This is a genomic window from Pseudomonas aestuarii (assembly GCF_027988105.1).
GTDB lineage: Bacteria > Pseudomonadota > Gammaproteobacteria > Pseudomonadales > Pseudomonadaceae > Aquipseudomonas > Aquipseudomonas aestuarii.
This window is the reverse complement of record NZ_JAQJZJ010000008.1, coordinates 168,287-223,924: the sequence shown is the minus strand read 5'-3', so window position 1 is coordinate 223,924 and position 55,638 is coordinate 168,287. Positions and strand designations below refer to the sequence as shown.

Here is a 55,638-nt window from a genome sequence, read left to right as displayed (position 1 = left end):
CACCTATCCTGATTACCGGCGGCGCCGGCTTTATCGGCTCGCACCTGGTTGACGCGCTATTGGCGCAAGGCCATACGGTGCGCGTGCTGGACAATCTATCCATGGGCAAGCGCGCCAACCTGCCGCTGGATCACCCACGGCTGCATCTGCTCGAGGGCGATGTGGCCGATGCTGCCCAGGTCGATCAGGCCGTGGCCGGTTGTGCTGCGGTGGTGCACCTGGCCGCAGTGGCCTCGGTACAAGCCTCGGTGGACGATCCGGTGAGCACGCACCAGAGCAACTTCGTCGGCACCCTCAACGTCTGCGAGGCCATGCGCCGGCACGGCGTCAAGCGCGTGGTCTATGCCTCGAGTGCGGCGGTCTACGGCAACAATGGTGCAGGCCAGGCGATTGATGAGGACACGGCCAAGGCGCCGTTGACCCCTTACGCCTCGGACAAGCTGGCCAGTGAGCATTACCTGGACTTCTATCGCCGTCAGCATGGCCTGGAACCGGCGATTTTCCGCTTCTTCAATATATTCGGTCCCCGTCAGGATCCGTCATCCCCCTACTCCGGGGTGATCAGCATCTTCACCCAGCGGGCGCAGCAAGGCTTGCCGATTCGGGTGTTTGGCGATGGCGAGCAGACGCGCGACTTCTTCTATATCGGCGATCTGCTGGCGCTGCTGACCCAGGCGCTGGGCATGCCGCAGGTTGTAGTGGGGGCGGTGAATGTCGGCTGGAATCAGGCGGTCAGCCTCAACCAGCTGTTGGCCGAGATCGGCAGTTTGTGTGGCGGCTTGCCGGCAGTCGATTATCAGGCGGCGCGGCCCGGCGATATCCGCCACTCGCGGGCCAATACTCAGCGTTTGCAGGATTGCTACCAGCTGCCACCGACGACACCGATGCGTGAGGGGTTGCGCAGGCTATTGGCGCTAGACTGATCTGTAGCGACAAAAAAGCCGGCGCTGAGGCCGGCTTTTTTGTGGGTGTCGGTTGGCCTTAGAACTTGTAGCCGAGGCCGACCATGTAGACGAATGGATCGATATCTACATTGACCTTGACCTGGCCGGCGCCGGCGAGATCGGCGGTGGCCGTGGTGTCGATATCCAGATACCAAACGGTGGCGTTGAGCAGAAGGTTGTCAGTCAGCATGTAGTCGACACCAGCTTCCAGTGCCAGCCCCCAGGAGTCGTCCAGCTCCAGGTTGCTGAAACCCTGGGTTTCGCGCTGGCTGGTCAAGTCTTCATCGAAGAAAGTGGTGTAGTTCAAGCCCGCGCCGACGTAGGGCTGCAGACGCGACGACGCTGCCAATGGAAAGTACTGCAGGCTGAGAGTCGGCGGCAGGTGCTTGATGTCTGCCAGCTTGCCATCCAGTGCGCCCAGGCCCTTGACGCCCACCTGATGCTTGAATGGCGTGGCTGCCAACAGGCCGACGCCGAGGTTGTCGGTCAGCATGTAGGTACCAGTCAGGCCCAGCTGGGTGTCGCTGTCGACGGTCGCTTGGCCGCCGAGGGTGGCACCGTTCAGCTTGAGGGCCGAGCTGTCTTCATGCGGATCGACGGTAGCAGCACCGGCGCGCAGGATAATGTCGCCTGCCTGGTAAGCCTGGGCGAGGGGGGCGGCCAGTGCGGTGGCCAGGATGGAGAGGGCGAGCAGGGACTTGCGCATGGTGAACTCCGGTCGAGTCATCAGTTGGTTGGGCTGAGGGCAATGTTAGGAGACTAAGCAAATCGAGTTTTGACCCAGCTCAATGAATTGGTCTGGTGGCGACTGGCCGTGGCGTTGCAGTGGATCCCGCGGATGGTCCACAGGCCCCGTCGTTGGTGCTTGCGGTGCGCGGCATGCACCGCGTGTGGCGTTTCGCCGCACCGGCTGGCGCGTTTGGCCTGATCGCTCGACGCCACCGTCCTCATACACTCGCGGGCGCTGTTCTGTGATGCGCCTGCCGCTTGCAACCGCTGCCCTCTGCGGAGATTGCTGCGCCTGGTTGCCAGCTACCCCGCGCAAAAAATTGTGCCTAAGTCGAGCGGGGGAGGTTGCTGGATGATGTCGAATCAGTTGATAATGGTTATCGTTACCATATTGGGCTCGTTAAGACATCGCCCATGTCTTCTGCATCGAGACGCCTGACAGCGGCAGCCCCGCATGCCATTCAGCCTTGCAGCAATCGACGATTTAGAAGGTTATAATGTTACTCTTTAGGCTGGCCCCATTGCTCGAGGACTCCCTTCGCATGAACCCGTACCCCCTGCGTTCACTGGCCGCGGCTCTGTTGCTAAGCAGTACGCCGTTGCTGGCAACACCGCTGGATGCGGCGCTGGACGAGAGTCAGCGCCTGGCCGCAGACGCCAGGGCGTCCCAGGCGCGTATCGAACAACTCGACGATGACAGTCGCGAGATGCTCGGTGAGTACCGCGATGCCTTGCAGCAGGCCGAGGCGCTGCAAGGTTATAACCAGCAGTTGCAAGCGCTGGTCGTGGCCCAGCGCCAGGAGCTGGCGGGCTACCAGGCGCAGCTGGACGGCATCGAACGCACCCAGCAGGCGGTGACGCCACAGATGCGGCGGATGGTCGAGGTGCTCGGCCAATTCATTGCCGCCGACCTGCCGTTCCTGCCGGATGAGCGCAGCGAGCGCCTGGCGCAACTGCAGGATCTGCTGCCGCGGGCCGATGTCAGCCTGGCGGAAAAGTACCGGCGCATCCTCGAGGCCTATCAGGTCGAGAGCGACTATGGCCGTACCCTGGAGGCCTGGCGGGGCGAACTGGCGGTCGACGGCGGCGCGTCGCGCAGCGTCGAGTTCCTGCGTCTCGGCCGGGTGATGCTGTATTTCCAGACCCTTGACGGCCGCGAGAGTGGCTGGTGGAACCCGCAAAAGCGCAGTTGGGAAACGCTCGATAGCAGTGCCCGGCGGCCGTTGCACCAGGCCATCGCCATCGCCCGCCAGGAACAGGCGCCGGCCCTGCTCGAACTGCCCGTGAGCACCCTGGCTCAGGAGGCCAGGCCATGAGCCGTCGAGTGTTTGCCATCTTTGCCCTGGCGCTGTTGCCGACGCTTGCTGCCGCCGCGCCGCTCAGTCCGGATCAACTGCTGCAACGCATCCGCAGCGAGCGCGCCGCCGAAGTCAGCGCCATGCAGACGCGCGAACAGGCGTTTGTCGCCCAGCGTGGCGAGCGTGCACAGTTGCTGGCCAAGGCCCGCGCCGCCCTGCACACGCAGAAGGCCGAAGCCGAGCGCTTGAAAGCCGAATTCGACCGTCAGGAGGCCGAGCTGGCCAAGCAGGAAGCACAGCTCGCCCAGCGCGTCGGCCATCTGGGTGAGCTGTTCGGCGTGGTTCGCCAGAGCGCTGGCGATGTCGCCGGGCAATGGCAAGACAGTCTGCTCAATGCGCAGTATCCCGAGCGTTTGCAGCGCCTCAAGGCGCTGGCCGAGAGTCGTACCCTGCCGTCCGCCGAAGACCTCGACGGCTACTGGATGCTGTTGCTGGAAGACCTCACGGCCAGCGGCCGGGTCGAGCAGTTGCAATTGCCGGTGGTCGCCGCCGATGGCACCCGCCGCGAGCAGTCGGTGTTGCGGGTCGGCACCTTCTCGGCCTTCAGCGAGGCGGCCTTCCTGAGTTACGACGCCGACGCCGGCGAGCTGCTGGCGCCACCGCGCCAGCCGTCCGGGGCGGGTCGGGTCGAGGATTATCTGCACAGCAGCGAGGCGCTCTCCAACCTGCCCATCGACCCCAGTCGTGGCACGCTGTTGGCACAACTGCAGCGCCAGCCGACCCTGTGGGATCGTTTGCAACAGGGTGGCCTGGTCGGTTGGCTGATAGTCGCCTTGGGCCTGGTGGGTCTGCTCCTGGCCACTTGGCGCATGGTTTTCCTGGCCCGGGTTGGCGCCGGGGTGAAGGCGCAAGTCCGTACTCTCAGCGTGCCGCGTGACGATAATCCGCTGGGTCGGGTGATCGGCGTGCTCGGCCCCAGGCCGCAGCTGGCCGATCTGGAAACCCTGGAGCTGAAGCTCGACGAGGCGATCCTGCTGGAAACCCCGCCGCTGGAGAAAGGCCAGAGCCTGCTCAAGCTGCTCTGTGCGGTGGCGCCGTTACTCGGCCTGCTTGGCACCGTGACCGGCATGATCGTCACCTTCCAGGCCATCACCCAGGGCGGTGGCGGCGATTCGCGGCTGATGGCCGAGGGCATTTCCCAAGCCCTGGTGACCACGGTGCTGGGGCTGGTGGTGGCGATTCCGTTGCTGTTCCTGCACAGCCTGCTGGCCAGTCGCAGCAAGGGCCTGATCCAGTTGCTCGAGCAGCAGAGCGCCGGCCTGATCGCCCTGCACCTGTCCGGGGCGCCGCGGCGTGACTGATTGGCTTGGCTTGTGGCTGTCGCTGATCGACAGCGGCTACGCGCTGCTCGACTTCATGAGCGCCGGCGGCGTGGTGATGTGGGCGCTGGCCGGGCTCTGCGTGCTGTTCTGGACCCTGGTGATCGAGCGCTTCTGGTATGTGCGCCGGGTCTTCCCGCAGTGGGGGCGCGAGCGGCGCAAGGCCTGGCAGCACCTGCTGCAGGATGACCGCGGCACCTGGCGCCGCGCCGTGCGCGCCGCCTGGCTGGCGCAGGCGCGGCAACAGCTGCTCGGCCCGCTGCGCCTGAGCAAGACCCTGGTGGCCATGTACCCGCTGCTCGGCTTGCTCGGCACCGTCAGCGGCATGGTCGCGGTGTTCGATGTGCTCGCCATCAACGGTGCCGGCAACCCGCGCGGCATGGCCGCCGGGGTCTGGCAGGCGACCCTGCCGACCCTGGCCGGCATGGTCCTGGCGATTACCGGATTGTTCAGCCTGGCACGCCTCGAACGCGATGCGCGCCGGGCCCTCGAGCGGCTGGCCGACCAGCTGCGTCACGAGTGAGAGCTTGTGAAAACACTGCCCGCCTGCTGCGGCCGCCTCCAAACGCCCGCAGCGGCGTTGCGTTAATTGAAAAGCGGGGTCATTTAGCTCACTAATTTCCCCCGTTTTTCAACTAGCGCGCCTTGCCGCGAACGCCTGGAGGCGACCTCGCGACGACGCTCAATATTTTCACAAGCTCCGAGATACCAACATGCGAATGCGCCGTCACCACCAGCAGGACGAAGACACCGGTATCGACCTGACGCCGATGCTCGACGTGGTCTTTATCATGCTGATCTTCTTTATCGTCACCAGCTCCTTTATCAAGGAATCCGGTGTCGACGTGCAGCGGCCCCAGGCGCAAACCGCCAGCCCGCAGGACAAGGGCAATATCCTCATCGCCGTCACCGCCGATGGCCAGGTATGGATGGACAAGAAAATCGTCGACGTGCGTAGCGTGCGCGCCCATGTCGAGCGCCTGCGTGTCGATCAGCCGGATGGCGCCGTGGTGGTGCAGGCCGACCAGGATGCACGCACCGGCCTGGTGGTGCAGGTGATGGATCAGGCGCGCCTGGCCGGGGTGCAGGACGTCGCCCTGGCGGCCACCTTGGGAGCGCATTGATGCGCGTGCCGTTGGCCTTGCTCGGCGCCTGCCTGATGGCCGTGGCGCTGTTCGCCCTGATGCTTTATATGGTCGCGCCACCGCGCAGCCAGCCGTCCGCCGAGCCGCTGACGGTGGCCAACTTCGTGCGCCTGGACAGCGAGTCGAGCGACACCGCGACGCGCAGCCGGCAACAGGCGCCGCAACCGCCACAATCACAAGCTGCGCAAGCGCCGACACCTGTCACAGCTGCTGCGGCCACGCCGATGGCCACGCTGCCGGCCCTGGACCTGCCGGTGCCAAGCCTGAGTAGCAGGATTGCCGTCAACAGCGCGCCGACCCCCAGCCTCAGTGGTCTGAGTGCCGGCGCTGCGGTGTCCAGCGCGCCGGCGCCAAGCGAAGCCGCTGGCCAGCCCGGCGGCCCGGAAAGCGAGGTGATGCCGCTCAACGATGTCAGCCCGGAATACCCGCGCTACGCCCTGCAGCGCGGCATCGAAGGGCACGTCAAGCTGGCGTTCACCATCAACCGCGCCGGTGCGGTGGAGAATCTGCGGGTGCTCGAGGCCAAGCCGAACAATGTATTCGAGCGCGAAGCGCGGCGTGCCGCCGTGCGCTGGCGTTTCGCCCCGCGTACCGAGGGCGGCCTGGCGGTGGCCCGCGAAGCGGTGAAAACCCTGTACTTCCGCCTTGAGGGAGGTCGCTAAGATGCCGCGTTGGTTATTGTTATGGCTGCTGTGCACGGTGGCTGCCGCACAGGCGGCTGGGCAAAGCGTCGAGCCGAGCGTATTCCGCGCCCTGAATGCCGCCCAGCGGGCTCAACAGCAGGGCGACTACGCCGCGGCCAGGCGCGCGCTGGATGCGGCCAAGGCCACGCCGGACAGCCTGGAACAGGCCTTGCTCTGGCGCAGCCGCGGTTACCTGGCCTGGGCCGAGGGGCAGAATGGCAAAGCCATCGAGCTGCTCGGCAAGGCGCTGGCTAGCGGCAAGCTGGACGCCGAAACCCAGGCCAGCGAACAGATCAACCTGGCCCGACTCAATCTGCTCGAGCACCGCTACGCCCAGGTCGTCAGCCTGCTGGCGTCGCAGCAGGCGGCGGCCAGTGAAGAGGTCCTGCAGCTGCTGGTGCAGGCCTACCAAGGCCTGGGCCAGCCGGCCAAGGCGTTGCCGCTGGCCGAGCGCTATGTGCAGGCTAATCCGCGGGCGGTGGATAGCTGGTTGCAGTTCCTCGTCGCGGTGAATGCCGATCTCAAGCGTTATGCCGCCGCCGAACGCTGGCAGCGTCGGCTGCTCGCCCGCCAGCCGAATCGTGCCCAGGGCTGGCGCCAGCTGGCCGCCCTGCAGCAGCTGAGCGGCCGGCAGGACCAGGCGCTGGCGACCCTGCGCGCCGCGCACAGCAAGGGTCTGCGTTTCAATGAAGGCCAGCTGGACAACCTGGTGCTGCTGGCCGGCGCGGCCGATCAGCCCTGGCAGGGCGCCAAGCTGCTCACCGGCTTGCTCGAACAGGGGCTGCTGGCGCGTACCGCTGCCCGCGAAGAGCGCCTGGCCCTGCTCTGGTGGCAGGCCCGCGAACGCGCCGCGGCGGCGCGCATCTACCGCGAACTGGCGCAGCGTTCGGGCAGTGCCAAGCATTGGCTGAACCTGGCCCAGTTGGAGCTGGAACAGGCGCGTTGGCAGGCCGGCCTGGATGCCTTGGCCAAGGCCGAACGCGCCGGGGCCGAGCGCCGCCAGGTGCGCGCCTGGCGCCGCTGGGCGGAAAGCGAGCTGCGTGTCGAGCGGGAAAAACACCTGGCCAGCGCCGGCTGAGGTCCGCTGCGCAATGCCAGAAGCCAGGCCTTGGGGCCTGGCTTTTGGTCGAGCGTGTCGATAATGCCGGTATGCCTGGGGGCAGCCCACCCCAGGATCCGGCTTCAGCTGTCCGGCAGCTCGTAGGCGTAGATCTTCTCCGCCTGCATCTGGTAGCCGGCCTCGGCCAGTTCGCTGCTGCTCTGCTCGACCTTTAGCGGGCCTTCGATCCAGAACGGCTGATAGAGCGCATCCAGCAGCACGCCCAGTTCGGTGGTGACATGCACGATCTGGTTCGACGGCGGTGGCGGTACATGAATGCAGGCGCCGAAGTAGGGCACCAGCAGGAACTCGATGACGCGGCCTTCTTCGGTCACATCCAGCGGCACTATATAGCCCGGCAATTTCACCGCCAGGCCGTCCAGTTGCTTGACCACGGGCGCGGCCGGCGATTGCTGCCCGACCGCCGGGCCGGACTCGGACAGGGCATTGGCCAGTTGCGACAGATCGTGCAGGGGCGCGGGTTCGACGACTTGCGCCGGTGCATCGGCCGGCACCATCTCCGACCAGGCCAGCTCGCGCACCTCGGCGGCCGATAAAGGCGCGGCCAGGGCGATAAGCGCAGCAGCGAGCAGGGGGCGGAGCATGGTGCTACCTCGTATTGAAAAAAGCGTCATAAGCGGCGTTATAAACGAATCGACAGGCCGTCCGCCAGTGACTGCCGATAGGCCCGCCAGGCGGGCACGCAGCCCATCAGCAGGGCGGCCGCCAGAATAGCGCCGAGCAGTGTCCACTCATAGCGGGTTGGCATGGCAAGTGGCAGATACAGGCCGTAGTTGGCCTGCACATGGCCCTGCGCCCCGGCGATGCCCAGATACAGCAGCACCAGGCCCAGCAGCACGCCGGCCAACGCCAGGGCGAAGGCTTCCAATATCAGCAGGCAGGCGATATGCCAGGGCCGCGCGCCGACCGAGCGCAGGATCGCCATCTCACGGCGGCGTTCGTTGAGGCTGGTGAGGATCGCGGTGAGCATGCCGATCAGCCCGGTCAGCACCACAAACAGCGAGACCACGAACAGTGCCTGCTCCGCCGTACTCATCAGGCTCCACAGTTCCTGCAGGGCGACCCCGGGGAGGATCGCCAGCAGCGGCTCGCCACGGAAGTCGTTGATCTCGCGTTGCAGGCTGAAGGTGGCGATCTTGCTGTTCAGACCCAGCAGCACGGCGGTAATGGCTTTCGGTTGCAGGTGCATGGTGCGCGCTTGCTCGGCGCTGACCACGCCGGCGCCACGGGCCGGCATGCCGTTTTGCCAGTCGACATGCAGCGCTTCCATCCCCGCCAGGGAAATATGCAGGGTGCGATCCACCGGGGTGCCGGTGCGCTCAAGGATGCCGACCACGGTGAAGGGCTTGTCGTCGTGCTTGACCAGGCTGATGGTCGCCACGCCGTGGGCCAGCACCAGCTTCTCGCCGAGTTGGTAGTGCAGCGCCTGCGCCACCTCGGCGCCGAGAACCACCTCGAAGGGATCATCGGCGAAGGCGCGGCCCTGCTCGATATTCAGCGGTTGGCTGCGGGCATAGCGGTAGTGCTCGAAATACGCCGGGCTGGTGCCCATCACCCGGTAGCCGCGGTGCGAGTCGCCGAGGGAGATGGGGATCGCCCACTTGACCTGCCGGTGCTCGGCGACGTGCTCGAAGCTGTCCCAGCGAATGTTATTGGTGGCATTGCCGATGCGGAACACCGAATACAGCAGCAGATTGACCGAGCCGGAGCGTGCGCCGACGATCAGGTCGGTGCCGCTGATGGTATTGGCGAAGCTGGCGCGGGCTTCGGTGCGCACGCGCTCGACGGCCAGTAACAGGCAAACGGACAGGGCGATGGCGAATACCGTGAGCAGGGCGGTGAAGCGGCGGTTGGCGAGGCTGGCCAGGGCGATGCGTAGCAGGTGCATGTCAGATCTCCTGCGGGCGCGCGGCGCGGTTGAGTTCGGCCAGCGACAGGCTGCGATCGAACAGCGGCGCCAGGCTCTGGTCGTGGCTGACGAACAGCAGGCTGGCGCCGGCCTCGCGGCATTCGGCGAACAGCAGCTGGAGGAAGGCCTCGCGGGCGTCAAAGTCCAGCGCCGAGGTTGGCTCGTCGGCGATCACCAGTTCCGGCTGGCCGATCAGGGCGCGGGCGGCGGCGACCCGTTGCTGCTGGCCGATGGACAGTTCATCGGCGCGGCGCTCGAGCAATGTGGGCTCGTTCAGGCCGAGGTGGGCGAGCAGGCTGGCGGCGGCCTGGTCGATGCTGCCGTGGCGCTGGATGGCGCGCTGCGCCCGGCTCTTGGAGAAGTGGCAGGGCAACTCGACGTTGTCGCGCACCGAGAGAAACGGCAGCAGGTTGAACTGCTGGAAGATGTAGCCGGTGTGGTCGACGCGGAAGCGATCGCGGGCGCTGGCCGAGAGGGCACTCAGCTCCTGGTCGAGCAGGCGAATGCTGCCACGATTAGGCGTTTGCACGCCGCCGAGCAGGCCGAGCAGGGTGGTCTTGCCGCTGCCGCTGGGGCCCTTGAGAAACAGGCTTTCGCCGCGCTGCAGGGTGAAGCTGGGGATATCCAGCAGCTGCGCCTGGCCGGGCCAGGCGAAACCGAGGTTGGCGAGTTCGATCAATGCTTGGGACATGGTCTACCGCGGATCGGGGGAAGCCGACAGTCGTGCCTGGCGGCGGGATGCGAGCGATGCCCGCGTGAGGTCAGAAGCTCAGACGCGCCATTTTTGGGCTGAGTTCGGCGCCTTGCTGGCCGCTGCGGCCGATCAGCTGCACGGCGATCCTGTGGGTGGCGGGGAACTGGATGAACAGGGCGCTCAGGTCCAGTACCTGCAACGCGTCCGGCTGGTTGCAGTGGAAGCTGTAGTCGGCATCGACATCGCTGTGCCCATGGCCATCCGCGTCCTGTGCGTCCTCGGTATGGGCCGCGCTGGCGAACAGCGGGCTGTGCAGCGCGCTCTGGGTCAGGCTGCAGTCGGCGGCGGCGGGCAGGTTGAACAGTTGCAGCGGTTGTTCCAGCTTGGCCTTGGCCGCGGCGACCAGGGCCTGGTCGGCCTCGCTGCTGGCGGCATGTTCGAAGCCGACGATGTTCATCGCCGGGCTTTCCAGCTGAATTTCCAGGGTATTGCCGTCCAGCGCGACGTTGAGGGAGGCGATGCCGTGCTGGTGTTTTGCAAGGCTGCCATGCTGATGTTCATCGGCTTGGGCCAGTGCCAGTGGCAAGAGGGCGAACGGCAGGGCAAGCAGGGTGCGGCGCATGTAAATGTCTCCGGCAGTGATCGGTATCGTTACGTTATAACAATAAAGTGATCGATTGCCCAGTGCAACGTCATGGGCCTCGCTCGGCGCTGCAGGATTCTGCTGTCATCGCGCCTGGCCAATACGCCCTGGGCTGACCCGCAATCGCGCCAGGCCCGGGGTCAACTATGCTGATATTGGCTTGGCCTATAGAGGCCCAGGCCAGGAACGTTCGGCTTCTTCAGCACGCACAACCCAAGAGGATGCCTCCATGAAAGCGTTACTTTTTTCTTCGTTTGCGGTGATGTTTCTCTCGGCGGCCACGCAGGCGGCCATGCCAGATGGTGAAGCACTGTACCGGGATAACTGTGCGAGCTGTCACGGTGACAAGGGGCAGGGCGGTGTTGGCATGAGGCTGGTTGGCGACTCCAGCACCTGGCCAGAAGAGCTGTTTCAGCGGGCGGTGTTCGAGGGCTTGGATGACGAAGGCAAACCACTAGAGTCGACGATGCCGCATTGGCAGGATCGCAGCTTCAGCGCCGATGAGGGCGCGCCCCCCAGCGCTGCCGAAGTGACCGCCATTTACCACTATCTACGTTCACTGGAGTAATCGCGGACACCGGGCCTGGCTGCAGCCACCCGCCACCCCCCTACGTTGGAGATGGCTCAGCCGGCCCGCAGCGCACTCAATAAATCGCCTGGTACAGCTTGCGCCGGTAGGCGGTGACCAGCGGGTGCTGGTTGCCGAGCAGGTCGAACACCTGCAGCAGGGTCTTGTGCGGCAGGCCGTCGGCATAGTTGCGGTTGCGCACGAACAGCTTGAGCAGGCCGTCCAGGGCCGGTTCGTATTGCTGGCGGGCCAATTGCTGAATCGCCAACTGGTGGGCCGCCTCGTCATCCTCGGCGTTCTGCGCCAGGCGGGTTTTCAGGCTGGCGACGTCGGGCAGGTCGACCACCTGACGGAGGAAGGTCAGCTGGGCGCGGGCACCGGCCAGGGCCTGCTGGTGTTCATCACCCTTGACCGCATCGAGTACCGTTTCGGCTTCGCCCAGCTCGCCGCGTTCGGCCAGGCAGCGGCCGTAGAGAATCAGTGCGGCAGGATTTTCGCTGTCTTCGCCGAGCAGTTGCTTGAGCAGGGCTTCCGCCTCGCCGATGCGGCCTTCGGCGAACAGCGTTTGTGCGCTTTGCAGCAAGTCGGCCTGCGGCGCCGGCGGCTCGGCGACATGCGGCTTGAGCAGTTCGCGGATTGCCGACTCAGGTTGCGCGCCGGAGAAACCGTCGACCGGTTGGCCGTCCTTGAACAGCACCACGGTCGGCAGGTTGCGGATGCCGAAGCGCGCGACTATGTCCTGTTCGGCATCGCAGTCGACCTTGGCCAGCAGCAACTCGCCCTGGTAACTCTCGGTGATCTGCGCCAGCAAGGGCATCAGCGCCTTGCACGGGGCGCACCACTCGGCCCAGAAATCCACCAGCACCGGTTTATGGAAGGAGTTCTGCACGACCAGCTGCTCGAAGCTGGCGTCGCCGGATACGTCGAAAATATAAGGGGTGTCGCTCATGGTCGGTCTCGCTGGGCGAAAGTGCTAAACACTATAAATGTGGGCGCCGCCGTGTGGAAACAAGGCAGGCATCAGTGACGTTGTGCATGGTAGAGGCTGACCTGGCGAAATTCGTCCGGTTCGGCCAGATCCGGCCAGGTGCAGGCCTGCATCACGCCGAGGCGCTGGTACAGCGGATGCTGGAAGTCGCGCACCCGTGAATCGGCGACCAGCACCTGGCGGCCGCGGCTGAGGAACTGGTCGAGCAGCGGCAGGTTGGCGCGGTCGTAGAGCACGTCGGCGACCAGGATCAGGTCGAAGCGGTCGGCTTCCTGGAAGAAGTCCGCCGAGTAGCCCAGTTCCACCTCGTTGAGTGCGGCATTGGCCCGGCAGGCCGCCAGGGCCAGGGGGTCGAGGTCGCAGGCCACCACTTCGCGGGCGCCAGCCTTGACCGCGGCAATGGCCGCGACGCCGGAACCGGCGCCGAAATCCAGCACGCGCTTGCCACGCACCCACTCCGGGTGTTCGGCCAGCCAGCGCGCCAGCACCAGGCCGCTGGCCCAGCAGAAACACCAGTAGGGTGGCTCCTCGAGAATCCGCCGGGTTTCCTCCGGGTTGAAGGCGCGCGCCATATTGGCGGCATCGATCAGCCAGAGTTTCAGCGCGGTGCCGGGCAAGTGCTCGGCCACCAGCCTGGCGTCGCCGAGCAGCTCGCTCAGCGCCGTGTGCAGGGCAGCGGTTGTGCTCATGGCGCAGGCTCCAGGCGTAACTCGCCGAGCTGCTGGCTGTCGTTGTGCTCAATCGCCTGGGGCGGCAGGCGCAGGATCAGGCGGCCGGCCTGATTGACCCGCCCGCGCAGCTCGACCCGAGTGCCGGGGATGAAGGCCTGGGGGTTGAAGGGCAGGCGAAAGGGCAGGGCCGCGCCGTTGCCGGTCAGTTGAATATTGCTCAGCAGGCCCTGGGGCAAGCCACGCGCGTCGATCAGCAGCAGGGCCAGTTCGACTTCGCTAGCGTTGGGCACGCCGAGCAGGCTGCCGCTGAGTTCACGCAGGTGGGCCGGCAGCGGCGCAGACGCCGCACCCATGCTTGTGGCAGGCGCCGACGTGGCCGGCGGCTGGGGCGGCACGGACGGTTCGCCGGCGCAGGCCGCAAGCAGGCTGGCCAGGGTAAACGGAGCGAGCAGTCGCATGACAATGATCATCTAGGGGGATGCCTGAAAGAAACGCTGTGCCTGAAAGGTAGTCGAGCGCGCGCTTGTATACCGTAAAGTCCTCGGCTTGTCTTGCCCGCGGGATGCGCTACCATGGCGCTTTCCTGTTCAAGGCGGCTGCCCTCCTATGCACTGTCCCTTCTGCGGTGCCAACGACACCAAGGTTATCGATTCGCGCCTGGTCGCCGAGGGCGGGCAAGTGCGTCGTCGGCGCGAATGCCTGGCCTGCGAAGAGCGTTTCACCACCTTCGAAACCGCCGAGCTGGTGATGCCGCGGCTGATCAAGCAGGACGGCAGCCGCCAGCCATTCGACGAGGACAAACTGCGTGCCGGCATGCAGCGCGCCCTGGAGAAGCGCCCGGTCAGCATCGAACGGCTGGAGGCGGCCATTGCCCATATCAAGCACCAGCTGCGTGCGACCGGTGAGCGCGAGATCAAGTCGCTGGTGCTCGGCGAGTTGGTAATGAGCGAACTGCAAAAGCTCGATGAGGTCGCCTACATCCGCTTCGCCTCGGTATACCGGCGCTTTCAGGACCTCAACGAATTCCGCGAGGAAATCGACCGGCTGTCTCGCGAACCCTCGAAAGAGCAACGATGAGCTTCGATCATGCCTGCATGGCCCGCGCCCTGGAGCTGGCCCGCAAAGGCCGGTATTCCACCCACCCGAATCCGCGTGTCGGCTGCGTCATCGCCCGTGACGGGCAGGTTGTCGGCGAAGGCTGGCATGTACGTGCCGGCGAACCGCACGCCGAGGTGCATGCGCTACGCCAGGCCGGCGCGCAGGCGCGTGGCGCCACCGCCTATGTGACCCTGGAGCCCTGCAGCCATCATGGCCGCACCCCGCCGTGCGCCGATGCGCTGGTCGCCGCTGGGGTCGCGCGGGTGGTGGTGGCCATGCAGGATCCCAATCCGCAGGTCGCCGGCAATGGCCTGGCGCGCCTGGTGCAGGCCGGCATTGAAGTAAGCAGCGGCGTGCTGGAAGCCGAGGCGCGGACGCTCAACGCCGGTTTCATCAAGCGCATGGAGCAGGGCTTGCCCTTCGTGCGGGTCAAGTTGGCGATGAGCCTGGACGGCCGCACCGCCATGGCCAGCGGCGAGAGCCAGTGGATTACCGGGCCGGCAGCCCGCGCCGCGGTGCAGCGCTTGCGTGCCAGTGCCAGCGTGGTGCTGAGCGGCGCCGACACCGTGCTGGCGGACCACGCCCGCCTGACCGTGCGCCCCGATGAACTGGGCCTGGATGCCGAGCTGACGGCACTGGCGGCGACCCGGCCACCGCTGCGGGTGCTGATCGATGGCCGGCTGCGGGTGCCGCTGGATGTGCCTTTCTTTCAGGCCGGCGCGACCCTGGTGGCGACCTGCGCGGCGGCAATGGCGCGTGAGCGCTACCTGGACGCCGGTCACGAACTGTTGGCCGTGCCGGGCAGTAGCGGCCATGTCGACCTGCACAAGCTGCTGGCCGAGTTGGCCGGGCGCGGGGCCAATGAGGTCCTGGTCGAAGCCGGTCCGCGTCTGGCCGGTGCATTCGCTCGCGAAGGCCTGGTCGATGAGTATCAATTGTTCGTTGCACCGAAGTTTCTCGGCTCCAGTGCGCGGCCGCTGCTCGACTTGCCGTTAGCGCGCATGGCCGAGGCGCAGGCGCTGAAGATCGTCGAGATCCGCGCAGTCGGTGATGACTGGCGGATCATCGCGCTGCCGCAGGGCGAATAACGCGGTCGGGCGCCGTTGCATCGCGGATGGTTGATCCGTGCCTGGCAACGCGAGCCCGCCCTGCAAGTTTGCCCGCAGAACGGACGCCGCATCGAATCAAAGTCCGCCGCTGATGCCCAGGTTCACACCCAATTCGCGCGCCAGCGAGAGCGGCAGCAATAGCGTGTCGAGCAGGGCACTGGCGGGCAGATCGACGCCGGGGTATGTCGGCGCTTCGGCGCCGAACCGCGCTTGTGCGCAGCATCCGTTGTTCAGCGCGTACAGGTCCAAGCGGCTGCCGGCATAGATAACCGGCGCGCCCGGCTTGGCCGCATCCAGGGTGCGCAGCGTGGCGCAGCCACTGCTCGACAGGATGAGCAGCAGGCACGCCGCCCGCAGGCTGTTGTTACTCATCCGAGCCCCGATGCTGTTCGCCCCAGCGCGGCAACATGTCCTGAGGCACGCCCAGGCAGTTGAGGATGCGCGCGACGACGAAGTCGATCAGGTCATCGATGGTCTGCGGCTGATGATAGAAGCCCGGCGCCGCCGGCAGGATCACCGCGCCCAGGTTCGACAACTTGAGCATGTTCTCCAGGTGGATGCTGGAGAACGGCGCCTCGCGCGGCACCAGGATCAACTGACGACGCTCCTTGAGCACCACATCGGCGGCGCGCTCGATCAGGTTGTTGCAGGCGCCGCTGGCAATCGCCGACAGGGTGCCGGTCGAGCAGGGCACCACCACCATGGCGCTCGGCGCACCCGAACCTGAGGCCGCCGGGGCCATCCAGTCTTCCTTGCCGTAGACGCGAATCTGCCCCGGCGCCGCGCCGGTGTATTCACTCAAGAATGCCTGCATGGCCTGGGCTTTGGCTGGCAGGGTCACGTCCGTTTCGGTGGCCAGTACCAGTTGCGCGGCCTTGGAAATCAGGAAATGCACCTCGCGATCTTCCTGCACCAGGCAGTCGAGCAGGCGCAGGCCGTACTGGGCGCCGGAGGCACCGGTCATGGCCAAAGTAATGCGTTCCGGACCGCTCATGCGAACTCCGTAGGGCGGGTGCAACCCGCCGGTTCATGGTCAATGGCGGGTTGCACCCGCCCTACTTCAATGCCGCGGCCAGCTTGCCGTGCAAGCCGCCGAAACCGCCGTTGCTCATCACCACCACCTGGGTGCCCGGCGCGGCTTCGGCCTTGACCCCTTCGATGATCGCCTCCAGGGAAGCACAGACCTGGGTCGGCACGCTGGATGCAGCCACACTCGCGGCCAGGTCCCAGCCGAGGTTGGCCGGTGCGTACCAGTACACCGAATCGGCCTGAACCACCGAACCCGGCAAGCCGTCGCGGTGGGCGCCGAGCTTCATCGAGTTGGAGCGTGGCTCGATCACCGCGATCAGCTTGGCATTGCCGATGCTCTTGCGCAGGCCGTCGAGGGTGGTGGCAATCGCCGTCGGGTGGTGGGCAAAGTCGTCGAAGATGGTCACGCCATTGACCTCGGCAACCTTCTCCATCCGCCGCTTGGCATTGATAAAGCTGCACAGCGCGGCGATGCCGAGTTCCGCCACCACGCCGACATGCCGCGCCGCCGCCAGTACCGCCAGGGCATTGGCCACGTTGTGCTGGCCGGTCAGCGACCAGTCGACCACGCCCTGGGGCCGGCCGTCGAACCACACCTCGAAACGCGCGCCATCGGCGCTGAGCAAGCGGGCCTGCCACTGGCCGCCTTCGCCTGTGGTCTGCACCGGGGTCCAGCAGCCCATCTCGATCACCCGTTGCAGCGCCGCTTCGGCCGCCGGGTGGATGATCAGGCCGTCACCGGGAATGGTCCGCACCAAGTGGTGAAATTGCCGCTCGATGGCCGCCAGGTCCGGGAAGATGTCCGCGTGATCGAACTCCAGGTTATTGAGGATCGCGGTGCGCGGGCGGTAGTGGACGAACTTGCTGCGCTTGTCGAAGAAGGCACTGTCGTACTCGTCGGCCTCGACCACGAAGAACGGCGTGCCGCCCAGGCGCGCGGAAATGCCGAAATTCTGCGGCACCCCGCCAATCAGGAAACCCGGGCTCATGCCGGCATGCTCCAGCACCCAGGCCAGCATGCTGCTGCTGCTGGTCTTGCCATGGGTGCCGGCCACCGCCAGTACCCAGCGCCCTTGCAGCACATGGTCGGCCAGCCATTGCGGGCCGCTGACGTAGGGCAGGCCCTGGTTGAGCACGTACTCGACCGCCGGATTGCCGCGCGACAGGGCGTTGCCGATCACCACCAGATCCGGCGCCGGAGCGAGTTGCGCGGCATCGTAGCCCTGGGTCAGCTCGATGCCCTGGGCTTCGAGCTGGGTGCTCATCGGCGGGTAGACATTGGCGTCGGAGCCGGTGACGCGATGGCCCAGTTCCTTGGCCAGCACGGCCAGCGAGCCCATGAAGGTGCCGCAGATGCCGAGAATATGGATATGCATGGAAAACCTCGAAAACCAACGAATTTAGGCCGTCAGGAAGGCCGTATCGCAGCAGTGCATGACGAGTCCGTAGGGTGTGGATGGATCCGCGAGTTTCGCGGCCGCCGCCGCGCCTGTAACACCCACCAGGGGGCTACTCGGAACGAACACGAGGCCCCGGCAAACTCGGCGCAGGTTAGCACAGCAGCCTCTTGCACGGCCGGTCCCTCAGCCGCGGCGATTCGACCGCAGCCGCTCGAAAAAGGTCGCGCCGATCCGCCGGCCGCACCGCAGGAGGCGGGCAGGCCGCGACTCAGCCCCGCGAGCGGATGGCAGGCTTGCGCAGCTTGCACTATAGGAGGCCGCGGCGGATGCCCATTGCCCGGCCTGCGGTCGCCCAGCAGCGCCTGGCGAGCACAGCCCTCCAGCACCTGGCCGTTTGAGGCGGTAATAGGGGCGCACGAACTGGCCGCTGGCATGGGGGTTGCGTACATCCACAAGTCTTTTGAGCAGATCAACTCTCAAGCCTGCACTCGGCACTCTGCATTCATGGGGATCGCCGTCAGCCTGGGCTTCATCTAGGTCCTGCTGACGCAGCGGCAGCACTGCGACGCGCCGGCTGACGCCAGGCTGACCGGGGTTTAAGCTGCACCTCTGGCGCGCTCAGGTGCGCCAGAGGCTGCATTTGAGTGCAGGCAAGCGCATGGGCGACAACACCCTGCGCTGTTGCCCGTTTTGCGATAACGAGCCGTTTCAGGAGTAGCTAACGCATGGCCCGTTTTTTCCATTCGGTGGGTGGTGAAACCTACCGGTTCGACAGCCTCGGGGAAGTCATGGCCAAGGCCAGTCCGGCGCGCTCCGGCGACTACCTGGCGGGCGTCGCCGCCGCCAGTGACGGTGAGCGGGTGGCCGCGCAGATGACCCTGGCCGACATTCCCCTCGCGCATTTCCTCGACGAGGCGCTGATCCCCTATGAAGCGGATGAAGTCACCCGGCTGATCATCGACAGCCACGACCGCCCGGCCTTCGCCGCAGTCAGCCACCTGACCGTCGGCGGCCTGCGCGACTGGTTGCTCAGCGACCAGGCCACTGAAACCTCGCTGCGTGCCCTGGCCCCCGGCCTGACCCCGGAAATGGCCGCCGCCGTGTCGAAACTGATGCGCGTGCAGGACCTGATCCTGGTGGCCCAGAAGATCCGCGTGGTCACCCGCTTTCGCAACACCGTCGGCCTGCGCGGGCGCATGTCCACCCGCCTGCAGCCCAATCATCCGACCGATGAGCCGTCGGGCATCGCCGCGAGCATTCTCGACGGTCTGCTGTATGGCAACGGCGATGCCATGCTCGGCATCAACCCGGCCACCGACAGCGTCGTGAGCCTCTGCGAGATGCTGATAATGCTCGATGGCATCATCCAGCGCTACGAGATCCCCACCCAGGCCTGCGTGCTGACCCACGTCACCAGCTCGATCGAGGCGATCAACCGCGGCGTGCCGCTGGACCTGGTGTTCCAGTCGATCGCCGGCACCGAAGCGGCCAACGCCAGCTTCGGCGTCAACCTGCAGGTGCTCCAGGAAGGCTACGAGGCCGGGCTGTCGCTCAAGCGCGGCACCCTCGGCAACAACCTGATGTACTTCGAAACCGGCCAGGGCAGCGCACTCTCGGCCAACGCCCACCACGGCCTCGACCAGCAGACCTGCGAAACCCGCGCCTATGCGGTGGCCCGGCATTTCAAGCCGTTTCTGGTCAACACCGTGGTCGGTTTTATCGGTCCGGAATACCTGTACAACGGCAAGCAGATCATCCGCGCCGGGCTGGAAGATCACTTCTGCGGCAAGCTGCTTGGCCTGCCGATGGGCTGCGACGTCTGTTACACCAACCACGCCGAGGCCGACCAGGACGACATGGACACGCTCCTGACCCTGTTTGGCGTGGCCGGGATCAACTTCATCATGGGCATTCCCGGCTCCGATGACATCATGCTCAACTACCAGACCACCTCGTTCCACGACGCCCTCTACGTGCGCCAGAGCCAGGGGCTGAAGCCGGCGCCGGAGTTCGAAGCCTGGTTGCAGCGCATGGGCATCTTCACCCAGGCGGACGGGCGCGTGCGCTTTGGCGACAACCTACCCCCGGCATTCCGCCGGGCCCTGGCCCCACTGGGCTGACAGCGCCCCCGCAGAGGCTGGCCTGGCCCGCTCGCCAGCAGCGATCGAGGAATCACCATGCAACCAGAGCTGCCCGTTTCCGCCACCACCGAGAATCCCTGGCAGGAGTTGCGCCGCCTGACGCCGGCGCGCATCGCCCTCGGTCGCGCCGGCACCAGCCTGCCCACCACGGCCCTGCTGGACTTCCAGTATGCCCACGCCCAGGCGCGTGACGCGGTGCACCTGCCATTCGACCATGCCGCCCTCAGCGCCGGCCTGGCGGACCGCGGCCGCGCCAGCTTGCTGCTGCACAGTGCCGCGGCGGATCGCGATACCTACCTGCAACGCCCCGACCTGGGGCGCCGCCTGAATGAGGCCTCGATCCGCCATCTACACGACTACGGCCAGGCCAACCCCGGTGGCGTGGACCTGGCGGTCGTGGTGGCGGACGGCCTGTCGGCGCTCGCCGTGCATCGGCATGCGCTGCCGTTTCTCGCGCGCATGGAAGAGCTGGCGAACGCCGAAGGCTGGTCGCTGTCGCCGGTGGCCCTGGTGGCCCAGGGCCGCGTGGCCGTGGCCGACGAAGTCGCCGAGCGGCTCAATGCCAAGATGGTGGTGATTCTGATCGGCGAACGCCCGGGTCTCAGTTCGCCGGACAGCCTCGGCCTGTACTTCACCTATGCGCCTCGCGTCGGCCTCACCGATGCCTACCGCAACTGCATCTCCAACGTGCGGCTGGAGGGCCAGAGTTATGGCATGGCCGCCCATCGCCTGCTGTACCTGATGCGCGAGGCCTGTCGGCGCCAGTTGTCCGGGGTCAACCTGAAGGACGAGGCACAAGTGCCGTGCCTGGAAGCCACACCTGCCGGCATGGGTAATTTCCTGCTGCGCTAGTTTTTCGCCAGCGAGACCAGATCAAACGCTTGCTTGGATTGCGCTTTCCAAAAGCATTAGGCAGCATCGCGGTGTTAACTGGCATGGCTCATGCACTGCCAGCCCAGCCCATCACCAATACCGAGGCTCGCCATGCGTATCGTCCCTGCTACCCTGGAGCATCTGGATCTGCTGACCCCGCTGTTCGTCAAATACCGTGAGTTCTATGGTGAACTGCCTTTTCCCGACTCCTCGCGCAAGTTCCTGGAAACCCGTTTGCGCCGCAAGGAATCGGTGATCTACCTGGCTCTGGCCGACGATGAGGACAAGCTGCTGGGGTTCTGCCAGCTCTATCCGAGCTATTCCTCGCTGTCGCTCAAGCGCGTGTGGATCCTCAACGACATCTACGTCGCCGAAGACGCGCGGCGCCAGTTGGTGGCCGACCGCCTGCTGCAAACCGCGAAGAAAATGGCCAAGGAAACCAACGCCGTGCGCATGCGCGTTGCCACCAGCCGCGATAACGACGTGGCGCAGAAGGTCTATGAGTCGATCGGCTTCGTCGAAGACGAGCAGTTCAAGAACTACGTGCTGCCCATCAACGTCGATTGACCGGGGCCGCGCCGACGCACCCCAGCAAGCCAGCCCGGCCGCTGGGGTGAGGCCAGCGCTGGCGCGCGTTCGCCTAGCCCAGCAGGCTAAGCCATAAACCGAACCCCAGCTGAATCACCAAGGCGCCGAGCAGTGCCAGCCGCCAGGGTTGTGCGCGCAGCTTGAGCCGAACCGGGAGCGGTGGATGCGTCAATGGCTCCTGCAACGCCTGGCGAAACTCCGACAGCGCCTCGAACCGCGCGGCCGGCAGGGGTGCCAAGGCCCGCGCCAACACGCCGTCCCAACCCGCCGGCAAGTGCGTGGTGAAGCTGGCCAGCGGCAGGTAACGGCTCGCCGCCCCACCTTCCGGGCAAGCGCTTTCCGGCCATTGCCCGCAGAGCAACCAATAGGCCAGTGCCGCCAGGGCGAACTGATCGGCACGTCCATCCACCCGTTGTTCGCCACGCACCTCCGGCGCCAGCGGGATCGCCTCGGCGGGCAGTTGCTGACGGGGCACGCCCGGCAATAGCGCGGCATATTCCGGCAGCAACAACAGCCGTCCTCCCTGGCCGATGAGGATATTGCGCGGATCCAGCCACAGCCCCTGCATGCCGCGGCGCTGCAGGGCGCGCACGGCCGCAATCGCCTGATCGAGCAGGGCCAGCAGGGTCGATCCATCCACCGGTCCATGGCTCGCGGCCCAATCGACCAGGCTGCGCATCCCCGGCCCCGGCAGTTCGAACAACATGAAGGCCTGCTGCCGCGGCCGATGCGACGACAGCACCCGCGGCAAGCTGGCCACCGGGCTACGGCGCAAGGCCCATTCGCGCTGCCAGAAAACCTCGTCGGCCGCCTCCGTGGCCAGCCACAGCAAGGCCTCGCGGCCGCTTTCGTCGCGCGCCTGGAACAATCGGCCGGCTGGGCCGAACGGGCACTCGCCAAGCAGTGTCCAGCCATCCACCAGGCTGCCCGTCGCGGCCTCACGCAGGGCTGGCCACTGCTCGCGTGGCGTCGCTGGCGGCAGGCTTGCGGCGGTCCCCGGTAGCAGCAGCACGGCGGCGCCCGGCGCCTGGAGCAAGGGCGCCAGCACCCCCGACAGGCTCTCCACGGCAAGCGCCGCGCAGCCGGCGCGGAAGCTGTCCAGATCGGCCACGTCGAGCAGCGGTTGCGGCGCCAGCAACAGCGCCTCGCCCGCACTCAACGGCATGCTGTGCTGCACCAGCGCCAGCTCGGCCTGCATGCCCAGCTGCATGTCCTCGCGGCCCGGCAGACTCTGCAGCGACCCGCCCTTGTAGCGCAGCAGACCAACCGCGCCGGCCTGCAGGTACTGCGCATCGCCCTCCTGCAACAACAGCACGCCGGCATCCAGTTGCGGCACGCGGCGCCCCGCCTGCCGGCTGCGGAACAGCTGCTGATTGAGCGCCGCCAACACCTGCCGCGCCGCCTGCGCCTCGCTCCAGCCCGCGGGCGTGCAGCGATAGTCGGCGAACAGCGCATCCAGATACCCCGCCAGTTGTTGCACCACATCGGGGCATTCACGCGCCCACAGCAAGGCCACCAGCAACATTGGCGGCCGTCCCTGGCGCCCGGGCAGCCAGGTCGCGCGCGCCCGTGCCGCCTGGCGCGGCAGGTCTATACCGCCGCCCAGCACCAGGCTGACGGCAGGGTGATCCATGCGTTCTATCGACATTAGCGGCCCTCCCCACGCACCACTGCAAAATACATTGCAGCCTTTATGCCGCTTTGCTGCAGCTTGCCGCACGCATAGGCGCCGCTTATGGTGAGCAGCCATGCAACCCGAGCCTGTCCCCATGTGGTCGTTCTGCGCCTGGCGCCGCCGGCGCATCCTTGCCCGCCATCCAATATCCCCCGCGACCTGGGCTGCCGTGCGCCAGCGCCTGCCGCTGCTCGACGGCCTGAGCGACAGCGAGCAACAGCGCCTGGCCGAGCGTGCCCTACTGTTCCTGCACGACAAGCACCTGAGCGCGCTGCCCGGGGTCGAGCTGGATGCCACCGACCGCCTGACCTTGGCGGCCCAGGCCGAACTGCCGCTGCTGCACCTGGCCGACCTCAACTGGTACCAGGGCTTCCACGAGATCGTCCTCTACCCCGACGACTTCGTCAGCCCGCAACGCCACCGCGACGCCAGCGGCGTGGTCCATGAGTGGAACGGCGTGCACAGCGGTGAAGCCTGGCTACAGGGGCCGGTAATCCTCGCCTGGCCTGGTGTGCAGAACGGTGGCGGCTGGGGCGGCTACAACCTGGTGATACACGAACTGGCGCACAAGCTGGACATGCTCAATGGCGCCGCCAACGGCCTGCCGCCGCTGCACGGCAGCATGCGCATCGGCGACTGGGCCAGCGCCATGCAAAGTGCCTATGACGCCCTGAACGCCCAGCTCGACGCCGATCCGCACGGCAAACCCGCCATCGATGCCTATGCCGCGGAAAACCCGGCGGAATTCTTCGCGGTAACCAGCGAGTACTTCTTCAGCGCCCCGGATCTGCTCGCCGCCGCCTTTCCCGCGGTCTATGCGCAGCTGGCGCTGTTCTACCGGCAAGACCCGCTGGTGCGTCTGCAGCGCCTGCTGGCGGCGCATCCTGACTATCGCACTAGGCCCAAAGGAGGCCGCCACACGACCAATGGCTAGAGCCCCCGGCATAGCAACTGCCAGGGAATACGCCTATAATCGCGCCACTTTTTTAGCCCCCCCCGGGAGTCACTCCATGAGCTACAGCAAGATTCCAGCCGGTCTAGACGTACCGAACGACATCTACGTCGCCATCGAAATCCCGGCCAACCACGCGCCGATCAAATACGAAATCGACAAGGACAGCGATTGCCTGTTCGTCGACCGCTTCATGGCCACCCCGATGTTCTATCCGGCCAACTACGGCTACATCCCCAATACCCTGGCCGACGACGGCGACGCCCTCGACGTGCTGGTCGTGACCCCGTACCCGGTGGCACCTGGCGCAGTGATCCGCGCGCGTCCGGTTGGCGTCCTGCACATGACCGACGAAGCCGGCGGCGACGCCAAGCTGATCGCCGTCCCCCACGACAAGCTGAGCCAGCTGTACGTGGACGTGAAGGAATACACCGACCTGCCGGCGCTGCTGCTCGAGCAGATCAAGCACTTCTTCGAGAACTACAAGGACCTCGAGAAAGGCAAGTGGGTCAAGGTAGAAGGCTGGGGCAACGCCGACGCAGCCCGCGCCGAAATCATCAAGGCAGTGGCGGCTTACCAAAAATAAGCTGACACCACCCCCTGAAAGCCGGCCACAAGCCGGCTTTTTTACGTCCGCAGATCAGCACTGGCTGACTATGTGCCCATGGTCGTACTCTGCCTCCTTTTGCCGTGAGCACGGTCCATGCCCTATTCAGACATCCTCCTGCTGATCCTCGCCGGTTTCGCCGCCGGCGGCATGAATGCCCTGGCCGGTGGCGGTACCTTTTTCTCTTTTCCGGCCTTGCTCGCAGCCGGCCTGCCGCCGGTGACGGCCAACGCCACCAATGCCGTGGCGCTGTGGCCGGCCAGCCTGGCCGGGGCCTGGGCGGCGCGGGCCTCGCTGCGCCCGCTGGGCCGCTATCTGCTGCCCTTGCTGCTCGCTGGCTTGTGCGGTGGCCTGCTCGGCGGCCTGTCGTTGCTGGCCGGCGGCGATGATGTGTTCGCCAAGCTGATCCCCTGGCTACTACTGGCCGCCACCGCGCTGTTCACCGCCAGCCCCTGGCTCAGCCGCTGGCTGGCGGCGCGCCGCGCCGAAGCCGCACAACCGCCTCACAGCAAACTGTCGCTCGCCGCGCACATCGGCGTGTCGATCTACGGCGGCTATTTCGGCGCCGGCATGGGCATCCTGCAACTGGCGGCATTCTCCATTGAAGGCCATCCGCTGGGCCGCGCCAATGCGCTGAAGAACCTGATTTCGGCGGTGATCTACAGCGTCGCCACGGCCACCTTCATCATTGCCGGGCGGGTCAGCTGGTACGAGCTGGCGATTCTGCTGGTCGGCGCGACATTCGGCGGCTATGCCGGCGGCGCCCTGGGCCAGCGCTTGCCGCCCGCGCTGCTGCGCTCTTTCGTCATCCTGGTCGGAGGCAGCATGACGCTCTATTATTTCCGGGTGACCTATTTCGCCGGCTGAAGACAGCGCCTGCCTGGCCCAGTGCACGCCGGCTAACGTCCCCGTACGAGCGCCGTCGATTTGCCCGCGCGGCGCGGCTCTGCTAGTGTCGCGCCGCTTGCAACTCCTGCCCGAGCCACCGCCAGAGAATGCCCGCCATGGCCCGTAAAAAAGCCTCACTCGACTTTGAGCAATCCCTCACCGACTTGCAGAATCTGGTCGAGCGCCTGGAAAACGGCGAGCTGTCGCTGGAAGACTCGCTGACCGCCTTCGAGCAAGGCATCCGTCTGACCCGCGACTGCCAGGCCGCCCTGGCTCAGGCCGAGCAGAAAGTGCAAATCCTTATGGAGCGCGACGGCGAGCTGGAGGAAGCTCCCTTCGACGCGGATCGACAAGCATGATCGAGGCCTACCAGGCGCAGTGCCAGCGCCGTGTCGATGCGGCTCTGGAAAGCCTGTTCGCAGCCCCGCATGCTGAATTGCAGCGGCTTTACCAGGCCATGCGCTACAGCGTGTTCAACGGCGGTAAGCGGGTGCGTCCACTGCTGGTCTATGCCGCCTGCGAAGCCCTCGGTGGTGAGCCTGCGCGCGCCGATGCTGCGGCCTGCGCGGTCGAGCTGATCCATGCCTACTCGCTGGTCCACGATGACCTGCCGGCGATGGACGATGACGACCTGCGCCGTGGCCAGCCGACCACGCACAAGGCCTTCGACGAAGCCGTGGCCATCCTCGCGGGTGACGGCTTGCAGAGCCTGGCCTTCGAAGTGCTCGCCGATGCCCAGCGCAACCCGCACAGCGCCGAGCTGCGCCTGGAAATGCTCGTCAGCCTGACCCGGGCGGCCGGCCCGGCGGGGATGGTCGGCGGCCAGGCCATCGACCTCGGCTCGGTCGGCCAGGCGCTCGATCAGGCGGCACTGGAAATCATGCACCGGCACAAGACCGGCGCCCTGATCGAAGCCAGCGTGCACCTCGGAGCCCTGGCCAGCGGGGCCGCCGACCCGCGCGCGCTCAAGGCCCTGCAGGGTTATGCCCAGGCCATCGGCCTGGCGTTCCAGGTGCAGGACGATATCCTCGACGTGGAAAGCGACACCGTCACCCTGGGCAAGACCCAGGGCAAGGATGAGGCCAATCACAAGCCGACCTACCCGGCGCTGCTTGGCCTCGACGCTGCCAAGGCCTATGCCCTGGAACTGCGCGACCTGGCCCTGCATGCGCTGCGCCCGTTCGGGCAGAGCGCCGAGCCGCTACGCGAGCTGGCCCGCTATATCGTCGAGCGGCGCAACTAAGACCTGCCGCCGCCAGCCGCGCCGGTCTACTCGTCGCCAGCATGAACGCCGCGCCGGTAGGCCAGCCAGTAGACCCCGGCGACCAGCAGCGTGCCGCCAACGATGTTGCCGGCGGTCACCGCCAGCAGGTTGCGCAACGCGGCCTCGACCGGCACCAGCCCCTGGCCGTCCAGCACCAGCCCATAGGGCAGGAAGAACCAGTTGGCGATCGAGTGCTCGAAGCCCAGGGCGACGAAGGCGCTGATCGGAAAGATGATCCCCAGGATCTTGTCGGTGACGCTGTGCCCGCCCATCGCCAGCCATACCCCCAGGCACACCAGGGCATTGCACAGGATGCCGCGGGCAAAGGCCTCGCCCAGGCCCAGCTCGGTCTTGGCGTGGGCGATGCGCAGCGCCGTCTCGCCGAGGCCGCCGCCGTCCAGGCTGGCGACATCGGCCCAGCACACCAGCAGCACCATACCCAGGCCGCCGACCACATTGCCCAGGTACACCAGGGTCCAGTTGCGCAGGACCTCGCCGCTACTGATCAGGCGGCTGGCCCAGGCCATGGCCATCAGGTTGTTGCCGGTGAACAGCTCGGCGCCGCCGATCACCACCAGCACCAGGCCGAGGCAAAAGCTCAGGCCGCCGAGCAGGCGGGTCACGCCAAAGCCCAGGGTACTGCCGGTGGAGACGACCATGAAGAACAGCGCGCCCAGGGCAATAAAAGCGCCGGCCAGCACGGCGAGGACGAACAGCGTCAGCGTATCGGCGCGGGCCTTGGCCACGCCCATTTCCTCGACTCGCCGGGCAATCTGGCTGGGCTGATAGGCATCGCCGAACAGGTGTCGGTCAACCATGGGCAATCTGGCCTCATACGCGGGAGCAGCGCCAATGCGCACGAGCAGGTGTGCACGGCTGCCTAGTCAGCCTAGTCCAAGCAGGCGCGGCTGCCGCCAGGGCCCACTCAGAACTGCAACCGCGCCAGCTCCAGCAACTGGCCGCGCAGCCACTGGTTGCCCGCCTCGGCATCGGCGTGGCGCGACCAGTACAGGTTGAGGGTGACCGGCGGCAGGTCCAGCGGCATCGGCAGCAGGCGGTTGCCCAGGCCGCGATTGAGCAGTTCGGCATAGCGCCTGGGCATGCTCAGCAGCAGTTCGCCTTGCGCCACCAGCAGCGCCGCCGACAGGTAGTGCTGACAGTGCTGGCGCACGCGCCGGGCCAGGCCCAGGTTGGCCAGCGCCAGGTCCTCGACGCAGATGCCGCGGCGGCGTGAGGTCACCGCCACGTGCTCGGCGTCCAGGTAGCGCTGCGTCGTCAGTTCGCCGCTGAACGCCGGCCCAGCCATCACGCACAGCGGGTCGCGCAACAGTTGCCGCTGGCGCAGCTCGGCGTCCGTCGGCCGGGCGATCTCGATGGCCAGGTCGACCCGTCCGGCGGCCAGCTCCAGCTGCAGTTCAGCCCAGTGCACGCAACTGCTGCGCACCTGCACCTGCGGCGCGACCCGCTGCAACTGGGTGAGTACCGCCGGCAGCACCAGCGGCTCGAGCTGCTCGGCCATGTTCAGGGTGAAGCTGCGCTTGTCGCGCTGCGGGTCGAAGGCCTGCCCGCCGCTGACGCTGCGGCGCAGGTTGCTCAGGGCCTCCTGGATGCTCGGCGCCAGTTGCTCGGCCAATGGCGTCGGCGCCACCCCGCGACCGTCGCGGACGAACAGCGGGTCGCCGATCTGCGCGCGCAGGCGCGCCAGGGCGTGGCTCACCGCCGGCTGGCTGAGGTGCAGGATCACCGCGCTGCGGGTCAGGTTGCGCTCACGGTAGATCACCTCGAACACGCGGAACAGGTTGAGATCGAGGCGACTGAGTGTCGACCATTCATGCGGTTGATTCATGGTTATTCCGGCTCTGAGCAGTGACCCTGAGCCTAGCAGGCAACGGGTTGGAGGCAGCTATGCATGAGATTCATGGATGATGATGCATAAGCAGCAGTTCTGCCCGGCGGCGTAGCCTCCTAAGATGCCCGCAGACAAAAACCACAGGGGCACCGCCATGACCGAAGAGGCCTGCCTCGAACAGCTGGTCGCACTGCAAGCCGCCGCCTGGCCGGCCGGCACGCCGCGCGGCCAGCTGCCGGTGGCCTTCGTGGTGCTCAAACCGGGCGGCGCGGAGACCGCGGACAGCCTGCAGGCCTGGTGCCGCGAGGCCATGGCGGCCTACAAGGTGCCGCAGATCCGCCTGCTCGACAGCCTGCCGCTGATCGCCACCGGCAAGGTGAAGAAGAACCAATTGGAGGAACTGCTGTGACCGCGCCCTTTACCGCCCTGCTGATCGCCAACCGCGGCGAGATCGCCATCCGCATCGCCCGCGCCGCCGCCGAGCTGGGCATTCGCTCGCTGGCGGTCTACGCCGAGGACGACGCCGCCTCCCTGCATGCGCGCAAGGCCGACAGCGCTGTGGCCCTCGAGGGCCGCGGGGTCGCCGCTTATCTGGACATGGACCAGTTGATCGCCATCGCCCAGGAACAGGGCTGTGCGGCGATTCATCCCGGTTACGGTTTTCTCGCCGAGAACGCCGAGTTCGCCCGCCGTTGCCAGGCCGCCGGCCTGTGCTTTATCGGTCCCAGTGCCGAGGTGCTGGAGTTGTTCGGCGACAAGGCCGCCGCGCGCGCGTTGGCCGAGCGCTGCGCGGTACCGCTGGTGCGCGGGCTCAATCACGCGGTTAGCCTGGCCGAGGCCCATGATTTTCTGCGCAGCCTGGGCGACGGCGGCGCGGTGATGCTCAAGGCCCTGGCCGGTGGCGGCGGCCGTGGCATGCGCCCGGTGTTCGCGGCAGCGGAGCTGGACGCAGCCTTCGCCCGCTGCCAGTCGGAAGCCCGCGCGGCCTTCGGCAGCGACGCACTCTATGTCGAGCAGCTGGTGGGCGATGCCCGGCATATCGAGATCCAGGTGTTGGGCGACCACACGGGCGCGGTCAGCCATCTGTGGGAGCGCGATTGCAGCCTGCAGCGGCGCCAGCAGAAGCTGCTGGAGATCGCCCCCAGCCCGGACCTGCCGGCCGCCACCCGCGAGCGGATGATCGCCGCCGCGCTGAAACTGGCCGGCGCGGCGCAGTATCAGGGCCTGGGCACCTTCGAGTTCCTCCTGGATAACCAGCAGCCCGAGCGCTTCTACTTTATGGAAGCCAACCCGCGTATCCAGGTCGAGCACACGGTGACCGAGCAAGTCACCGGCATCGACCTGCTGCAGACCCAGCTCAGGCTGGCGGCCGGACACAGCCTGGAGCAGCTGAACCTGCTGCAGCCGCCGGCGATCACTGGCTGCGCCGTGCAACTGCGGATTAACCTGGAAAGCATGAACGTCGACGGCAGCACCCGTCCGGCCAGCGGCACCCTGACCGCCTACGAACCGCCCAGCGGCCCCGGCCTGCGCGTCGATGGTTATGGCTACGCCGGCTATCCGGTCAGCCCCAGCTACGATTCGCTGCTGGCCAAGCTGATCGCCCATGCCCCGGACTACCCGAGTGCACTGCGCCGCGCCTACCGTGCGCTCTGCGAGTTCCGCCTGGAGGGTGTGGCAAGCAACCTGCACCTGCTGCAGAACCTGCTGCGCCTGCCGGAAGTCGCCGCCAATCACGTCAGCACGCGCTTCGTCGAAAGCCAGCTGGAGCGATTGCTGGCGCCCCAACAGCAGGCCCATCCGCACCTGTTCTTTGCCGCCAGTCCGGCAGTGGCCGCTGCGGCGCAACAGGCGATCGATGCGCCGCCCGGTTGCCTGCCCTTGCCCGCGCCGAGCAGCGGCGTGCTGGTGTGCCTGGAGGTGGCCGAAGGCGACGCCGTGGCGATCGGCCAGGGCATCGCCGTGCTGGAGGCGATGAAGATGGAGTTCGTGGTCAAGGCCGGCCACAGCGGCATCGTCCGCGCCCTCGCCGTGCAGCCCGGCAGCGTGGTCGGCGAAGGCCAGCCGCTGCTGTTCATCGAGCCGGCCGAGGTCGCGGCGGCGCACGGCCACAGCGAGCAAAGCCTGGATCTCGAGCATATCCGCGCGGATCTGGCCGAAGTGCTCGAGCGCCACGCCATCACTCGCGATGAGCGCCGTCCGCAGGCGGTGGCCAAACGGTGCAAGACCGGCCAACGGACGGTGCGTGAGAACCTCGCCGACTTGCTCGATGACGGCAGCTTCAGCGAATACGGCGCCCTGGCCCTGGCCGCCCAGCGCCGGCGCCGTTCGTTGGAGGAGCTGATCGAGCAGAGCCCGGCCGACGGCCTGGTGGCCGGCATCGGCACGGTCAACGCCGGGTTGTTCGGCAGCCAGGCCGCGCGCTGCCTGGCCATCGCCTACGACTACACGGTGTTCGCCGGCACCCAGGGGGTCATGAACCACAAGAAGACCGACCGCATGCTCGGCCTCGCCGAGCAATGGCGCCTGCCTCTGGTGTTGTTCGCCGAGGGCGGCGGCGGGCGGCCGGGCGACAGCGACTTCGTTGGCGTCGCCGGCCTCGACTGCCACACCTTCGTCGGCATGGCCCGATTGTCCGGGCTGGTGCCGCTGGTCGGGGTGGTCTCCGGGCGCTGCTTTGCCGGTAATGCGGCGCTGCTCGGCTGCTGCGATGTGATCATCGCCACGGCCAACGCGACCATCGGCATGGCCGGCCCGGCGATGATCGAAGGCGGCGGCCTGGGTAGCTACAAGCCCGAAGAGGTCGGCCCGGTCTCGGTGCAGGGCCCGAACGGGGTGATCGATGTGCATGTGGCGGATGAGGCCGAAGCGGTACGGGTGGCCCAGCAGTACCTTGGCTACTTCCAGGGCGTGCTGCCCGACTGGCAGTGTGCCGATCAACGCGAGCTGCGCCAGCTGATCCCGGCAAACCGCCTGCGCGTCTACGACATCCGCCAGCTGATCGCCACCCTGGCCGACAGCGGCTCGGTACTGGAGCTGCGCCGGCAGTTCGCCCCCGGCCTGATCACCGCCCTGGTGCGCATCGAAGGCCAGCCCTTCGGCCTGCTCGCCAACAACCCCGCGCACCTGGGCGGCGCCATCGATGCCGTGGCCGGCGACAAGGCCGCGCGCTTTATGCAGCTGTGCGACGCCTTCGATATCCCCATGCTGTCGCTGTGCGACACCCCCGGCTTCATGGTCGGGCCGGAGGCGGAGAAGCAGGCCACGGTGCGTCATGTGTCGCGCATGTTCGTCGCCGCCGCCAGCCTGACGGTGCCGTTTTTTACCGTGGTCTTGCGCAAGGGTTACGGCCTCGGCGCCCAGGCCATGGCCGCCGGCAGCTTCCACTCGCCACTGTTCACCATCGCCTGGCCCAGCGCCGAGTTCGGCGCCATGGGCCTGGAGGGCGCGGTGCGCCTGGGCTTCGCCAAGGAACTGGCGGCCGTCGAGGAGCCTGAACAACGCCAGCAGCTGTTCGACAAACTGGTGGCCAAGGCCTACCAGGACGGCAAGGGCATCAACATGGCCAGCTTTCTGGAGATAGATGCCGTGATCGACCCGGTCGAAACCCGCGCCTGGCTGGTGCGCGGGCTGAATGCCGCGCCCAAGCCGGCCGCCCGGGCAGGCAAGAAACGGCCGTTCGTCGACACCTGGTGACCCGCAGGGGAGGGCGGGCGGGGTGGTTTTCAGCCTATCTGGGCATTAAGCCAGCCTGTCTGCATGCCACTGTGACAGCATGTTTGGGCAGTTTCCGGCGCTTCGGGTAAACTGCCGCATCTTTTGCCCCTATAACGATCAGCCTGATGCCGACGACCTTCCACGAGATTCCTCGCGAACGCCCACTGACGCCCCTGCTCGACCGCGCCAACACGCCGGATCAGCTGCGCCGTCTGGGCGAGGCCGAGCTGGAAACCCTGGCCGATGAACTGCGCCAGTACCTGCTCTACACGGTCGGCCAGACCGGCGGGCATTTCGGTGCGGGCCTCGGCGTGATCGAGCTGACCGTCGCCCTGCATTACGTCTTCGACACCCCGGACGACCGTCTGGTGTGGGATGTCGGCCACCAGGCCTATCCGCACAAGATCCTCACCGGCCGCCGCGAACGCATGGGTAGCCTACGCCAGAAAGATGGCATCGCCGCCTTCCCGCGCCGCGCCGAGAGCGAATACGACACCTTCGGCGTCGGTCACTCCAGCACCAGCATCAGCGCCGCCCTGGGCATGGCCATCGCCGCCCGCCTGCAGGGCAGTACGCGCAAGAGCGTGGCGGTGATCGGCGACGGCGCCCTGACCGCCGGCATGGCGTTCGAGGCGCTGAATCACGCCTCCGATGTCAATGCCAACATGCTGGTGATCCTCAACGACAACGACATGTCGATCTCGCAGAATGTCGGCGGCCTGTCCAACTACCTGGCCAAGATTCTCTCCAGCCGTACCTACGCGAGCATGCGCGAGGGCAGCAAGAAGGTGCTCTCGCGCCTGCCCGGGGCCTGGGAAATCGCGCGCAAGACCGAGGAGCACGCCAAGGGCATGCTGGTTCCCGGCACCCTGTTCGAGGAACTGGGCTGGAACTACATCGGCCCGATCGACGGCCACGACCTGCCAATCCTGCTGGCTACCTTGCGCAATATGCGCGACCTCGACGGTCCGCAGTTCCTTCACGTGATCACCAAGAAGGGCAAGGGCTTTGCCCCGGCCGAAGCCGACCCGATCGGTTACCACGCGATCACCAAGCTGGAGCCGATCAACGCCCCAGCTGCCGCACCGAAGAAAGTGGGCGGCCCCAAGTATTCCAGCGTGTTCGGCCAGTGGCTGTGCGACATGGCCGCGCAAGACCCGCGCCTGGTCGGCATCACCCCGGCGATGAAGGAGGGCTCGGACCTGGTGGCGTTCAGCGAACGCTACCCGCAGCGCTATTTCGACGTGGCCATCGCCGAGCAACACGCGGTGACCCTGGCCGCCGGCATGGCCTGCGACGGCATCAAGCCGGTGGTGGCGATCTACTCGACCTTTTTGCAGCGCGCCTACGATCAGCTGATCCACGACGTCGCGGTGCAGCACCTCGACGTGCTGTTCGCCATCGACCGCGCCGGCCTGGTCGGCGAAGACGGCCCGACCCACGCCGGCAGCTTCGATTTGTCCTACCTGCGCTGCATCCCCGGCATGCTGGTGATGACCCCTAGCGACGAGAACGAACTGCGCCACATGCTCACCACCGGCTACCTGTTCGATGGTCCAGCGGCGGTGCGCTACCCGCGCGGCAGCGGGCCGAACGCGCCGATCGAACCTGGCCTGCATCCCCTGGAAATCGGCAAGGGCGTGATCCGCCGCCAGGGTTCGAAGGTCGCCCTGCTGGTGTTCGGCGTGCAACTGGCCGACGCGCTGAAAGTCGGCGAAACCCTGGACGCCACGGTGGTCGACATGCGCTTCGTCAAGCCGCTGGACGAAGCCCTGCTGCGCGAGCTGGCCGCCGGCCACGAACTGTTGGTGAGCATCGAAGAAAACAGCATCATGGGCGGTGCTGGCAGCGCGGTCAGCGAGTTCCTCGCCAGCGACAACATCCTCAAGCCGATGCTCCATCTGGGCCTGCCGGACTACTACGTCGAGCACGCCAAGCCGAGCCAGATGCTCGCCGAGTGCGGCCTCGACCAGGCCGGCATTGAGGCGGCGGTGCGTCAGCACTTGGCGAGCCTTCCGAGCTGATCGCAACAAGATTGCCCAGGGCGCGGCCGAGGATAGGCAGCGAGTGGGGGAGGGTGGGCCGCGGCCCATCTTGCCGTCATTGCAGAATAACGGGCCGGAGCCACGCGCCACGGTTCAGGCCACATGAATTGCTTTAGCCGCTGCGTACGTTTATGGTGCGCGGCGTTTTACTTGTCCGAGGTCGCCGACAGCCGCAAGGCCCAGGCGTGAAAAGGGAAGCAGGTGCGTAGCCGTCGACTCGACCGCCACAATGCCTGCGCTGCCCCCGCAACGGTAACCGACAGCGCCCGGCTTGCACGGCCATTGCGCACGCTTTCTCGATACGCCACTGGGTTCGCCTGGGAAGGCGGGAAAGTAACAGTCGGCAGCCCGGAGACCTGCCTCGGCGTGATCTGACTGGTGTTGCGGAGGGCATCACCGTCAAGCGCTGGCTATTGCCTCCTTGTCCGGTGCTTGTCCCTGCCCTCCTCGAAAGTTTTCTGCCTTTTGAGGATTTACCGATGAAATTGTCCCGAATTGCCCTGGCCGTGGCGCTGCTGCCCACCCTGGCCCTGGCCACCGATGCTGACGAACCCTACCAGGCCCCGCCGTTGGTGGTGACTCGCGGCACGCCGCTGCAACAGCCGGCACCGGCCAGCGTGCGGGTAATCGACCGCCAGGCGATCGAGAAGAGCGCGGCCAGCACCCTGATTGAGGTGCTGCACGGCCAGGCCGGCGTGCAGGTGCGCGACACCTTGGGCGACGGTAATCGTGCCTCCATCAGCCTGCGCGGCTTCGGCGAGAACGCGGTCAACAACACCCTGGTGCTGGTCGACGGCCGCCGCCTGAACAACCCCAGCCTGGACGGCCCCGATCTCAATAGCGTGCCGCTGGCCGCGATCGAGCGCATCGAGATCATCCGCGGCGCGGGTACCGTGCTCTACGGCGACCAGGCGGTCGGCGGGGTGATCAACATCATCACCCGCACCCCGCTGAGCAACGAGGCCTATATCGAGACCTCCCAGGGCAGCCATGACTTGGAGGCCTATCGCGGCCATCTGTTCCGGCAACTGGGCGCCGGCTTCTCCGCCTTCGTCAGCGGCGAGACCCGAAACAGTGACAACTACCGCGACCATAACAATGCCAGCTACAACAACGCCTTCGGCCGCCTGCGCTACGACCACGCCGACGGTTGGGCCCTTTATGAATACCAGAGCATCGACGACGAGCTGCTCTACCCCGGCGCCCAGACCATCGCCGAGCGCCGTGCCGACCGCAAGGCGAGTACCTCCGCCGAATGGAACGACAACAACACCCAGGTCCACCGCTTCGCCGTCGAGCAGAACCTCGGCAGTAATTGGACCGGCGACTTTGACTACAGCTTCCGCGACGCGGACGGCGTCGGCCTGATTTCCGGCAGCCCATTCACGGACGGCACCCGGGTGGAAAGCTTCAGCCCGCGCCTGACCGCCCATTGGGACAGCGAGCTGGGTCGCAGCGAATGGCTGATCGGCCACGACCATATCGCCAGCGATTACCAGGCGAGCTACGCCTACTACCCCGGCTTCAGCAGTGACGCCAGCCAGACCCTGCGCGACTGGTACAGCCAGCTTAGCCAGCCGCTGGGCCAGAATTTCGGCCTGACCTTGGGCTACCGTGCCAGCGAAGCCGAAGACCGCAACAAGCTCAGCGGCCAGCGCCACACCGACCGCGAGGGCAGCACCAGCATCGCCCTGCAATGGCAGGCGAACCAGCAGACGCGGCTGTTCATCAAGCGCGAAGACGTGCTGCGCTGGGCCAACGTCAACGAAAACGCCTCGGTCGAACCCGGGGTGACCTTTCTCAAGCCGCAGACTGGCGAATCCTGGGAGAGCGGCCTCGAATGGAATGACGGCGTCCAGCGCTACCAGGCCAGCCTGTACCGCCTCGATCTCGACGACGAGTTGCTCTATGACCCCTTCGCCAACGGTGGCTGGGGCGCCAACATCAACCTGGACCGGACTCGTCGCCAAGGTGCGCTGGTCGAAGCCGATTACCAGCTGAGCGAGCGCCTGACCCTGGGCGGTCAGTACAGCTTCACCGATTCCGAATTCCGCGCCGGCGTGAACAAGGGCAACGAAGTGCCTTGGGTCTCGCGCCATAGCGCCAGCGCCCACCTGAATTACCTGGTCGTCAGCGGACTGAACGCTTATCTGGAGGCGATCTACACCGGGCCGCGCTACCTCTCCAGCGACGATGCCCACGTGCTGCCCCGCGAAGGTGGCTACACCCTGTTCAACGCGGCCCTGAAGTACGAGTACCAGCAGTTCAATGCCAAGCTGCGGGTCAACAACCTGACCGGCAAGCGCTACGACAGCTTTGCCACCTACGTCAGTTGGCAAGCCGGCAATAAGGGCTTGTATGCCGCCCCGGAAGAAGACGTGCAGCTGAGCGTCGGCTACCGCTTCTAAAGCACTGCCCTGAACCACAAGGCCCCGCAATTGCGGGGCCTTGTGGTTCCAGCCTTAACGCGCGTTCGCTAACCGTTTGCACAGCTGCTCGGTTGCTTCCAGCATCTGGAAGCTGGGTCGTTCCAGGCCCTTGTCCGGCACGGCCCACAGCTGATCGAGGCGCACCGCCGTCAGGTGTGGCCAGATGCGCCAGCGTTCCAGTTGCGCGCCGCTGCCGGCGAGGATCACCTCGGGGTCGCGCTGCAGCACCGCCTCAACGCTGACCTGCGGCGCCGGCAGGTCGAGCTCGGCGAACACGTTCTCGCCACCGCACACGCGCAAGGCATCGCTGATGATCTGCCGGCCGCCGATGGTGTACAGCGGCACATCCCAGATCTGATAGAAGATGCGCAACGGCCGCTCACGCCGGTAGCGGGCGCTCAGTTCGGTCAGGCGCAGGCTGAAGCGCCGACGCAGGGCCTGCCCTTGCGCGTGGCGGCCGAGACGGGTGCCGATGACGGCGAACTGTTCGGCCAGATTTGCCAGGTTGTGCGGCTCGGTGATCAGCAGCGCAATGCCAAAATCCTCCAGCTGCTGGCGCTGGGCGCGGCTGATGCTGTCCGGCCACAGCAGGATCAGATCGGGTTGCAACTGCAGCAGGCTTTCCATTTCCAATTGACCGTAGCGTCCCACCGAGGGCAGGTGGGCCAGCGCCGCCGGCCGCTCACCGCCATCCAGCACGCCGACCAGCAAGTCGGCAGCATCCAGTTCCACGACGATTTCACTCAGGGAGGGCGCCAGGCTGACCACCCGCTCGACCGCGCTCACCGGCCAGGCCAGCAGCACGAGCAGGCAGGCGCAAAGACGGCGCATCAGCCGAGCTGGCGGGGAATGCGGTAGAGGTAGAACAGGACGACGCTGGACAGCGCCAGGAGCATCAGCGGGATCGCCTCCAGCCCGGCAAACACCGCGATGGCGGCAATCCAGGCCGGTAGGCCGGCACCCAGCAGGGCCAGCCGGCGCCGTGCGGCCAAGGCCAGCCAGGCGGCCGGCTCTGCAGGGCTGTCGAGGGCCTTTTCGGTGGCGATCAACGCGTGCTTGTAGGCATGGAACAGCGGCAGGCTGACGAACATCGACGCCAGGCCGGCGATAAACACCGGCATGCTCAGCACACCAACCTGCTGATCTGCACCGAACAGCAGATTGAGGACAAACAGCGGCGCCAGAGCCACCGCCAGCTGCGCCCACCAGGCCAGCGCCAGGCGACGGCGTACCTCGCTGCGGGTCACAGGCTTTCCTCGACCTCACCCTGATGCAGGCTGCCGAGCATGTGCCCGAGCTTGCCGGCCTTGGTCGCCAGGTATTTCTTGTTGTGCGGGTTATGGTCGATCTGCAGTGGCACGCGAGTGGCCACATTGATGCCCATGTCGCCCAGCGCCTTGACCTTGCGCGGGTTGTTGGTCATCAGCTTGAGCGCCTTGATGTGCAGGTGTTCGAGCATCGGCAGGCAGATCGCGTATTCACGCTGATCGGCGCCAAAACCGAGGAGTTCGTTGGCCTCAACCGTATCGGCGCCGCCATCCTGCAGCTCATAGGCGCGGATCTTGTTCAGCAGGCCAATGCCGCGGCCCTCCTGGCGCAGATAGAGCAGCACGCCACGCCCTTCGGCGGCGATCGCCCGCAGCGCGGCTTCGAGCTGGAAGCCGCAGTCACAGCGCAGGCTGAACAGCGCATCGCCGGTCAGGCACTCGGAATGCAGGCGCCCCAGTACCGGCGCGCCCTCGGCGACATCGCCAAAGGTCAGCGCAACATGTTCCTTGCCCGTGGCCGTTTCGAGAAAGCCATGCATGGTAAACACCCCGAACGGGGTAGGCAGCTGGGAGGCGGCGACGAACACGACAGACACCGGATGCTCCTAAATAGATAAGGGCTGGAAATTTGCGAGGGCGCATTGTAACAGCAGCCCCCGCCGGCGGGTCAGCCTGAATTACCGATGATAAGCATCGGATAAACGTCAAGCTGCGAGCCCGGCAGGGCCGCCCGGAAGTTCAGGTGCAGCTCATAGCTTGGATTCCAGCACCAGCAGGTCCTGCTCCACCCGCCAGCCGACCCGGCTGAGGAAGCTCATGCCGAGCAGTGCTTCGGTGGGTGAGCCGCCCTCCAGCACCACCGCCTCGACGCCCAGCACTTGCAGGGTGCCGACCTTGACGCTGTCGAGCTTGACCCGCCAGCCCCGCACGGTGCCGCTGGCGGTATTGACCTGCAACGGCTGGCCGACCACGCGGTAGTCGATGCCCAGGCGGCGGGCCTGACCATCGTTGATCGCGACCGAGGTGGCACCGGTGTCGACCAGGAACTGCACCGGATGGCCATCCACCGAACCGGCGATCCAGTAATGTCCGCCAATACCTTTGGCAACGCTCAACTGGCGCGTTTTCGGCTCGGTAAAACCTTCGCTGTATTCCCGGCTCAGGGTATAGGGGCGCTCCACGCCATTCACCCGCAGCACGGCCCCGCGACTGTCGGCACTGACCACCACCACCCCGCCGGGACCGGTCTGGCCGACTTTTACCAGTTTGCGCTGGCCGTCGACATTGAGCACCGCGGCACCGGGGAACAGGCCGACCACCAGCACCAGGGGCTCCGCCCAGCTCGACCCGCAGGCCACTAGCAGTGCCGCGGCAGTCAACAATTTCAGTCCACGCATCAGGCTCTCACATTCGCTTAATCGAAGGGGTAGGGTTGCTGCCAGCGCTCGAACAGGGGACGCAAGCTGTGTGATTCGACCAGCAGCTCCATGCGCCGATCGTACACCCGGGCCAAGGCCCGACCACGCGGGTTGTCGGCAAACCCCAGGTACAGCGGCAAACGGGTCAGGTCAGTAATCCGGTAGCGCGCCGGATCGCTGGCCGCCTCGAGTACCTCGTCGACCTCGGTGCGCGCATCGATATAAAAATCCGTGCGGTCAAGCTTGAGCATATTGAGGATATCGCTTTGACGCTGCGCTGCCCGGTAGCGCGTCAAATTTGGCAGATAACGCTGATATTCGTAGCCGCGCATCCACACCAGGCGATACTGGCCGAGCGTCGCCAGGCTGGGCGCCTGCAGCCCGATCAGGCCCAGCGCACTGATCTGATCGACTTCATAATGCCAGCGCGGGTAGAGCACGCCCTCGTCCACTTCATTGAGGTAGGAGCCGACCCAGGCATCGGCCTCACCGCGCTGCACCAGGCCAATGGAGCGGGTATAGGGCACGCTCTGGATCACCAGGGCGATGCCTTCTGGCTCGAACACCTGACGCAGAATATCCCAGGCCAGCCCCGTGCCATCGACATGGGTATGGCCCTGCCAGATTTCGCTGGCCAGGCGGATTTCCGGCGGCGCAGCAGGCTCGGCCAAGGCGCAAGAGCAGCCCAGCACGCCGAGCAATATCGCCAGCCAGCAGCTCATCATGATCGATCTCGACCCACTTGGCCGGCCGACTGCTGCTGTGGGCGCGGCAGTCGAGGCAAAGCAGAAATGGCCGAAAAAAGGACTGGGCGCGCCCGCAAATCTACTGTGGTAAATGAGCATGTTGGCTGGGCTCACGCGTGAAGTGTTTTAAGCGCCGTATTGGCCGCGTTGGTGGATTTCAGGCGCCGGTTAAAGCCCCAGTCCGCTCGCCAGGCCATTGCCCCAGCCCCACACAAGGGCCTGCATGGCCAGCCAGGCGAACACCCCGGCCAGTACATCGTCGAGCATGATGCCGACGCCGCCATGCACGTGGCGGTCGATCCAGCTGATCGGCCAGGGCTTGAGGATATCGAACAGGCGGAACATCAGGAAGCCTGCCAGCAGCCAGCCCCAGCCTTGCGGCACCAGCCACAGGGTGATCCACATGCCGACCATTTCGTCCCAGACGATGCCGGCATGGTCATGCACGCGCAGGTCTGCGGCAACTTTGCCGCACAGCCAGAAGCCGAACAGCATGGTGATGCCGAGCATCAGCCAGTAGCCCCAGTCCGGCAGCATCTGCCACAGCGGGATAAACGGCAGCGCCACCAGCGAGCCCCAGGTACCTGGCGCCTTGGGCAGGGTGCCCGAGCCGAAGCCGAAGGCGATGAAATGCCACGGATTGCGCCATACCGATGGCGGCACGCTTAGCGGTTCAGTCACCGTCACTCCCGAAATGTTGATAGCCCCGCGCCTGCGGGGTGATGGATTGGCCACGTTGATCCAGCAGCTGTACGCCCGACCCGGCTTCGGCGCGACCGATCACATGGATCGGCCAGCCCTGTGCCTGCAAGCCGGCGAGATGCTCGGCCGGCAGGGTAAAGGCCAGCAGGTAATCGTCCCCACCGCTCAGCGCGCAGTCACGCGCGCCACTGGCCCCGAGCAGGGCCAAGAGCGCAGGCGACAGCGGCAGGCGCGCCTGTTCGATCAGCAGTGCCACGCCCGAGGCGGTGGCGATATGCCCGCAGTCGGCCAGCAGGCCATCGGAGATATCCAGCGCCGCCGTAGCCTTGCCGCGCAGCGCCTGGCCCAGCGCCAGTTGCGGTTGCGGCGACCAGTAGCGCGCCAGCAAGGGCTCGGCGATCGCCGCCGGTGCCTGGCGCTGACCGAGTACCAGCGGCAAGGCACCGGCACCATCGCCCAGCTCGCCGCCGACGCACAGCAAGTCGCCGACCCGGGCACCTGCCCGGGTCAGCGCCAGGCCTTGGGGCACCCGGCCGAACACCGTCAGGGTCAGGCTCAGCGGTCCGCGCGAGGTATCGCCGCCGATCAGGCGCACGGCGCAGGCCTGCGCCATCCGATCGAGGCCGCGGGCGAAGGCTTGCAGCCAGGTCGGTTCGGCGCGGGGCAGCGTCAAGGCCAGGGTGAAGCCGATCGGAGTCGCGCCCATGGCGGCCAGGTCACTGACCGACACGCCCAGCGCACGCTGAGCCAGCAGAAACGGATCGGCTGTTTCGGGAAAATGGACCCTGGCCACCAGGGTGTCGGTGGACACCGCCAGCTGTTCGCCAGCCGGCAGCTCCAGCAGGGCGCAGTCATCACCGATGCCCAGCGCCACGCCTTCGCCGGCCTGCGCGCAGGACGCTGCGGTGAAGTATTGACGGATCAGCTCGAACTCACCCAAAGATGGCGACTCCTGACAGGTACGATGCCCGCTGCCGCGAATCACCAGTGGCGACCAGGCTGATGCCCGGCCCCCGCCACTCGCGGCAGCGCGTCAAGCGGCGATCAGCGCCGGTTGGCGCGGACTTCGTCGGCTCGCAGGCGTGGCGCCAGCTTGTCCAGCACGCCGTTGACGAACTTGTGCCCGTCGGTGGCACCGAACACCTTGGCCAGCTCGATACCTTCGTTGATCACCACACGATAGGGCACGTCGAGGCGGTTCTTCAGTTCGTAGGTCGACAGCCGCAGAATCGACAGCTCAACCGGGTCGATCTCGGCGATCGGCCGATCCAGCAGGATCTCGAAGGCCCCGTCGATCTCGCTTTTCTGCCGCGGCACGCCGTGCAGGATCTCGTGGAAGTAGGCGCCGTCGACCGTGCTGAAATCGTTATCGACGCGGAACTGCGCCTCGATCTCGTTCAGTTGCTGACCGGCCATATGCCAGGAGTACAGCGCCTGCATGGCCAGGGTGCGCGCCTGACGGCGCGCCAGGGTTTTGCCACTGGGTGCTTTCTTGCCCGGCTGCGGCTTCTGCCCGGTGCTGTCGTTCTGGCTCACTTGGCCTCCAACTGCGCCAGCAGGCTGACCATTTCCAGGGCGGACAGCGCAGCTTCCGCACCCTTGTTGCCGGCCTTGGTGCCGGAACGCTCGATGGCTTGCTCGATGGAGTCGACGGTCAGTACGCCGAAGGCCACCGGTACGCCGAACTCCATGGACACCTGAGCCAGGCCCTTGGTGCATTCGCCCGCCACGTATTCGAAATGCGGGGTGCCGCCACGGATCACCGCGCCCAGGGCAATGATCGCGTCAAAATCACCACGCTGGGCGACTTTCTGTGCGACCAGCGGGATCTCGAAGGCACCCGGCGCACGGATGATGGTGATCTCGCTTTCGCTCACGCCATGACGAACCAGGGCGTCTACGGCGCCACTTACCAGGCTTTCGACAACGAAGCTGTTAAAGCGGCCGACGACCAGTGCAAAGCGGCCCTTGGGGGCGATGAAAGTACCTTCGATGGTCTTCAGGGTCATAACGGGTCTCATCTATTTAAAGAGCCGGGCCGCCATCGGCGGCCCTTGGGATTATTCGGAGGGCAGGTATTCTACAACTTCCAGATCGAAACCGGATATCGCATTGAACTTCATCGGCGAACTCATCAGGCGCATCTTGCGCACCCCGAGGTCGCGGAGGATCTGCGAGCCGGCACCGACGGTGCTGTAAGTGGTCGGATTGGCCACTTTCGTTTCGCCGCCCAGCTGCCGTTCCAGGTGCGCCAGCAGGTCCGGGCCGGTCAATGGGTTGCCCAGCAGCAGTACCACGCCGCTACCATCCTGGGCGACTTGGGTCATGGCCGCACGCAGGCTCCAGCGGCCGGGCTGCTTGACCATGAACAGGTCGCGCAGCGGATCCATGTTGTGCACCCGCACCAGGGTTGGCTCATCGGCGCAGATGGTGCCCAGGGTCAGGGCCATGTGCACATCGTTCTCCACCGAATCGCGGTAGGTCACCAGATTGAACTGGCCCAGTTCGCTATCCAGGATCTGCTCGCTGACGCGCTCGACGGTGTGCTCGTGAATCAGCCGGTAGTGGATCAGGTCGGCGATGGTGCCGATCTTGATGTCGTGGGCCTTGGCGAACTCTTCCAGCTCGGGGCGACGGGCCATGGTGCCATCGTCGTTCATGATTTCGCAGATCACCCCGCTCGGCTCGAAGCCGCCCATGCGCGCCAGGTCGCAGGCCGCCTCGGTGTGGCCGGCACGGGCCAGCACGCCACCGGGCTGGGCCATCAGTGGGAAGATATGGCCGGGGCTGACAATATCGTCGGCTACCGCGTTCCCGGCGGCGGCGGCCTGCACGGTGCGCGCCCGGTCGGCGGCGGAAATGCCGGTGGTGACCCCGACGGCCGCCTCGATCGAGACGGTGAACTTGGTGCCGAAACCGGAGCCGTTGCGCGGTGACATCAGCGGCAGCTTGAGGGTCTCGCAGCGCTCGCGGGTCATCGGCATGCAGATCAGGCCACGGGCGAAACGCGCCATGAAGTTGATGTGCTCGGCGCTCACGCACTCGGAGGCGATGATCAGGTCACCTTCGTTCTCGCGGTCCTCGTCATCCATGAGGATGACCATCTTGCCGGCGCGGATGTCTTCAACCAGTTCTTCGATGCTATTGAGAGCCATGAGGCTATTCCTTCAATTCTTCAGGTAGCCGTGTTCGGCCAAAAAATTTTCCGTCATGCCCGAGGCGCTTGGCTCGGCGGCTTTGTCGCCGAGCAGCAGACGCTCCAGGTAACGCGCCAGCAGGTCGACCTCGAGGTTGACCTGCTGGCCGGGGCGATAGTCGACCATGATGGTCTCGGCCAGGGTATGCGGCACTATGGTCAGCTCGAATTCGGCGCCATTCACCGCGTTGACCGTCAGGCTGGTGCCGTCGACGGTGATCGAGCCTTTGTGGGCGATATATTTGGCCAGTTCGCGCGGCGCGCGGATGGTGAATTGCACGGCGCGGGCGTTGTCGGCGCGGGCGATGACTTCACCGACACCATCAATATGGCCGCTGACCAGATGACCGCCGAGGCGACTGGATGGCGTCAGGGCCTTTTCCAGATTGACCGGGCTGCCGGGCTTCAAGTCGATAAAGGCGGTGCGCGCCAGGGTCTCGCGGCTGACATCGGCCCAGAAACCGTCGCCGGGCAGCGCCACCGCAGTCAGGCAGACGCCGTTGACCGCAATGCTGTCGCCCAGCTTGACGTCGCCCAGGTCGAGCTTGCCGGTGGCCACATAGACACGCACGTCGCCGCCCTTGGGCGTCAGCGCACGGATGCTGCCAATGGATTCGATTATGCCGGTGAACATGGGTCCTCCGGTACTTGGGTGCAGATGATGTTGAACAGCATGAGTGAACTCCTGTTTTGAGCAAAACAGGGCAATGCCGATCGATAGGGATTTCACGGGTACGCATGCCGCGCCCGAGGAGGGAATCCCGCTCTCTCTTTATCCGGACTATACCGTCGGCCCCGGAATCACACCGGGTCTGCTGACCTTGCTGGGTTGCTTACGCAACCTGGGCAAGCGCTCGCGGGCTAGGCAATTGACTGCCATTACCGCCGGTGGGGAATCACACCCCGCCCTGAGAACGTTACGGCCACCGCGGTGGCCGAGACGCGTTTTACCATAATTGCCGCACGTCTGCACCGCCCCGCGACGGCCTGTGCTGGCCGATGGCCGATTTGTCTCGGACGATGTCATCGCTTCCCGCGGGGGTAACGCCCTTATCTTGGCGGGCCGAAGCCCGCCCGGGAGTGTGCCGGCAGCCTGAGGTTTGCTACTGATCCAGGGCGCGCACCGTGCTGCGGGTTTGGCTCAGGCCATAACGGCCCTTGGCGTCACGCACCACCTTACCCATGGCGATCTGCGGGTCATGGGTGAAGACCAGGCGGCCGCCACGGGCCAGCAAGTCGGCGAGCAGCGCTTGCTTCTCCTCGATCAGGCCTTCGGGGAAGCGGTCGTAGCCCATGGTGATCGGCAGGTGCACCCAGGGGGCGCCGGGGATCAGGTCGCTGGGGAAGAGTACCGGACCACCGGGCATGGCCACCTCGGGCAGCAGCAGTCCCGGGGTGTGGCCGTCGCTCCAGTGCAGGCGCCAGCCCGGGCCGAGCAGTTGGCACTGGTCGGTTTCTTCCAGCAGCGTCAGGCGGTCGCTGCTTTCCAGCAGGGTCAGCAGCTCCGGGATATAGGAAGCGCGGTCGCGGGCGTGGGGCTGGCAGGCGCGTTGCCACTGGCGCTTGCCGGTGACGTAGCGGGCATTGGGAAACAGCAGGCGTGGCGGTTGATCCTGTTCCCAGGCGGCGAGCAGGCCGCCGGCGTGATCGAAGTGCAGGTGGGTGAGCAGCACGATATCGATGTCGGCATCGCCCAGGCCCAGTTCGGCCAGGCTGCCCTGCAGCACGTGGCGGTCTTCCTGAACGCCGAAGCGGTCTTTCAGTTCCGGGCTGAAGAAGGCGCCGATACCGGTTTCCACCAGGATATTGCGGCCCTCTTCCTGCACCAGCAGGGCACGGCAGCCGAGGTCGATACGGTTCTGCTCATCCGCGGCCATCCAGCGTTGCCAGAGGGCCTTGGGGGCGTTGCCGAACATGGCGCCGCCGTCGAGTTTCTGGCTGTTGCCGGTGAGGGTGGTCAGGGTGCGCATGGTCTTCTCGTCTGGCTGGTTGCTAGCGGTGCGCACGGCCTAGGCGGCCCCGCGCACCCTCGTCTCGAATAAAAAAGCGCGATGCCTCGTTGCCAGCACACCGCGCAAACGCTCAACTATTTTAGCAGCCGGTCAGAACTGTTCGGCGTCCAGTCCATACAGCGGCGCACTGCCGGCGCGGATGCTCGCTTCCAGGCTCAGGCTGCGTGGCAGCAGGCGGGCGAAGTAGAAGGCCGCGGTGGCCAGCTTGCCGCCGTAGAAGGCTTCGTCATCGGCGCGGTTGGCCTCGGCCACGGCCGCCATGCGCGCCCACATATAGGCATAGGCGACGTAGCCGAACAGGTGCAGGTACTCCACCGAGGCGGCGCCGACCGCGTTGGCATCCGTCTTGGCCTGCTCCAGCAGCCAGCCGCTGACGCCTTCCAGGCGCTCCAGGGCGGTTACCAGTTCGCTGCCATAAGGCGTTTCGTGCTGGTGGGCGAAGTGGCGCACTTCGGCGGCGAACTGGCGCAGCCCGGCGCCGCCGTTGGCCACGACCTTGCGCCCGAGCAGGTCGAGGGCCTGGATACCGTTGGTGCCTTCGTAGATCTGCGCGATGCGCACGTCGCGGACCAATTGCTCCTGGCCCCACTCGCGGATGTAGCCGTGGCCGCCGAACACCTGCTGGCCGTGCACGCAGCTTTCCAGGCCGATGTCGGTGAAGAAGGCCTTGGCCAGCGGGGTGAGCAGGGCGACCAGGGCTTCGGCTTGCTGGCGCTCCTCGGCATCGGTGGAGAACTTGGAAAGGTCCAGTTGCTGGCCGACATAGCAGGCAAACGCCCGACCGCCCTCGGTCATGGCCTTCATGCTCAGCAGCATGCGGCGTACGTCGGCGTGCACGATGATCGGGTCGGCGGCCTTGTCCGGCGCGACCTTGCCGGTGGCGGCGCGGCTCTGCAGGCGATCGCGGGCGTAAGCGGCGGCGGCCTGGTAGGACGCTTCGGCGCAGCCGATGCCCTGGATGCCGATCGACAGGCGCTCGTAGTTCATCATGGTGAACATCGCCGCCAGGCCCTTGTTGGCTTCGCCGATCAGGTAACCGCTGGCGCCGTCGAAGTTGATCACGCAGGTGCTGGATGCCTTGATGCCCATCTTGTGTTCGATCGAGCCGCAGCTAACCGCGTTGCGCGCACCCAGGATGCCGTCGCCGTTGACCAGCACCTTGGGCACCAGAAACAGCGAGATGCCCTTGGGCCCGGCCGGCGCGCCCGGCAGCTTGGCCAGCACCAGGTGGATGATGTTCTCGGTGAGGTCCTGCTCGCCGCCGGTGATGAAGATCTTGCTGCCGCTGATGCGGTAGCTGCCGTCGGCCTGGGGTTCGGCCTTGGTGCGGATGATCCCCAGGTCGGTGCCGGCATGGGCCTCGGTCAGGCACATGGAGCCGGCCCAGCGGCCTGCATACATTTCCGGCAGATAGGTGCTTTTCAGCTCTTCGCTGGCATGTGCGTCGATCGCCAGGCAGGCGCCGGAACTCAGCGCCGAATAGAGGGCGAAGCTGGAGCCGGCGGCGTAGAGCATTTCCTCGAACTGCACCGCGAGCATCTTGGGCATGCCCATGCCGCCGTAGGCCGGGTTGCCGGACAGGCCGACCCAGCCGCCTTCGATGTAGGTGGCGTAGGCCTGCTTGAAGCCGGCGGGGGTGCGCACCTCGCCGGCGACCCACTGCGCGCCTTCCTCGTCGCCGCTGCGGTTGAGCGGGGCGATCAGGCTGCCGGTGACCTTGGCCGCTTCTTCGAGAATGGCGTCGGCGGTGTCGCCATCCACGGTCTCGGCCAGTGCAGGCAGGCGTGCCCACAGGGCCGGCGCGTCGAAGACTTCATGGAGGACGAAACGCAGGTCGCGCAGGGGGGCGTTGTACTCGGGCATGGGGCACCTCAAAACAGAGTGCCGCAGGCGAACCTGCGGCGTGGGCAAGATAAGTAGGGTTATAGCGCGTTAGTCGACCTCGGGGGCGCCGCTGGTCTTGTCCTTGCTCGAGGCGAACCTGAGCAGGTGGGTGCGCTCGACCAGGATGTACAGCGCGGCACCGGCGGCCAGCCCCCAGCCTGCGCCGTAGACGGCCAGGACCACGCCCATGGTGCCGGCGACGCCGCGCTCGGTGTTGTTGTTGAGTTGCTCGAAGCCGACCATCAGGCAGATGTAGCCGGTGAGGATCAGGGTCAGCGACAGGGCGATCGGCAGCACGGGCTGGAAGAAGCTCACCAGTGGCAGGGCGAACAGGGCGATGAAACCGGTGATCCAGAAGGTGCCGGCGCCGCTGTAGATCGAGTCCATGGCCTTGCGGCCGTACTTGTAGCGCTCGGCCATGGTGGCTGCCACGGCGGTCCACAGCGGTCCGGCCAAACCTGGGTAAGGGGCGAAGAAGGCATGCAGGGCGTTACGCAGGGCGGTCACCAGGTGCACGCGGTCGATGTTGTTCTCGATCACTTCATCGGTGCGCAGTTCGTCGGCGCGCTGCATCAGCGACTGGCCGACGATGATGTCGCCGAAGGCGATGATGTAGGCGATCACCGCTGTCGGCACGGCCAGCAGGAACACGTCCAGGCCGGGGAAGCCGACGTTGAACGGCAGGTAGTTCCACATCTCGGCGAAGGCCGGCGCGGTGATGCCGAAGCGCACGTCGGGCATCTTGTATTCACCGACGGCGATGCCGATGAAGATGGCGATCAGCATGCCCGGGACCATGCCGTAGTTGACGATCTTGCGGGCGAAGGGCACGCGCTCGGTGAGACCCTTGAACGACACCGAGAACATCAGGTACAGGCAGATCAGGCTGCCCAGCACCAGGGAAATCGGGGTGTTGGCCAGGCGTCCGCCGCTGGAAATCTCGCCCATCAGCGCGGCGATCCCGGCGCCGATGATGATCCCGCCTTTCATCGAGTTGGGAATGATCTTGACCAGGGTGCTGCCCAGGCGGGTAACGCCGAGCACCAGGAAGATCACGAAGACCAGGAACTGCAGGGCAAACAGCGCCTGAATCGCTTCCGGGCCGGGCTTGAAGTTACCCAGGAACAGCAGCACCACCGGGATGCCCGGGGTGATCCAGCCGGGTACGAAGGGCACCCCGAGCAGCGCCGGCAGCATAAAGCCGATGCCGCACACCACCACGTAGGCCAGGGCCACGTCGTAGGGCAGGCCGAGGTATTTTTCCAGCAGCGGAATCATCGCCAGGCTGACCACGAACATGATCAGCGCCTGGAGCATTTCCGCGGTTTCCCAGCGGTAGTGGATAAAGGGCAGGCGCACTCGGAAAGGCCCGAACGCCCAGCAGGGTTGCTGTTCGCCATCTTTGCGTTGGTAAAGTTGCATGGATTGCCTCCGTCGGCCGCGCGCATTCAGGACGCATGGCGCATTTTGTTGTTGTGGATCGGGGGTAACTGCGCGCTCGCCCGGCAAGGGCGAGCGGGTTTATCGATCAGAGCGCCTTGGCCATGTCGCGCAGGACGAATTTCTGGATCTTGCCGGTGCTGGTCTTCGGCAGCTGGGTGAATATCACGGTCTTGGGCACCTTGAAGCCGGCCAGGTGTTCACGGCAGAACGCGATTATTTCGGTCTCGCGGGTGGCCTGCTGGTCGACCTTGAGGGTGATGAAGGCGCAGGGAGTTTCGCCCCACTTTTCATCCGGGCGGGCGACCACGGCCGCTTCCAGTACCGCGTGGTGGCGGTAGAGCACGGCTTCCACCTCGATGGTGGAAATGTTCTCGCCACCGGAGATAATGATGTCCTTGAGACGATCCTTGATTTCCACGTAGCCATCGGGGTGACACACGGCCAGGTCGCCGGTGTGGAACCAGCCGCCCTCGAAGGCCTCGGCCGTGGCGCTGGGGTTCTTCAGGTAGCCCTTCATCACCGTGTTGCCGCGCATGAAGATCTCGCCGATGGTCTCGCCATCGCGTGGCGTCGGTTCCAGGGTTTTCGGATCGCCGACCATCAGGCCTTCCAGGGTCGGGTAGCGCACGCCCTGGCGCGATTTGATCTGCGCCCGCTGCTCCAGCGGCAGTTCATCCCATTCGGCATGCCAGGCGCACACGGTCACCGGGCCGTACACCTCGGTCAGGCCGTAGACGTGGGTGACCTTGATGCCCATCTCCTCGACCGCACCAATCACCTTGGCCGGCGGCGCTGCGCCGGCCACCATGGCATTGACCGGGTGCTCGATGGCCGCCTTGGCCGACTCGGGCATGTTGACCAGGGCGTTGAGCACGATGGGGGCGCCGCACAGGTGGCTGACCTTGTGCGCGCGGATCAGGTGGAGGATTTTCTGCGGGTCGACCCGGCGCAGGAACACATGCACGCCGGCCAGGGCGGTGATGGTCCAGGGGTAGCACCAGCCGTTGCAGTGGAACATCGGCAGGGTCCACAGGTACACCGGATGGTGACCCATGGCCCAGGTCATCTGGTTGCCCAGCGAGTTCAAGTAGGCGCCGCGATGGTGGTAGACCACGCCCTTGGGGTTGCCGGTGGTGCCGGAGGTGTAGTTGAGGCTGATCGCCTGCCATTCGTCATCCGGCCATTGCCAGGCGAATTGCGGGTCGCCTTCGGCCAGCAGGGCTTCGTAGTCGAGGTCGCTGACCGCCTGGCCTTCGCCGTATTCCGGATCATCGACATCGATCACCAGCGGCGGATGATCGAGCATGCCGACGGCGGCGTGCACCACTTCATGGAACTCGCGGTCGGTGATCAACACCTTGGCTTCGCCGTGCTGCAGCATGAAGGCGATGGCTTCGGCGTCCAGGCGCACGTTGAGCGGGTTGAGTACTGCGCCGATCATCGGCACGCCGAAGTGCGCTTCGAGCATCGCCGGGGTATTGGGCAGCATCAGCGCCACCGTGTCGCCCTTGCCGATGCCGCGGCCGGCCAGGGCCGATGCCAGGCGCCGGCAACGGGCATAGGTCTCGGCCCAGTCGCGGCGAATCGAACCATGGATCACCGCGGGGTAGTGCGGGTAGACGGCCGCGGTGCGCTCGAGAAAGCTCAGCGGGGAGAGGGCGATGTGGTTAACGGCGGCAGGCGCAAGGCCCTGTTCGTAGATCGACATGCGGGTACCCATGGCAGATTGTTTGCTCTTGTGGCCCGGCTCGCTGGGCGAGTGGACGCTTCAGGTTTCAACTGGCGGCTATTTATATATTCACCTAGTAAAATATGGAAGTTAAACCATAGTTCTATAGTATATGTACTAGGTTGTCTTGATGGGGCATATGCCTTGGTCGCTTTGCATTCCGCGCGCGTTGCCCCGATGCTCGTGGCTGGTCAATACACGCTTGCGGACAGCCCGCTGCGAGGAAGCACAATCGATGAGTGAGATTCAGGTGCAGTTGCACAGCTGGCTGTGTCTGCAGCGCGAGGCGTTACCCCTGGCGCTGCGCGCCGATGCCTTGCGTCGCACCCTGCAGGCCTGTCCCGAAGTGCGTCAGGCGTTCTTTCTGGGCTGGCAGCCAGGCACGGGCATCTACAGCCATGAAGGCAGTGCTCCGCACCTGCCGCCGGGCTTTGGCGATCCCTTGCAGGCCAGCGATCAGTCTCTGTTCGCCGCGCTGGCGGAGCAGCCGCGCCTGAGTCTGGCCGAGTTGCGCGTGCTGCCCTGCTGGCTGGCCGGACGCGTGCGCCGCGCCGCCATCAGCCACGGTCAGGTGCTGGCCTTGCAGCTGGATCAGGACCAGCCCGGACTGTTGCTGATCGAACTGCAGGAGGGCGTCAGCCTCGATTGGCTCGGCTTGATCCACGAACTGCTGCTGGCCCTGTTGGCCAGCCTGCCGCTGCAGGCGCGCGGCAACGCCTTGCTCGGTGCCGACCCGCAGCCGAGCCTGCTGCTGGATGCCCTGGCGCAGCCGCTGCAATTGAATGCGGCCATGCTCAAGCTGCTCGGCGAAAGGCCATTGCCGGCGGTGGCCGAGTTTCTGCCGGTCAACGCGCCGCAACTGGTACGCGCCTGCTTGCAGCAGGGCCGGGCCATCGAGGAGGTGGAGGCGCAGGTCGACGGGCAGATTCTGATCTGGCTGTTCATGCCCGACGCGCTGGAGCAGCGGGTATTGGCCCGTTGTCGGCTGGCCACCGTCCAGGTTCGTGCCGAACGCGAGGCGGCCAAAGCCAGTCGGCTCTACCGGCTGATCACCGAAAACACCACCGACCTGATATCCCGGCACACCCCGGACGGGCGTTTCCTCGATGCCTCGCCGGCCAGTTGGACTCTGCTCGGCTACTGGCCGGAAGAGCTGCGCGGTACCCGGGTGCAGGCGCTGTTCCACCGCCAGGATCAGGCGCAGCTGGTGCAGAGCACTCGCGAAGCGCTGGAGCAGGACGGCTACCACACCATGACCTTCCGCATTGCCCACCGCGACGGTCACTACCTGTGGTTCGAGACCGCCAGCCGGGCGATCCGCGAGACCTACACCGGTGCCGTGGTGGAAGTGGTCAGCGTGTCGCGCGACATCACCGCGCGGGTGCAGGCCGAGGAGAACAAGCGGCGTCTGGCCGAAGTGGTCGAGGCCAATACCGACCTGGTGCTGTTTATCGACCCGGGCGGCTGCCTGACCTACCTCAATCCGTCGGCCCGGCAGGCCCTGAATATTGCCCCGGAGCAGCCGCTGCCCGCGCTGGATGTCCTGCTCGGAGAAGACGATATGCAGCGCCTGCAGACGCGCGGCTGGGCCACCGCCGATAGCCGCGGGGTGTGGAGCGCCGAGGCACGCCTGCTACCGCTGGGCGCGCGCGCGCCGCTGCCGGTGTCGCTGGTGCTGCTGGCCCATCGTGGCAGTGGTGGCGAGCACTACTATTCGCTGGTGGCCCGCGACATGACCGAGCGCGAGCTGCGCGAGGCCCAGCAGCGTCACCATCAGGACGAACTGGCGCACACCGCGCGGCTGGTTACCCTTGGCGAGCTGGCGTCGGGTATCGCCCATGAGATCAACCAGCCGCTGGCCGCGGTGGTCAATTACGCCAGTGCCAGCCAGCGCTACCTCAAGGCCCTCGGTACCAATCCGCAGGCGGCGGACAGGGTGGCCCAGGGCCTGGAACGCATCACCGAACACGCCAACCACGCCGCCGAGGTGATCAAGCGGCTGCGCGCCTTCCTGCGCAAGGGCCAGCGCCGCACCCAGGCCCTGGATATCGCCGAGGTGGCCCGCGAGGCGATGCGCCTGTGTCAGTGGGAGGCGAGCAACTGGCAGGTGAATATCGACGAGCAACTGGCGGATAATCTGCCGCCGGTCTACGCCGACCGGGTACTGCTTGAACAGGTGTTGCTCAACCTGTTGCGCAACGCCATCGACGCCAACCGCGAAGCCCATCCGGGCCAGCCCTCGCGCATCGAACTGAGCGCCGGCGAGCGTGGCGGCCAGTTGTGCGTCTGGGTCAGTGACCAGGGCCCGGGGGTGGCAGCGGCGCAGCTGGAGCACATCTTCACCCCGTTCTACACCAGCAAGGCGGAAGGCCTGGGCCTGGGCCTGTCGATGAGTCGTAGCATTATCGAAGGCTTTGGTGGGGCCCTGGAGGCGCATCCAGGCAAGGCGGCCGGACTCTGCCTGGAATGTCGCCTGCCGCTGGGGCGGGCTGAGGCTTGAGAGGCTTTGTGTGGGAGGAGCGTTAACCGCGACAGAAGGTTCTGCATGTCGCGGCTGAAGCCCCCATCGATTCGGTGTCAATGCATAACAGCAAGAGGAGCGGAGATGAGCGGGCAAGTGCAACAGCAGGTGTATGTGGTCGATGATGACCAGGGCATGCTCGACTCCACTGTCTGGCTGCTGGAGTCGGTGGGGCTCAAGGCCTTGCCCTTTACCAGCGGCCGGGACTTTCTCGAGGCCTGTGCGGCCGAGACCCGCGGTTGCGTGCTGCTGGACGTGCGCATGCCCGGCATGGGTGGGCTGAATGTGCAGGAAGCCCTGCGCGAGCGCGGCATCGACATGCCGATCATCTTCGTCAGTGGCCATGCCGATGTGCCCATTGTGGTGCGCGCCTTTCGCGCCGGCGCGGTGGACTTTATCGAGAAACCCTACAACGAACAGTTGCTGCTCGACAGCGTGCAGCAGGCCCTGAGTCGGCCGTCGGCGACCCCGGTGGTGGATGAGCGCTTGCAGGCGGTGCAGGCACGCCTGGCCGGCCTCACCCCGCGCGAGCGCGATGTGCTGCTGCCGCTGGTGTGCGGCTGCACCAATCGGGAAGTGGCAGAACAGCTGGCAATCAGCGTCAAGACCGTCGACCTGTACCGCTCGCGGGTGATGAAGCGCATGCAGGCCGAGACCCTCGCCGATCTGGTTGGCATGGCCATCGCCGCGGGCCTGGTGGATGCCCTGCAGCTGCGCGACTCATCGCGCTAGCCGGCGCTCCGTCCGTTCTGACCGACCTACGGCCTTAGCGGGTTGCTGGTAAATTGCTATCATGCGCGGTTGCTGGCACTTGGCCTCTGTTGCCTGCCAATGTGGGTAAACCTGTCGAGTTGTTCAATGATCCTGAATTTTATCGAGAGCGCGGCCGTGCTGATCGCGCTGTGCTGGCTGCATGCCCTGAATATGCGGCATGTCCAGCGGCAACTGCTGCGTCAGCTGCTTGCCGGTGGCCTGTTCGGGGCTATCTGCGTGATTGGCATGTTGGCTCCGCTTACCCTCCGTGAGGGGCTGATCTTCGATGCGCGCAGCGTGGTGCTGAGCATGGCCGGCCTGTTCGGTGGCCCCTTGGTGGCGGCCATCGCCGGGCTGATGGCTGGCGGCTATCGGCTCTGGCTGGGCGGGGTGGGGGTCATTCCGGGGCTGTTCAATATCGTCATGCCGGTGCTGCTGGGTCTGGCCTATCGAGCGGCCTGCCAGCGCAATTGGCTGCGCATTGGGGTCTGGCAGTTGTTGCTCTTCGGCGCGCTGGTGCATCTGCTGCTGGTGCTGAGCCTGAGCCTGTTGCCGGAGAAGACTTTCAGCCAGGCATTGCAGCAGGTGGCGGTACCGGTATTTCTGGTGCTGACGCCGGCCACCCTGCTGCTGGGGCTGCTGTTGCAGGACATCTTCCAGCAAGCCCGTGATCGTCAGGCCCTGCGCGAAAGCGAGGCGCGCCTGCGGGCGATCAATGAGGCCAGTCCGGACCTGACCCTGGTGCTGGACGAGGAGGGCCGCTACCTGGAGGTGATGGCCCCCGATCCGCAGCTGCTCTATGGCGGCGGTGTGGGCCTGGTCGGTAAACACCTGGCCGATGTGCTGCCGGTTGGCCAGGCGGAGCGTTTCATGGCCTTTCTTGCACACACACTGGCCTGCGACAGCCCGCAAACTCTGGAATACGGTATGCGCACGCCGTCTGGTCAGCGGGTGTTCGAGGGGCGCGCCAGGCGCCTGGATACCCTGCTGCAGGGCAAGCGGGCGGTGGTGTTCATCGCCCGTGATATTACCGACAGGGTCAATTTCGAGCTGGATCGGCGGGTTGCGGCGATTGCCTTCGAGTCCCAGCAGGGCATGCTGATCACCGATGCCAGCACGCGGATCCTCAAGGTCAACCGCGCCTTCAGCCAGATCAGCGGCTACAGCGCCGCCGAAGCCATTGGCCAGAGTACCCAGATGCTCAGCTCCGGGCGGCATGGCCCTGAGTTCTATCAGGCCCTGTGGCAGACCTTGGCCGAGACGGGTATGTGGGAGGGGGAGGTCTGGAACCGGCGCAAGAATGGTGAGGTCTTTCCCGAGTGGTTGGCCATCAGCGCGGTGCGCGATGAGCGTGGGCGGGTCAGCAACTATGTGGCGTCGTTGACCGATATCAGCGAGCGCAAATCCGCCGAGCAGAAGATCAAGCACCTGGCGTTCTACGATGCCCTGACCGGCCTGCCCAATCGCCGCCTGCTGCGTGACCGTCTGCAGCAGGCGCAGGCATTGAGTCGGCGCAACAACCAGCATGCCG

At 66.1% G+C, this 55,638-nt stretch carries 54 protein-coding genes and 2 riboswitches (2 of these 56 only partly in view); of the genes, 25 read left to right on the top strand and 29 right to left on the bottom strand.

The genetic code is table 11. The features are described 5' to 3' along the window. A protein-coding gene (locus PH586_RS17475) for an NAD-dependent epimerase/dehydratase family protein (RefSeq protein ID WP_271349044.1) crosses the window boundary here: on the top strand, positions 1-923 show its 3' portion. 10 nt of this gene lie to the left of the window's left edge; only the last 923 of its 933 coding nucleotides appear in the window; its start codon lies off the left edge, out of view; the stop codon is at positions 921-923. A gap of 58 nt (positions 924-981) precedes the next feature. Here PH586_RS17475 and PH586_RS17470 read toward each other — a convergent pair whose 3' ends face one another. Further along, positions 982-1,650, bottom strand: coding sequence for an OmpW/AlkL family protein (locus tag PH586_RS17470; RefSeq protein WP_271349043.1), 669 nt, complete (start codon positions 1,648-1,650; stop codon positions 982-984). 565 nt (positions 1,651-2,215) lie between these two features. On the opposite strand from PH586_RS17470, the gene PH586_RS17465 reads away from it, so the two are divergent. The 6 genes from PH586_RS17465 (at position 2,216) to PH586_RS17440 (ending at position 7,256) form a co-directional block, all read left to right on the top strand. Then, entirely contained in the window at positions 2,216-2,989 is a 774-nt protein-coding gene (locus PH586_RS17465) for a DUF3450 domain-containing protein (protein WP_271349042.1), read from the top strand. Then, positions 2,986-4,332 carry a MotA/TolQ/ExbB proton channel family protein gene (locus PH586_RS17460; protein WP_271349041.1) on the top strand — a complete coding sequence of 449 codons (1,347 nt, stop codon included), beginning with the start codon at positions 2,986-2,988 and terminating at the stop codon, positions 4,330-4,332. Before PH586_RS17465 ends, PH586_RS17460 begins: the two co-directional genes overlap by 4 nt. Positions 4,333-4,387: 55 nt before the next feature. Beyond that, positions 4,388-4,873, top strand: a complete 486-nt coding sequence (locus PH586_RS17455; protein ID WP_271349086.1) for a MotA/TolQ/ExbB proton channel family protein — start codon at positions 4,388-4,390, stop codon at positions 4,871-4,873. A gap of 190 nt (positions 4,874-5,063) precedes the next feature. Continuing rightward, complete coding sequence (locus PH586_RS17450; RefSeq protein WP_271349039.1) at positions 5,064-5,474, top strand: ExbD/TolR family protein; 411 nt, start codon at positions 5,064-5,066, stop codon at positions 5,472-5,474. Then, positions 5,474-6,157: an energy transducer TonB gene (locus tag PH586_RS17445; protein ID WP_271349037.1), complete on the top strand. Its 684-nt coding sequence runs from the start codon at positions 5,474-5,476 to the stop codon at positions 6,155-6,157. The genes PH586_RS17450 and PH586_RS17445 overlap by 1 nt, the downstream gene beginning before the upstream one ends. 1 nt (position 6,158) lies before the next feature. After that, the gene (locus PH586_RS17440; RefSeq protein WP_271349036.1) at positions 6,159-7,256 is read left to right on the top strand and encodes a tetratricopeptide repeat protein; all 1,098 of its coding nucleotides are present in this window, start codon (positions 6,159-6,161) and stop codon (positions 7,254-7,256) included. A 104-nt stretch (positions 7,257-7,360) separates the two neighbouring features. Here the strand turns inward: PH586_RS17440 and PH586_RS17435 are convergent, their stop codons facing one another. From PH586_RS17435 to PH586_RS17420, 4 genes are all read right to left on the bottom strand, one after another. Beyond that, positions 7,361-7,882, bottom strand: coding sequence for a DUF3299 domain-containing protein (locus tag PH586_RS17435; RefSeq protein ID WP_271349035.1), 522 nt, complete (start codon positions 7,880-7,882; stop codon positions 7,361-7,363). Between the two features lie 38 nt (positions 7,883-7,920). Then, entirely contained in the window at positions 7,921-9,186 is a 1,266-nt protein-coding gene (locus PH586_RS17430) for an ABC transporter permease (protein ID WP_271349034.1), read from the bottom strand. A 1-nt stretch (position 9,187) separates the two neighbouring features. Continuing rightward, complete coding sequence (locus PH586_RS17425) at positions 9,188-9,898, bottom strand: ABC transporter ATP-binding protein (RefSeq protein WP_271349033.1); 711 nt, start codon at positions 9,896-9,898, stop codon at positions 9,188-9,190. Between the two features lie 70 nt (positions 9,899-9,968). Then, positions 9,969-10,523, bottom strand: a complete 555-nt coding sequence (locus tag PH586_RS17420; RefSeq protein ID WP_271349032.1) for a DUF2796 domain-containing protein — start codon at positions 10,521-10,523, stop codon at positions 9,969-9,971. Between the two features lie 250 nt (positions 10,524-10,773). On the opposite strand from PH586_RS17420, the gene PH586_RS17415 reads away from it, so the two are divergent. Then, on the top strand, positions 10,774-11,112 hold the full coding sequence (locus tag PH586_RS17415) for a c-type cytochrome (RefSeq protein ID WP_271349030.1): 339 nt from the start codon (positions 10,774-10,776) through the stop codon (positions 11,110-11,112). A 76-nt stretch (positions 11,113-11,188) separates the two neighbouring features. On the opposite strand, the gene trxA is transcribed toward PH586_RS17415, so the two are convergent. From trxA to PH586_RS17400, 3 genes are all read right to left on the bottom strand, one after another. Next, a complete protein-coding gene (trxA, locus tag PH586_RS17410) occupies positions 11,189-12,061 on the bottom strand; it encodes a thioredoxin (RefSeq protein ID WP_271349029.1) in 873 nt (290 codons plus the stop codon). A gap of 71 nt (positions 12,062-12,132) precedes the next feature. Further along, a complete protein-coding gene (locus tag PH586_RS17405) occupies positions 12,133-12,789 on the bottom strand; it encodes a class I SAM-dependent methyltransferase (protein WP_271349028.1) in 657 nt (218 codons plus the stop codon). Beyond that, complete coding sequence (locus tag PH586_RS17400) at positions 12,786-13,229, bottom strand: hypothetical protein (RefSeq protein WP_271349027.1); 444 nt, start codon at positions 13,227-13,229, stop codon at positions 12,786-12,788. Before PH586_RS17400 ends, PH586_RS17405 begins: the two co-directional genes overlap by 4 nt. Before the next feature lie 148 nt (positions 13,230-13,377). On the opposite strand from PH586_RS17400, the gene nrdR reads away from it, so the two are divergent. Then, positions 13,378-13,848 (top strand): transcriptional regulator NrdR, encoded by a 471-nt coding sequence (gene nrdR, locus PH586_RS17395; protein WP_271349026.1) that lies wholly within the window; start codon positions 13,378-13,380, stop codon positions 13,846-13,848. Then, on the top strand, positions 13,845-14,957 hold the full coding sequence (ribD, locus tag PH586_RS17390) for a bifunctional diaminohydroxyphosphoribosylaminopyrimidine deaminase/5-amino-6-(5-phosphoribosylamino)uracil reductase RibD (RefSeq protein ID WP_271349025.1): 1,113 nt from the start codon (positions 13,845-13,847) through the stop codon (positions 14,955-14,957). The genes nrdR and ribD overlap by 4 nt, the downstream gene beginning before the upstream one ends. A gap of 96 nt (positions 14,958-15,053) precedes the next feature. Here ribD and PH586_RS17385 read toward each other — a convergent pair whose 3' ends face one another. From PH586_RS17385 to mpl, 3 genes are all read right to left on the bottom strand, one after another. Then, positions 15,054-15,350, bottom strand: coding sequence for a YceK/YidQ family lipoprotein (locus PH586_RS17385; protein ID WP_271349024.1), 297 nt, complete (start codon positions 15,348-15,350; stop codon positions 15,054-15,056). Next, positions 15,343-15,972, bottom strand: coding sequence for a flavin prenyltransferase UbiX (gene ubiX, locus PH586_RS17380; RefSeq protein WP_271349023.1), 630 nt, complete (start codon positions 15,970-15,972; stop codon positions 15,343-15,345). Before ubiX ends, PH586_RS17385 begins: the two co-directional genes overlap by 8 nt. Before the next feature lie 61 nt (positions 15,973-16,033). After that, on the bottom strand, positions 16,034-17,383 hold the full coding sequence (gene mpl, locus PH586_RS17375; RefSeq protein WP_271349022.1) for a UDP-N-acetylmuramate:L-alanyl-gamma-D-glutamyl-meso-diaminopimelate ligase: 1,350 nt from the start codon (positions 17,381-17,383) through the stop codon (positions 16,034-16,036). Between the two features lie 749 nt (positions 17,384-18,132). On the opposite strand from mpl, the gene PH586_RS17370 reads away from it, so the two are divergent. From PH586_RS17370 to PH586_RS17360, 3 genes are all read left to right on the top strand, one after another. Beyond that, entirely contained in the window at positions 18,133-19,527 is a 1,395-nt protein-coding gene (locus tag PH586_RS17370; RefSeq protein WP_271349021.1) for an ethanolamine ammonia-lyase subunit EutB, read from the top strand. A gap of 57 nt (positions 19,528-19,584) precedes the next feature. Then, entirely contained in the window at positions 19,585-20,400 is an 816-nt protein-coding gene (gene eutC, locus PH586_RS17365) for an ethanolamine ammonia-lyase subunit EutC (protein ID WP_271349020.1), read from the top strand. A 132-nt stretch (positions 20,401-20,532) separates the two neighbouring features. Next, complete coding sequence (locus tag PH586_RS17360; RefSeq protein ID WP_271349019.1) at positions 20,533-20,988, top strand: GNAT family N-acetyltransferase; 456 nt, start codon at positions 20,533-20,535, stop codon at positions 20,986-20,988. A 73-nt stretch (positions 20,989-21,061) separates the two neighbouring features. On the opposite strand, the gene PH586_RS17355 is transcribed toward PH586_RS17360, so the two are convergent. Next, on the bottom strand, positions 21,062-22,657 hold the full coding sequence (locus PH586_RS17355; protein WP_271349018.1) for a protein kinase: 1,596 nt from the start codon (positions 22,655-22,657) through the stop codon (positions 21,062-21,064). 121 nt (positions 22,658-22,778) lie between these two features. On the opposite strand from PH586_RS17355, the gene PH586_RS17350 reads away from it, so the two are divergent. From PH586_RS17350 to ispA, 5 genes are all read left to right on the top strand, one after another. Next, a complete protein-coding gene (locus tag PH586_RS17350; protein ID WP_271349085.1) occupies positions 22,779-23,618 on the top strand; it encodes a M90 family metallopeptidase in 840 nt (279 codons plus the stop codon). Between the two features lie 76 nt (positions 23,619-23,694). Next, entirely contained in the window at positions 23,695-24,222 is a 528-nt protein-coding gene (ppa, locus tag PH586_RS17345) for an inorganic diphosphatase (RefSeq protein ID WP_238042629.1), read from the top strand. A 117-nt stretch (positions 24,223-24,339) separates the two neighbouring features. Continuing rightward, positions 24,340-25,110, top strand: a complete 771-nt coding sequence (locus PH586_RS17340) for a sulfite exporter TauE/SafE family protein (protein ID WP_271349017.1) — start codon at positions 24,340-24,342, stop codon at positions 25,108-25,110. A 137-nt stretch (positions 25,111-25,247) separates the two neighbouring features. After that, positions 25,248-25,490, top strand: coding sequence for an exodeoxyribonuclease VII small subunit (locus tag PH586_RS17335; RefSeq protein ID WP_090503946.1), 243 nt, complete (start codon positions 25,248-25,250; stop codon positions 25,488-25,490). Continuing rightward, on the top strand, positions 25,487-26,374 hold the full coding sequence (gene ispA / locus PH586_RS17330; RefSeq protein WP_271349016.1) for a (2E,6E)-farnesyl diphosphate synthase: 888 nt from the start codon (positions 25,487-25,489) through the stop codon (positions 26,372-26,374). The genes PH586_RS17335 and ispA overlap by 4 nt, the downstream gene beginning before the upstream one ends. Positions 26,375-26,400: 26 nt before the next feature. Here ispA and PH586_RS17325 read toward each other — a convergent pair whose 3' ends face one another. Then, positions 26,401-27,213, bottom strand: coding sequence for a formate/nitrite transporter family protein (locus PH586_RS17325; RefSeq protein ID WP_271349015.1), 813 nt, complete (start codon positions 27,211-27,213; stop codon positions 26,401-26,403). A 107-nt stretch (positions 27,214-27,320) separates the two neighbouring features. Continuing rightward, positions 27,321-28,241, bottom strand: coding sequence for a LysR family transcriptional regulator (locus PH586_RS17320; RefSeq protein WP_271349014.1), 921 nt, complete (start codon positions 28,239-28,241; stop codon positions 27,321-27,323). 157 nt (positions 28,242-28,398) lie between these two features. Between PH586_RS17320 and PH586_RS17315 the strand changes: the two genes are divergently transcribed. The 4 genes from PH586_RS17315 to PH586_RS17300 all read left to right on the top strand — a co-directional run bounded on the left by PH586_RS17315 (position 28,399) and on the right by PH586_RS17300 (position 36,414). After that, positions 28,399-28,653: an AMP-binding enzyme gene (locus PH586_RS17315; RefSeq protein WP_271349013.1), complete on the top strand. Its 255-nt coding sequence runs from the start codon at positions 28,399-28,401 to the stop codon at positions 28,651-28,653. Further along, positions 28,650-31,940 carry an acetyl-CoA carboxylase family protein gene (locus tag PH586_RS17310; RefSeq protein ID WP_271349012.1) on the top strand — a complete coding sequence of 1,097 codons (3,291 nt, stop codon included), beginning with the start codon at positions 28,650-28,652 and terminating at the stop codon, positions 31,938-31,940. The genes PH586_RS17315 and PH586_RS17310 overlap by 4 nt, the downstream gene beginning before the upstream one ends. Before the next feature lie 146 nt (positions 31,941-32,086). After that, positions 32,087-33,985 carry a 1-deoxy-D-xylulose-5-phosphate synthase gene (gene dxs / locus PH586_RS17305; protein ID WP_271349011.1) on the top strand — a complete coding sequence of 633 codons (1,899 nt, stop codon included), beginning with the start codon at positions 32,087-32,089 and terminating at the stop codon, positions 33,983-33,985. Positions 33,986-34,146: 161 nt separating this feature from the next. Then, positions 34,147-34,384: riboswitch (cobalamin riboswitch) on the top strand. Between the two features lie 101 nt (positions 34,385-34,485). After that, complete coding sequence (locus tag PH586_RS17300; RefSeq protein ID WP_271349010.1) at positions 34,486-36,414, top strand: TonB-dependent receptor; 1,929 nt, start codon at positions 34,486-34,488, stop codon at positions 36,412-36,414. Positions 36,415-36,468: 54 nt separating this feature from the next. On the opposite strand, the gene PH586_RS17295 is transcribed toward PH586_RS17300, so the two are convergent. From PH586_RS17295 to PH586_RS17225, 15 genes are all read right to left on the bottom strand, one after another. Then, complete coding sequence (locus tag PH586_RS17295; RefSeq protein WP_271349009.1) at positions 36,469-37,266, bottom strand: cobalamin-binding protein; 798 nt, start codon at positions 37,264-37,266, stop codon at positions 36,469-36,471. Next, entirely contained in the window at positions 37,266-37,682 is a 417-nt protein-coding gene (locus PH586_RS17290; RefSeq protein WP_271349008.1) for an MFS transporter, read from the bottom strand. The genes PH586_RS17295 and PH586_RS17290 overlap by 1 nt, the downstream gene beginning before the upstream one ends. Then, complete coding sequence (gene ribA, locus PH586_RS17285; protein ID WP_271349007.1) at positions 37,679-38,299, bottom strand: GTP cyclohydrolase II; 621 nt, start codon at positions 38,297-38,299, stop codon at positions 37,679-37,681. Before ribA ends, PH586_RS17290 begins: the two co-directional genes overlap by 4 nt. Positions 38,300-38,452: 153 nt before the next feature. Beyond that, entirely contained in the window at positions 38,453-39,100 is a 648-nt protein-coding gene (locus tag PH586_RS17280) for a retropepsin-like aspartic protease family protein (protein WP_271349006.1), read from the bottom strand. A gap of 17 nt (positions 39,101-39,117) precedes the next feature. Further along, a complete protein-coding gene (locus PH586_RS17275) occupies positions 39,118-39,846 on the bottom strand; it encodes a transporter substrate-binding domain-containing protein (protein ID WP_271349005.1) in 729 nt (242 codons plus the stop codon). 189 nt (positions 39,847-40,035) lie between these two features. After that, positions 40,036-40,548: a phosphatidylglycerophosphatase A family protein gene (locus PH586_RS17270; RefSeq protein ID WP_271349004.1), complete on the bottom strand. Its 513-nt coding sequence runs from the start codon at positions 40,546-40,548 to the stop codon at positions 40,036-40,038. Then, positions 40,541-41,509 (bottom strand): thiamine-phosphate kinase, encoded by a 969-nt coding sequence (gene thiL, locus PH586_RS17265; protein ID WP_271349003.1) that lies wholly within the window; start codon positions 41,507-41,509, stop codon positions 40,541-40,543. The genes PH586_RS17270 and thiL overlap by 8 nt, the downstream gene beginning before the upstream one ends. Positions 41,510-41,613: 104 nt before the next feature. Continuing rightward, complete coding sequence (gene nusB, locus PH586_RS17260; RefSeq protein ID WP_271349002.1) at positions 41,614-42,105, bottom strand: transcription antitermination factor NusB; 492 nt, start codon at positions 42,103-42,105, stop codon at positions 41,614-41,616. Beyond that, a complete protein-coding gene (gene ribH, locus PH586_RS17255; RefSeq protein ID WP_271349001.1) occupies positions 42,102-42,578 on the bottom strand; it encodes a 6,7-dimethyl-8-ribityllumazine synthase in 477 nt (158 codons plus the stop codon). The genes nusB and ribH overlap by 4 nt, the downstream gene beginning before the upstream one ends. Positions 42,579-42,629: 51 nt before the next feature. Beyond that, on the bottom strand, positions 42,630-43,724 hold the full coding sequence (gene ribBA / locus PH586_RS17250) for a bifunctional 3,4-dihydroxy-2-butanone-4-phosphate synthase/GTP cyclohydrolase II (protein ID WP_271348999.1): 1,095 nt from the start codon (positions 43,722-43,724) through the stop codon (positions 42,630-42,632). Positions 43,725-43,736: 12 nt separating this feature from the next. Beyond that, positions 43,737-44,399 (bottom strand): riboflavin synthase, encoded by a 663-nt coding sequence (locus PH586_RS17245; RefSeq protein ID WP_271348998.1) that lies wholly within the window; start codon positions 44,397-44,399, stop codon positions 43,737-43,739. 125 nt (positions 44,400-44,524) lie between these two features. Beyond that, positions 44,525-44,685: riboswitch (FMN riboswitch) on the bottom strand. Between the two features lie 183 nt (positions 44,686-44,868). Then, entirely contained in the window at positions 44,869-45,735 is an 867-nt protein-coding gene (locus tag PH586_RS17240; protein WP_271348997.1) for an MBL fold metallo-hydrolase, read from the bottom strand. 132 nt (positions 45,736-45,867) lie between these two features. Then, positions 45,868-47,640, bottom strand: a complete 1,773-nt coding sequence (locus PH586_RS17235; RefSeq protein ID WP_271348996.1) for an acyl-CoA dehydrogenase C-terminal domain-containing protein — start codon at positions 47,638-47,640, stop codon at positions 45,868-45,870. A 69-nt stretch (positions 47,641-47,709) separates the two neighbouring features. Next, complete coding sequence (locus PH586_RS17230) at positions 47,710-49,083, bottom strand: solute carrier family 23 protein (RefSeq protein WP_271348995.1); 1,374 nt, start codon at positions 49,081-49,083, stop codon at positions 47,710-47,712. A 106-nt stretch (positions 49,084-49,189) separates the two neighbouring features. Continuing rightward, the gene (locus PH586_RS17225) at positions 49,190-50,812 is read right to left on the bottom strand and encodes an acyl-CoA synthetase (RefSeq protein WP_271348994.1); all 1,623 of its coding nucleotides are present in this window, start codon (positions 50,810-50,812) and stop codon (positions 49,190-49,192) included. Between the two features lie 256 nt (positions 50,813-51,068). Between PH586_RS17225 and PH586_RS17220 the strand changes: the two genes are divergently transcribed. The 3 genes from PH586_RS17220 to PH586_RS17210 form a co-directional block, all read left to right on the top strand. Next, entirely contained in the window at positions 51,069-53,333 is a 2,265-nt protein-coding gene (locus PH586_RS17220) for a PAS domain-containing sensor histidine kinase (RefSeq protein WP_271348993.1), read from the top strand. 105 nt (positions 53,334-53,438) lie between these two features. After that, the gene (locus tag PH586_RS17215; RefSeq protein WP_271348992.1) at positions 53,439-54,086 is read left to right on the top strand and encodes a response regulator transcription factor; all 648 of its coding nucleotides are present in this window, start codon (positions 53,439-53,441) and stop codon (positions 54,084-54,086) included. A 126-nt stretch (positions 54,087-54,212) separates the two neighbouring features. Next, positions 54,213-55,638 carry the 5' portion of an EAL domain-containing protein gene (locus PH586_RS17210; RefSeq protein WP_271348991.1) on the top strand. 1,226 nt of this gene lie beyond the right edge of the window, so 1,426 of the gene's 2,652 nt are visible here — the first part of the coding sequence; the start codon lies at positions 54,213-54,215; the stop codon falls past the right edge of the window.

Coding starts and splice junctions, on each gene's coding strand:
- PH586_RS17450 (WP_271349039.1), top strand. CDS start 5,064: ATGCGAATGCGCCGTCACCACCAGCAGGACGAAGACACCGGTATCGAC.
- ribD (WP_271349025.1), top strand. CDS start 13,845: ATGAGCTTCGATCATGCCTGCATGGCCCGCGCCCTGGAGCTGGCCCGC.
- PH586_RS17350 (WP_271349085.1), top strand. CDS start 22,779: ATGTGGTCGTTCTGCGCCTGGCGCCGCCGGCGCATCCTTGCCCGCCAT.
- eutC (WP_271349020.1), top strand. CDS start 19,585: ATGCAACCAGAGCTGCCCGTTTCCGCCACCACCGAGAATCCCTGGCAG.
- PH586_RS17240 (WP_271348997.1), bottom strand. CDS start 45,735: ATGCGCACCCTGACCACCCTCACCGGCAACAGCCAGAAACTCGACGGC.
- PH586_RS17220 (WP_271348993.1), top strand. CDS start 51,069: ATGAGTGAGATTCAGGTGCAGTTGCACAGCTGGCTGTGTCTGCAGCGC.
- PH586_RS17470 (WP_271349043.1), bottom strand. CDS start 1,650: ATGCGCAAGTCCCTGCTCGCCCTCTCCATCCTGGCCACCGCACTGGCC.
- PH586_RS17320 (WP_271349014.1), bottom strand. CDS start 28,241: ATGAATCAACCGCATGAATGGTCGACACTCAGTCGCCTCGATCTCAAC.
- ribH (WP_271349001.1), bottom strand. CDS start 42,578: ATGACCCTGAAGACCATCGAAGGTACTTTCATCGCCCCCAAGGGCCGC.
- PH586_RS17430 (WP_271349034.1), bottom strand. CDS start 9,186: ATGCACCTGCTACGCATCGCCCTGGCCAGCCTCGCCAACCGCCGCTTC.
- ubiX (WP_271349023.1), bottom strand. CDS start 15,972: ATGAGCGGTCCGGAACGCATTACTTTGGCCATGACCGGTGCCTCCGGC.
- ppa (WP_238042629.1), top strand. CDS start 23,695: ATGAGCTACAGCAAGATTCCAGCCGGTCTAGACGTACCGAACGACATC.
- PH586_RS17445 (WP_271349037.1), top strand. CDS start 5,474: ATGCGCGTGCCGTTGGCCTTGCTCGGCGCCTGCCTGATGGCCGTGGCG.
- PH586_RS17405 (WP_271349028.1), bottom strand. CDS start 12,789: ATGAGCACAACCGCTGCCCTGCACACGGCGCTGAGCGAGCTGCTCGGC.
- ribBA (WP_271348999.1), bottom strand. CDS start 43,724: ATGGCTCTCAATAGCATCGAAGAACTGGTTGAAGACATCCGCGCCGGC.
- PH586_RS17300 (WP_271349010.1), top strand. CDS start 34,486: ATGAAATTGTCCCGAATTGCCCTGGCCGTGGCGCTGCTGCCCACCCTG.
- PH586_RS17370 (WP_271349021.1), top strand. CDS start 18,133: ATGGCCCGTTTTTTCCATTCGGTGGGTGGTGAAACCTACCGGTTCGAC.
- PH586_RS17400 (WP_271349027.1), bottom strand. CDS start 13,229: ATGCGACTGCTCGCTCCGTTTACCCTGGCCAGCCTGCTTGCGGCCTGC.
- PH586_RS17440 (WP_271349036.1), top strand. CDS start 6,159: ATGCCGCGTTGGTTATTGTTATGGCTGCTGTGCACGGTGGCTGCCGCA.
- PH586_RS17360 (WP_271349019.1), top strand. CDS start 20,533: ATGCGTATCGTCCCTGCTACCCTGGAGCATCTGGATCTGCTGACCCCG.
- PH586_RS17415 (WP_271349030.1), top strand. CDS start 10,774: ATGAAAGCGTTACTTTTTTCTTCGTTTGCGGTGATGTTTCTCTCGGCG.
- nrdR (WP_271349026.1), top strand. CDS start 13,378: ATGCACTGTCCCTTCTGCGGTGCCAACGACACCAAGGTTATCGATTCG.
- dxs (WP_271349011.1), top strand. CDS start 32,087: ATGCCGACGACCTTCCACGAGATTCCTCGCGAACGCCCACTGACGCCC.
- PH586_RS17230 (WP_271348995.1), bottom strand. CDS start 49,083: ATGCAACTTTACCAACGCAAAGATGGCGAACAGCAACCCTGCTGGGCG.
- PH586_RS17455 (WP_271349086.1), top strand. CDS start 4,388: ATGAGCGCCGGCGGCGTGGTGATGTGGGCGCTGGCCGGGCTCTGCGTG.
- PH586_RS17245 (WP_271348998.1), bottom strand. CDS start 44,399: ATGTTCACCGGCATAATCGAATCCATTGGCAGCATCCGTGCGCTGACG.
- PH586_RS17325 (WP_271349015.1), bottom strand. CDS start 27,213: ATGGTTGACCGACACCTGTTCGGCGATGCCTATCAGCCCAGCCAGATT.
- PH586_RS17280 (WP_271349006.1), bottom strand. CDS start 39,100: ATGCGTGGACTGAAATTGTTGACTGCCGCGGCACTGCTAGTGGCCTGC.
- PH586_RS17420 (WP_271349032.1), bottom strand. CDS start 10,523: ATGCGCCGCACCCTGCTTGCCCTGCCGTTCGCCCTCTTGCCACTGGCA.
- PH586_RS17225 (WP_271348994.1), bottom strand. CDS start 50,812: ATGTCGATCTACGAACAGGGCCTTGCGCCTGCCGCCGTTAACCACATC.
- mpl (WP_271349022.1), bottom strand. CDS start 17,383: ATGCATATCCATATTCTCGGCATCTGCGGCACCTTCATGGGCTCGCTG.
- PH586_RS17460 (WP_271349041.1), top strand. CDS start 2,986: ATGAGCCGTCGAGTGTTTGCCATCTTTGCCCTGGCGCTGTTGCCGACG.
- PH586_RS17275 (WP_271349005.1), bottom strand. CDS start 39,846: ATGATGAGCTGCTGGCTGGCGATATTGCTCGGCGTGCTGGGCTGCTCT.
- PH586_RS17215 (WP_271348992.1), top strand. CDS start 53,439: ATGAGCGGGCAAGTGCAACAGCAGGTGTATGTGGTCGATGATGACCAG.
- PH586_RS17335 (WP_090503946.1), top strand. CDS start 25,248: ATGGCCCGTAAAAAAGCCTCACTCGACTTTGAGCAATCCCTCACCGAC.
- PH586_RS17315 (WP_271349013.1), top strand. CDS start 28,399: ATGACCGAAGAGGCCTGCCTCGAACAGCTGGTCGCACTGCAAGCCGCC.
- PH586_RS17355 (WP_271349018.1), bottom strand. CDS start 22,657: ATGTCGATAGAACGCATGGATCACCCTGCCGTCAGCCTGGTGCTGGGC.
- PH586_RS17425 (WP_271349033.1), bottom strand. CDS start 9,898: ATGTCCCAAGCATTGATCGAACTCGCCAACCTCGGTTTCGCCTGGCCC.
- PH586_RS17465 (WP_271349042.1), top strand. CDS start 2,216: ATGAACCCGTACCCCCTGCGTTCACTGGCCGCGGCTCTGTTGCTAAGC.
- PH586_RS17435 (WP_271349035.1), bottom strand. CDS start 7,882: ATGCTCCGCCCCCTGCTCGCTGCTGCGCTTATCGCCCTGGCCGCGCCT.
- PH586_RS17340 (WP_271349017.1), top strand. CDS start 24,340: ATGCCCTATTCAGACATCCTCCTGCTGATCCTCGCCGGTTTCGCCGCC.
- trxA (WP_271349029.1), bottom strand. CDS start 12,061: ATGAGCGACACCCCTTATATTTTCGACGTATCCGGCGACGCCAGCTTC.
- PH586_RS17235 (WP_271348996.1), bottom strand. CDS start 47,640: ATGCCCGAGTACAACGCCCCCCTGCGCGACCTGCGTTTCGTCCTCCAT.
- PH586_RS17385 (WP_271349024.1), bottom strand. CDS start 15,350: ATGAGTAACAACAGCCTGCGGGCGGCGTGCCTGCTGCTCATCCTGTCG.
- ispA (WP_271349016.1), top strand. CDS start 25,487: ATGATCGAGGCCTACCAGGCGCAGTGCCAGCGCCGTGTCGATGCGGCT.
- PH586_RS17295 (WP_271349009.1), bottom strand. CDS start 37,266: ATGCGCCGTCTTTGCGCCTGCCTGCTCGTGCTGCTGGCCTGGCCGGTG.